A 57,671-nucleotide genomic window follows, 5' to 3' on the forward strand; every position below is an offset into this window, starting at 1 on the left:
TTGTTCAACTCAACTGGCTCACCTATCGAAAGGTTGCGCCAAACACACGTTCGAGTGAATTATTTAGGAGTCGGCTGACTCGATCAAGGCTTTGGGTGTAGATCGATTAAATGTTCGACTCCGGGAGTCTATTTCACGGGGGGCGAACTTTTCGACCCGTCCCGGCGTGGCGCCCCCTGTGATCGCACATGTAGTGGCACAGTTCTGGTTTGGGCCCACAGGTTGTGTCCGTGTACGCTGGCCGGGTTCGTGGTTATGTCGTCGTGTAGGGAGTCCCCAAGGTGCACTGCCCCTTCTGTCGGCACCCTGACAGCCGCGTTGTGGACAGTCGTGCCAGTGACGACGGCAGCTCGATCCGCCGCCGCCGCCAGTGCCCTGATTGCGGCCGCCGCTTCACCACGGTGGAGACGGCCACGCTGATGGTCATCAAGCGCAGCGGTGTCACCGAGCCTTTCTCCCGCGAGAAGGTGATCTCCGGCGTCCGCAAGGCCTGCCAGGGCCGCCCGGTCACCGAGGACGCGCTCGCCAAGCTCGGCCAGCGGGTCGAGGAGTGCGTGCGGGCCAGCGGCAGTGCCGAGCTCTCCACCCACGACGTGGGGCTGGCCATACTCGGCCCGCTGCGTGACCTGGACGTCGTCGCCTACCTGCGGTTCGCCTCGGTGTACCGGGCATTCGACGATCTCGAAGCTTTCGAGGCCGCCATCGCGGAACTCCGCGACGAGCGGCCTCTCCCCGCGGCGGACGGCGCCAAGTTGCCCGTCCCCGCAGCCGCGCCCTGACGGGTACGTAACACCGCACCGGCCCGCCAGGGCCCACGCGCGCCCGAAAACAGGGCATAAACACCACATACCGTGCGTTATGGCCGACATCTGGGGCCGTACGCACAGCCACCAACGCAGTACCCCGAGCGAAGCAGGGTACTGAGGGGTTTGCCCAGGAGGAGCAGAAGTGACAGACACGACGAGCGGTTCCGCACGCGGGTCGAAGTCCGACAAGACCGCGAAGGGGGCCGGCAAGGCTCCCAAGGGTGGTCTGCGGATCGAGCGCATCTACACCACTCCTGGCGTCCACCCGTACGACCAGGTCAGCTGGGAGCGGCGCGACGTCGTCATGACCAACTGGCGTGACGGCTCGATCAACTTCGAGCAGCGCGGTGTCGAGTTCCCCGACTTCTGGTCGGTCAACGCGGTGAACATCGTCACCTCGAAGTACTTCCGTGGCGCGGTCGGCAGCCCGCAGCGCGAGTGGAGCCTCAAGCAGATCATCGACCGCGTGGTGCTCACCTACCGCGCCGCCGGTGAGAAGAACGGGTACTTCACCACCCCGGACGACGCCGAGATCTTCGAGCACGAGCTGACCCACGCCCTCCTCCACCAGGTCTTCAGCTTCAACTCGCCGGTCTGGTTCAACGTCGGCACCAAGCAGCCCCAGCAGGTCAGCGCCTGCTTCATCCTGGCCGTCGACGACTCCATGGAGTCGATCCTCGACTGGTACAAGGAAGAGGGCATGATCTTCAAGGGCGGCTCCGGCGCCGGCCTGAACCTCTCCCGGATCCGCTCCTCCAAGGAGCTGCTGAGCTCTGGCGGCAACGCCTCCGGCCCGGTCTCCTTCATGCGCGGCGCCGACGCCTCGGCCGGCACCATCAAGTCGGGCGGCGCCACCCGCCGCGCCGCCAAGATGGTCGTGCTGGACGTCGACCACCCGGACGTCGAGGCCTTCATCGAGACCAAGGTGAAGGAGGAGGAGAAGATCCGCGCGCTGCGCGACGCGGGCTTCGACATGGACCTGGGCGGCGACGACATCGCCTCCGTCCAGTACCAGAACGCCAACAACTCCGTCCGGGTCTCCGACGAGTTCATGTCGGCGGTCGAGCACGGCACCGAGTTCGGCCTGCGTGCCCGGATGACCGGCGAGGTCATCGAGACCATCGACGCGAAGCGGCTCTTCCGCAAGATGTCCGAGGCCGCCTGGGCCTGCGCCGACCCGGGCATCCAGTACGACGACACGATCAACCACTGGCACACCTGCCCGGAGTCCGGCCGCATCAATGCGTCCAACCCCTGCTCCGAGTACATGCACCTGGACAACTCCAGCTGCAACCTCGCCTCGCTCAACCTGATGAAGTTCCTGCGCGACGACGACTCGTTCGACGCCGAGCGCTTCGCCAAGGTCGTCGAGCTGGTCATCACCGCGATGGACATCTCCATCTGCTTCGCCGACTTCCCGACCGAGAAGATCGGTGAGACCACCCGCGCCTACCGCCAGCTCGGCATCGGCTACGCCAACCTCGGCGCCCTGCTGATGGCCACCGGCCACGCGTACGACTCCGACGGCGGCCGGGCCCTGGCCGGTGCGATCAGCTCGCTGATGACCGGCACCGCCTACCGTCGCGGCGCCGAGCTGGCCGGGGTCGTCGGCCCGTACGACGGCTACGCCCGCAACGCCGAGCCGCACCAGCGGGTCATGCGGCAGCACGCGGACGCCAACGCCGCCGCCGTCGCGGTGGACGAGCTGGACGCCCCGGTCTGGGCCGCCGCCACCGAGACCTGGGGCGACGTGCTCCGGCTCGGCGCGCAGCACGGCTTCCGCAACGCCCAGGCCTCGGTGCTCGCCCCGACCGGCACCATCGGCCTGATGATGGACTGCGACACCACCGGCGTCGAGCCGGACCTCGCGCTGGTCAAGTTCAAGAAGCTCGTCGGCGGCGGCTCGATGCAGATCGTCAACGGCACCGTGCCGCGCGCCCTGCGCCGCTTCGGCTACCAGCCCGAGCAGGTCGAGGCGATCGTCGCCCACATCGCCGAGCACGGCAACGTGGTCAACGCGCCCGGCCTGAAGACCGAGCACTACGACGTCTTCGACTGCGCGATGGGCGAGCGTTCGATCTCCGCGATGGGCCACGTGCGGATGATGGCCGCGATCCAGCCCTGGATCTCCGGTGCCATCTCCAAGACCGTGAACATGCCGGTCTCCGCGACCGTCGAGGAGATCGAGGAGATCTACTTCCAGGCGTGGAAGCTCGGGGTCAAGGCGCTCGCGATCTACCGTGACAACTGCAAGGTCGGTCAGCCGCTCTCGGCCAAGACCAAGACCCCGGCCGCCGTGGTCGAGGAGAAGGCCGCTCCGGTGGTCGAGAAGGTCGTCGAGTACCGTCCCGTCCGCAAGCGCCTCCCCAAGGGCCGCCCGGGCATCACCACCTCCTTCACGGTCGGTGGCGCCGAGGGCTACATGACGGCCAACTCCTACCCGGACGACGGCCTCGGCGAGGTCTTCCTGAAGATGTCCAAGCAGGGCTCGACCCTCGCGGGCATGATGGACGCCTTCTCGATCGCCGTCTCGGTCGGCATGCAGTACGGCGTCCCGCTGGAGACGTACGTCTCGAAGTTCACCAACATGCGCTTCGAGCCGGCCGGTCTGACGGACGACCCGGACGTGCGGATGGCGCAGTCGATCGTCGACTACATCTTCCGCCGCCTGGCGCTGGACTTCCTGCCCTTCGAGACCCGCTCCGCCCTCGGCATCCACTCCGTCGAGGAGCGCGAGCGCCACCTCGACACCGGCTCGTACGAGCCGATCGAGGCCGAGGACATGGACACCGAGAGCCTGGCCCAGTCGGCGCCGCTCGCGGCCAAGCCCGTCGTCCAGCCGGTGCCCGAGAAGCCGAAGCCGGCCCCGGCCCAGGCCCACAACTCCACCGAACTGATGGAGATCCAGCTCGGCCTGAACGCCGACGCGCCGCTCTGCTTCTCCTGCGGCACCAAGATGCGCCGCGCGGGCAGCTGCTACCTCTGCGAGGGCTGCGGCTCCACCAGCGGCTGCAGCTGATTTTGGGCCAAGTTGCCTCTGATGCGGCACTCGGCCTGACGGCCGGAATCGCGTAGTCCCTGGTCACGAGGGGGATCCGGACTGACTCCGGATCCCCCTCGCCGGCTTTCCCGAACTGGGTGCGCGAGGGCGAATAAGCCTCAACAGAGATGCATCCAATGCAACGGAGGCTTAGTCGAACCCGGGACCAGAGGCGGGCCGGGGGAGCTCACGCCTCAGTCGCTCGTCGGACCATGAGATCCCCGTAGCTCACCACTGATGAGCCGTGAAATCGACCGACTGCGGCTCAAGTTGACGTGTGTGAGCGGTCAGTGCACGCAGCTGCGCGGCCATCTCCTCGGGTGCCAGCTGCTTGCGGTCACCGTGCCCCGGCAGCATCCACTCGAAGCGCAGCAGGGGCGCGGTGCGGGCCAGGGAGGCGGCCAGCTCCTTGATGGAGTACCAGGTGACGTGCTCGGCGACGGCCAGCGCGTCCTTGGTGCGCGACCAGTAGATGCTGTCGCCGCTGAAGCAGTATCGCTCGTCGGCGACGTAGAGGACGCTGCCTTCGGTGTGGCCCGGGAGCGGGTGCACGATCACGCCGTCGGCGATCTCGGCGGGCTCGATTCCGCGCAGCACGCGGTCGGCGTCGGGCGCTGCGGCCAGGTCGCCCGCATGGATCCACAGCCGGGCTCCGAACCGGTCCGCGTAGCGGCGTCCGTGCGCGGCGTGGTCGCGGTGGGTGAGGAGGACATCGGTCACCTGCCCCAACGCCTCGTATCGGGTGGCGAGTTCGTCGGACCAGCGCGGCGTGTCGACCATCATCAGCGTGCCGGACGGCCGCCGGAGAAGGTAGGAGTTGGCGGCGGCGGTGTGCCGGGAGTTGTGGCCGCAGAGCATGACGTTCTCGTCCAGTGCCAGCGGGAACGGGTCTGCCGCGGCGTCGAGAGAGCGGGAGTGCCGACGGATCGAGCGGGTGTGACAGGCAAATGCGGCGGCGTTCAGCCGGGCGAGATCGGTGGCGTCACGCGGCTGGCGCACGATCTCGGAACGTCCGCCGACCTCCTCGATCAGTCCGGGCGCGAGCTGTCGCGCCACATCGCAGTTGGTGCATCGGTCGTCCACGTACCAGTCATTGCCCATGACGGTGCCCCCGGGGTTTTGGAGTGGGTCGATGACGGGCCCGACGGGCCTCGTACTCCAGAAGTACATCGAGCCGGCGGGAAAGAGGAAGGGGGTTTGGATCTTGTGGTTCGGCGGGAGTGCTGCTCTGGGACGCCACTGCGCGAGGTCAGGAGACCCGGACGTGGTGATCCAGCAAGCGGGTGAGCAACTGCACGAACTGGTCGCGTTCGGCCGGACTCAGCGGCGCGAGCAGTTCGTCGTGGAGGTCGTCCAGGACCTTGTCGAGGCGGCGTAGGTGACGGCGGCCCCGGGTGGAGATCGTGATGATGTTGCGGCGCCGGTCGTCGGGGTCCGGCATCCGCTCGACGAGGTCACGCTCGGCCAGTTCGTTGAGCACACCGACCATGTCGCTGCGGTAGATGTCGGTGCGTCTGCTCAGCTCGGCTTGGCTGCCCGGCCCGTACTCCTCCAGTGAGGCGAGCGCGGCGTAGTGCCACTTGCGGGCGTCGGCCTGCGCCAGCCCCTCGGTTATCAGCCGGTCCGACCGTACGGACACCTGAGACAACAGTCGACTCGCCCGTCGACGCAGTCTGTCGGGTGTCTTGGGCGCGCCGTCGTCGGGCATGTCCGCGGCTTCGGCTCTGATCATGGTGCCAATCCTACCCGTTGCGTTAGTCCGACTAACGATGTACGTTCTTGCGCCGAGAACGTTAGTGCAACAAACGTTTTTGAGCGAGCTGCGAGGAAGGAAGATCTTGCCCACCAAGACACTGCAGATTCCCACCGCGGACGGCCAGGCCGACGCTTTCGCTATCTTCCCCAACCGTGGCGAACGGTACCCGGGGGTACTGCTGTACGCGGACGCCTTCGGCGTGCGGCCCGTGCTGGAGGAGATGGCCCGCGAACTGGCCGAGCACGGGTACTACGTGCTCGTCCCCAACCTCTTCTACCGGCACGGCCCGGCGCCGGTGATCGAACTTCCCGAGCACATCGGAGAAGGGATCCGGCCCGCGGTCTTCGCCCAAGTGATGCCTTTGCTCGAGGCGCACACCACCGAACGTGCCCTTCGCGACGCCGACGCCTACCTCAGGTTCCTCACCACCCAGCCCGAGGTCAGCGCCGGGCCGGTCGCCGTGATCGGCTACTGCATGGGCGGCGCCTTGGCGATCCGCACCGCAGCGGCCCACCCCGAGCAGGTGGCCGCTGTCGCCGGATTCCACCCCAGCCCGTTGGTCACCGAGGCACCCGACAGCCCACACCGCCTCTTCCCCGAGCTCACCGCCCAAGTCCACCTCGGCCTCGCCGAGGGCGACATGTCGCCCGAGCGCATCAACAGGCTCAACCAGGCCCTGGATGCCGCAGGCGTCGGCTGCAGCGCGGAGATCTACCCCGGCACCCTCCATGGCTTCACCATGTCCGACACCGACGCCTTCAACCCCTCCGGACTGCAGCGCCACTGGGACCGCCTGCTGCATCTGCTCGACCGCACCCTGGCCAACGGTGGGGATCCGGGTGTGTCCAGCCAGGGGCGCTGTCTCACTTCCGGCGAACAAAGTGCACTGCCCCGGTACGAGTAGTCGGTAAGGGTGGGTGGCCGGCGATTCGCCGGTCACCCACCCTTTGCCGTCTCCGCTCTCGGTCGGTGCGGCCTGCATGCACGACCTTCCGGCGCGGGTGGGTGGGTGTGGAGGCGAGGGCAGATCTGTCAACTTAGGTTGACAGATCTGGAGTGTCAACCTAAGTTGACAGCATGAGCGAGACCAAACAGCTCGCGGCAGACGCGAGCAGTCGTGACCCGTCGGTGGGATTGAGAGCCGTGCGGGCGTTGCGGGATCTGGCGGACCGCCTGGAGGACCTCCAGGTCGGGAACGCGCGAGGTCAGGGATGGTCCTGGCAGGAGATCGCGGTCTGTCTCGGCGTCAGCCGGCAGGCCGTCCACAAGAAGTACGCCCGGCGGGGCTTCGGCGCGGGAGAGGACTGACGATGTTCGAGCGGTTCAGTGACGGGGCCCGGAAGTCGGTGGCACTCGGGCGGGAGGAGGCGCTTCGGCTGCGGCACGACTACATCGGGACGGAGCACCTGCTGCTCGGAGTCCTCGGGCAGCCCGAGGACCCGGCGGTGGCGGTGCTGATCGACGCAGGGCTGGACCTGGTCACGGCGCGCGGGGCGGTGGCGAGGCTGTTGGGGGCCCCGCATCCGGGGGTCGACGAGGCCGCGCTGGCGGCGATCGGGGTCGATCTGGAGGCCGTGCGGGAGGCGGTGGAGGCCACCTTCGGTGCGGGGGCACTGGATGTGCCGGCCGGGCCGCCGAAGCGGGGGCGGTCGCGCGTGCCCCGGTTCACCGACCGGGCGAAGCAGGTGCTGGCGCTGGCCGTCCGGGCAGCCGTCCGTCAGCGCAGCGAGCGGATCGAGTTGGGGCACCTGCTGCTGGGCATCCTGCGTGAGGGCGGCGGGATCGGTGTGCGGGTGGTGCGGGAGTCCGGGGTGGACCTCGCGGCAGTCGAGCGGGCGGTCGAGCGGACACTCGAGTCGAAGGCCGCCTGATCGGGGCGGTCCGGGCGGACGGCGAGCGACAGGTCGCTGCCCGGGTTTGCCGGAGCCGACTCGGACCCGTCGGTCCGTCGGGAGGGTGGCGCGCCGACCGAGGCCGACCGGGCATACCTGAGTGCTTCCCCGGGCCGTAGCCCGTCGTCGAGGACGGCGGGCTACGGCCCGGCTCGACGATGCCGGTCAACGGCCTGCGGAGCCGCAGCTCAGGCCGGGGCAGCCGGCGAGGTGGCGGACGAGGTAGCGCGAACCCGCACCTTGGCGCGAGATGAGCGCTACGTTAACGTCTTCAACCCGGCGTCAGCTGGGTACGGATCGATCTCGGGTACAGCGCAGTGTGTTCTGTCTTATTTGCTGGCATGTCATGCCCTGGCAAGGAGGACCGCATTGACTTCCATCTCGATCGCGATCGAAGGCCGCCGATGATCCAGAAGCCCCGGCCGAACAGACCACGACGGCAGCTGCTCGCCGTCCCCGCCGTGCTGGTGCTGGCGCTCGCCGCAGCCTGTTCCAACAGCTCCGGCAAGTCCACCGCCGACGCGACGCCGACCACGACGCTCAGCGGTGACTGCGCCAAGTACCAGCCGTACGCCGGGCATTCGGGGACGAAGGTGACTATGTACGCCTCGATCCTCAGCCCGGAGTCGGACTCGCTGGAGAAGTCCTGGTCCGAGTTCAGCTCCTGTACGGGCATCAAGATCTCGTACGAGGGTTCCAACGACTTCGAGTCGCAGCTCCAGGTCCGGGTGACGGGCGGCAACGCCCCTGACTTCGCGATCATCCCCCAACCGGGCCTGCTCGCCCAGATGGTGAAGACCGGGAAGGTGGTGAAGCCGCCGGCCGCGACCGTCGCCAACGAGGACAAGTGGAACCCGGTCTGGAAGGGCTACGGCTCGGTCAACGGCACCTTCTACGCGGCGCCGATGAGCGCCAACATGAAGTCGTTGGTCTGGTACTCGCCGAAGTACTTCAAGCAGGCCGGGTACCAGGTGCCGACGACCTGGGCCGATCTGATGACGCTCAGCGACCGGATCGCCAAGGCGGGTGGCGGCAGCAAGCCCTGGTGCGGCGGCATCGGCTCCGGCACGGCGACCGGTTGGCCGGCCACCGACTGGCTGGAGGAGGCCGTCCTCGGTACGTACGGCGGGGACGTCTACGACCAGTGGGTGAGCCACCAGGTCAAGTTCAGCGACCCGAAGATCATCAGCGCGATGCAGACGGTGGCCGGCTGGATGCAGAACCCGGCCTGGGTGAACGGCGGCATCGGCGACGTGAAGTCGATCGCCACCACCACCTTCCAGGACGCCGGTGCGCCGATCCTCACCAACAAGTGCTGGATGCTGCAGCAGGCGTCCTTCTATCAGGCGCAGTGGGCCAAGGGCACCAAGATCGGGCCGGACGGTGACATCTTCGCCTTCCACCTGCCGGCCGTGAACCCGGCCATCCCCAACCCGGTCGAGGGCGGCGGCGAGTTCCTGGCCGCGTTCTCCGACCGTCCCGAGGTTCAGGCGGTGCAGAACTACCTGTCCAGCGCGGACTGGGCGAGCAGCCGGGTGAAGGTCTCGACCGGTTGGGTCTCCGCCAACCAGGCGGTGGACAAGAGCCTCTACACCGACCCGATCGACAAGCTCTCCGCCGACGCGCTGACCGACCCGACCGCGACCTTCCGGTTCGACGCCTCCGACATGATGCCGGCCGCGATCGGTGCCGGCCAGGAGTGGAAGTCGCTGACCGCCTGGTTCGCCGAGGGGCAGGCCATCCCGAAGGTGGCGGCCGACATCGACGCGGCCTGGCCGCAGTAGCCGCCCGCCGAGCCCCAGCACCTGTCACGGGTTCAAGCCCGGGGCCACAGGTTCAGGGCGGCGCGGGCCCACCCGCTCGCGCCGCCCAGGCACTCACCGACCCTCCGTCCGAGGAATTCCGGGTGTCCGGCGCGCCGGAGGCTGCGGAGGAAGGACATTTGTATGCCTACGGCTTCGCTGGCCGACTCGGCGTGGACCGATGCCATCACCAAACTCGGCAACAGCTTCGGCGCCGTCGCGATCTTCCTGGGCATTCTGCTGGTGGTGTTCTTCGCGGCGGGCCGGGCGACCGGCCGGCTCACCCGCCCGCTCGCCATCGGCGTCTTCCTGGGGCCCGCTGTCCTGTTGCTGATCGTCGGACTGGTCGCGCCACTGGTCCGTACCGTCTACCTGAGCTTCTACAACGACGACAGCACCCGCTTCCTCGGCGGGAAGAACTACGGCTGGGCGCTGACCACCGACTCGATCCACCAGGTGCTGCTGAACACCCTGCTCTGGCTGGTGTTCGCACCGCTGGCGGCTACCGGCCTCGGGCTGGTGCTGGCCCTGCTGGTCGAGCGGATGAGGTACCAGGCCCTCTACAAGTCGCTGATCTTCATGCCGATGGCGGTCTCGCTGGTCGGGGCCAGCATCATCTGGAAGTTCGTCTACGAGACCCGGGACTCCTCCCAGCAGCAGGTCGGACTGCTCAGCCAACTGGCCATCAGCCTGGGCTGGCGGCACCCGCCGAACTGGATCCTCTCCCACCCGCTCAACAACTTCCTGCTGATGGCGGTGATGGTCTGGGTGCAGACCGGGTTCGCCATGGTGGTGCTGTCGGCGGCGATCAAGGCGATCCCGGACGAGGTGACGGAGGCGGCCCGGCTGGACGGCGCGCGCGGGTTGAAGCTGTTCTGGTTCGTGACGGTGCCGATGATCCGGACCACGCTGGTGGTGGTGCTCACCACCGTCATGATCACGACCCTGAAGGCCTTCGACATCGTCCGCACCATGACCGGCGGCAACTTCGGTACCCAGGTGTTGGCCAACGAGATGTACTCGCAGTCCTTCGTGCAGTTCAACGTCGGCCGGGGCAGCGCGCTCGCGGTGATCCTCTTCCTCGCGGTGCTGCCCCTGGTGGCCTACAACATCGTCCAGCTGCGCAAGGAGCGTGAGACCCGGTGAGTACCCAGCCCGCGACCGTGCCGAGCAAAGCCGTCGGGGCGGCGGAAGCCACTGGTTCGGCGGCCGTCCGCAAGTCCTTCAGCAGTCCGCTCGGCTCGGTCTTCGTGATCGCGGTGACGGTGCTCTGGACGATCCCCACCTTCGGTCTGCTGGCGACCTCGCTGCGGCCGAAGCAGGCGGTGGCGGCCAGCGGCTGGTGGGAGATCTTCGTCCACCCGCAGCTGATCCTCTCCAACTACCACACCGTGCTCTTCGATGGCGGCTTCGGCGTCAGCGCCGGGATGATGCCCTTCCTGGTCAACTCGCTGGCCATCAGCATCCCGGCCACGATCTTCCCCCTGGTGCTCGCCGCGATGGCCGCCTACGCGCTGGCCTGGGTGCGGTTCAGGGGCAGCGACACGGTCTTCTTCATCATCTTCGCGCTCCAGGTGGTGCCGCTGCAGATGGCGTTGATCCCACTGCTGCAACTGTTCTCGGGCGGTGCGCACCTGGGCGGGCTGACCATCATCCCGGCCTTCGACCTGCACGGGACGTACGTGCCGGTCTGGCTGGCCCACACCATGTTCGCGCTGCCGCTGGCGACCTTCCTGCTGCACAACTTCATCTCGCAGCTGCCGCGTGACCTGATGGAGGCGGCGGTGGTCGACGGAGCGTCACACTTCAAGATCTTCCGGTCCATCGTGCTGCCGCTCTGCACGCCGGCGCTGGCCTCGTTCGCGATCTTCGAGTTCCTCTGGGTCTGGAACGACCTCCTCGTCGCGCTCACCTTCGCCGGCGGGACTCCGGAGGTCGCCCCGATGACCGTCCGACTGGCCCAGCTCTCCGGTTCGTTCGGCGGGCGGTGGGAGGTGCTCACGGCCGGGGCGTTCCTGTCCCTGATCGTGCCGCTGATCGTCTTCTTCAGCCTTCAGCGCTACTTCGTCCGGGGGCTGCTGGCGGGGTCGGTCAAGGGGTGAGCCCGGAGCCACCCCAGCGCGTCGGCGGCAGGACGTGACCCAGGACGTACGCTGGACTCGCCCGCGAAGACACCGCCGAATGGACCTCCGATGCCGTACGACCCCCCGACCCACTCGGTCGAGCGCTCGCTGCGCCGGGCCGGCGCCCAGGTGGTGGCGGGGCTGGACGAGGTCGGGCGCGGCGCCTGGGCCGGGCCCGTGACGGTCGGCGCGGCGGTGACGGGCCTGCGCAAGGCGCCGGAGGGGCTCACCGATTCCAAACTGCTGACCGAGCGCCGCCGCACCGCACTGGCCCCTGTCCTGGCCGACTGGGTCACCGCCTACGCGCTCGGCCACGCCTCACCCGAGGAGTGCGACGAGCTGGGGATGACCGCAGCCCTGCGGCTGGCCGCGCTGCGCGCACTGGAGGCGCTCCCGGTCCGGCCGGACGCGATCATCCTCGACGGAAAGCACGACTACCTCGGCGGGCCCTGGCGGGTCCGCACGGTGATCAAGGGTGACCAGTCGTGCATCTGTGTCTCGGCGGCCTCGGTGCTCGCCAAGGTGCAACGCGACGGTCTGATGGCGGAGATCGGGGTCGACCTCCCGGCGTTCGGTTTCGAGGACAACGCCGGCTACCCCTCACCGGTGCACCGGGCGGCGCTGGAGGAGTTCGGGCCGACCGAGCACCACCGGCTGTCCTGGTCGTACCTCGACGCGCTGCCCAGGTGGAGCCACCTGAAGCGCGGACGGTCCCTGCCGGACCAGGCGGAGCAGCTCTCGCTCGGTTTCTGACGGACCGGCTGCCAGGGCGGGGTGTTCTGCGGCATTCCGCAGCATTTTCCGGCGTTCGGTCGTGTTCGGTGGTTTTCGGTGGTGCTCAGCTGCGTTTCGTGGCGTTCGGTGGCGTTCAGGGGGTGGGCGGCTGGTGCGCGCCCGACCGGCGTTTGATAGATATCCGGGTATGCCTGTCTTGCCCGAGGAGTCGGAAATTCACGCGCGCGTATCGCCTGTCCCCGCCAAACCCCCCGTCCCCGGCGCCGTACTGCCGGGCCCACGGCCGGCGCCGCCCCGCGCACCCCGGCCGGGCCCTCCGGTCCGGGCCGTGCAGCCGCCCAGGCCAGGGCCCTCCCCGCGTCGGTCCGGGCCCACCGTGCGGCTGGTGCCGGCCTCGGTCCACGACGCGGTCGAGCGGGCCGACGAGACGGTGGACCAACTGCTGGAGGCCGGCCGCCGGCCCGCCGACCTCCTGGTGCTGACGACCGGTCAGCCGCACCCGTGGCAGCAGCACGAACTCTCCTTCGGCGAGCCGGGCTACTGGGCCCAGCTCACCGAAGGGGGCGACGTCTTCTACACGGACGCCGGCCGGCTGGACGGTGCCGCGGCGCGTCCGCTCCGCCGTGAGGTCGTGGTGCTGGTCGTCAACGACGGCACCGCCGGCCGGGTCGAAGCTGCGGTACGGAAGGCTCTCGGCCTCGCCGGTGCGCTGCTCGTGGTGTGCGGTGAGCCGGATGTGGTGACGCCGCTTCTCCCGGCCGGGAGCCGACCGTTGTCGGCCTGACCCTCGCTGCTCGGGTCTGTGCCGGGGGTGCGTGTGTACGTGCGTGGGGTTCGGCGGTTCGAGCCCCACGTGGCTGCGCCGTGCGGTGCGGTGCGATGTCGCGCTGCCGTGCTGTGGTGCTGTGGTCAGCGGGTCCCGGTCGGGCGGAGAACTTCGAGTGCGGTGGGTGCCAGGGTCGCCGCCGGTTTCCAGGAGCGTTCCTCGGCGTGCTCGCGTCCGGCACGGGGTGCGAGTTCGGTGACGGTGTGTACCGGGCCGTCCACCCAGGAGCCCGAGTGCGGCGTCCGGCCGTGCCGACCGTCGCCGAGCGAGCGCCAGCCCGAAGGGGTCAGCGCGATGTACGGGCCGCAGCGCAGGCCGTGCAGCGCGGCGGCATCGCGCAGCGCCCACATCCAGGCGCCGTCCTGCTCCGTCCAGTCGGCGGATCCCTCCCGGCAGCGCAGCAGCACCACCGTGCGGGTGGGGCAGGCGAGCCGCAGGTCGTGCGGGGTGATCCGGCGCAGCTGACTGAGGATCGCATTGCGGTGGTGCCAGCCGTCGTCGCTGTGCGGCCGGACGGTGAACGACGCGGAGGCCGTGACGTGGTGCTGGGCGTCCAGGACGGCGACCACGCTCGTGCCGGGCTGCGGAAGGTGCCGCTGGTGCAGCTCGGTGACGAACTCGCGCGGGGCGGGCAGCAGCGGGATACCGGAGTCGGTCCAGTTGTCCAGGCCGAGCGTGCGACTCCGGGCCGAGGAGAAGTGAGCTCGGTCGACGCCGTTGGTCACGATCCTCCTTCCAAGGCCCGCAGGGCGCGCGGGCGCTCGCGTACGCCGAAGTCCGGGTCTGCCGGACCGGGATCGGGGTACGGTCCAATTCTCAGGCCAGATGAGCCCGACCGGCAACGATGAAATGATGAACGCCACCCGAAAGCCGGTGTTCTGTCAGGTATATCCCACTTCTGCCGTGCTGCCAGTCGACTGACGGGTAATCGGATCGAGCCGTGTCAGGTCGACTTCCGGTCGTTGGATCTCCCGACTGCGACTGCGACTGCGACTGCGACTGCGACTGCGACTGCGACTGCGACTGCGACTGCGCTGCCGTGTCCGAGCCGGGGTCGCTGTTTCGAGCTCCGTCTGCGGCCCGTGTCGCTAGGCCTGCACGGCGAGGACGAGGGGCAGCACCGCATTCGCCCCCGCCTGCCGGAGCAGCCGGGCCGCTACCGTGACCGTCCAGCCGGAGTCCACCAGGTCGTCGACCAGCAGGACCGGCCCGGGGGTCGAGGCCAGGGCCGACCGGAGCCCGTCCGGCACCACCAGGGTGCCCGCCAGCGAGTGCAGCCGTTGGGCGCTGTTGCTCCGGGGCCCGTGCGGCGGCCGGCCGGTCGCGTACTCGATCCGGCCGAGCAGCGGCATCCGGCCGATGGCGGCGAGCTGTGCACCCAGGCTGTCCACGAGAGCGGGGCGGGTGCCCGAGGCCATCGTGACCACGCCGACCGGCCGCGCGAGCCGACCGCCCTCGGCACCCTCGGGGCCGGCCCAGCCACCGGGCCCGCGAGCCCAGTCGGCCACCACGCTGACCAGGGCGTTCACCACGTCGGAGGGAGCCGGACCGTCCGGCGTCTGCTCGGCGAGCATGGCGCGCAGCCTGGTACCCCAGCCGATGTCGGACAGCCGGCCCAGCGCCCGGCCGGTCTCGGCCTGCTCACCGGCCGGGATCCGGCCCTTCAGTGGGACGCCCAGCGCGTCCATGCCCGTCGGCCACAGCCGACGGGGTTCGAAGGTGATCCCCGGTCGGCCGAGTGCCGCCGTGGCCGCGCCCAGCGCCTCGGTCGAGAGCTCAGCGGTGTGACGTGGCCCGGCGCAGTTGTCGCAGCGGCCGCAGGGTGTGGCCGCCTCGTCGTCGAGCTGACGTCGCAGGAACTCCATCCGGCAGCCTGTCGTCGTCGCGTACTCGCGCATCGCGCGCTGCTCGGCCTCGCGGGACTCGGCGACCTTGGCGTAGCGCGCCGCGTCGTACGCCCAGGGGTTGCCGGTGGCCGTCCAGCCGCCGCGCACGCGGCGGACGGCGCCGTCCACGTCGAGCACCTTCAGCATGGTCTCCAGCCGGTTCCGCCGGAGGTCGACCCGGGGCTCCAGCGCGGCCGTGGAGAGCGGCCGGTCGGCTGCGGCGAGCGCATCGATCGTCCGCCGGACCTGTTCCTCGGCCGGGAAGGCGAGCGAGGCGAAGTAACGCCAGATCGCCTCGTCCTCGCGGCCAGGCAGCAGCAGCACCTCCGCACGCTCCACCCCGCGCCCGGCACGGCCGACCTGCTGGTAGTAGGCGATCGGCGAGCTCGGGGAGCCGAGGTGCACCACGAAACCGAGGTCGGGCTTGTCGAATCCCATGCCCAATGCCGAGGTGGCGACCAGGGCCTTGACCCGGTTCGCGAGCAGATCGGCCTCGGCGCTGCGGCGCTCCGCGTCCTCCGTCCGGCCCGAGTACGAGGCGACCGGGTAGCCGCGCTGGCGGAGGAACGCGGTGACCTCGTCGGCGGCGGCGACGGTGAGGGTGTAGATGATCCCCGACCCGGGCAGCTCGGGGAGGTGGTCGGCGAGCCAGGCCAGGCGCTGCGCCGGATCGGGCAGCATCAGCACGCTCAGGCTCAGGCTCTCGCGATCGAGCTCGCCACGGAGGACGAGCGCGCGCTCGTCGGTGCCGGTCGTCGCGCCGCCGGTGCTTCCGGTGCCGAGCTGCTCGGCGACATCGGCGGTGACCCGGGCGTTGGCGGTGGCGGTGGTGGCCAGGACGGGGACGCCCGGGGCCAGGTCGGCGAGCATCGTGCGCAGGCGGCGGTAGTCGGGACGGAAGTCGTGGCCCCAGTCGGAGATGCAGTGCGCCTCGTCGACCACCAGGAGACCGGTCGAAGCGGCGAGCTTGGGCAGCACCTGGTCGCGGAAGTCGGGGTTGTTCAGCCGCTCGGGGCTGACCAGCAGGATGTCGACGGCCCCCGCCGCCACCTCTGCCTGGATCACGTCCCACTCCTCGGGGTTCGCCGAGTTGATGGTGCGTGCGTGGATACCGGCCTTGGCGGCCGAATCGACCTGGTTCCGCATCAGGGCCAGCAACGGGGAGACGATCACCGTCGGGCCCGCGCCGCGAGCCCGCAGCAGTGCGGTCGCGATGAAGTAGACGGCCGACTTCCCCCAGCCGGTGCGCTGGACGACGAGAGCCCGGCGATGGTCGATGACCAGGGCTTCGATGGCCAGCCACTGGTCCTCCCGCAGTACCGCTGCCGGGCCGGCCAGCTCACGGAGCACCGCCTCGGCCCGCGCACGGACGGCTGTGCGGTCCGGGTACGTCGGAGAGTGGGTGCGGGACTGGTCGTGGGGCTGGTCGGGGTGGGGCGTGGGCTCGTCCATGGGTCCATCAATACCGCCTGCGACCGACAGTCCGCGAACAGCCGCGACGGAGGGCTGTGAGCCTATGAGAGGTAAGTCATCCGAATGTGCGTCATTTGTCCTGGTATGTCGGGATTTGATGGCTGGGCCATTCGGAGTAGCAAATGCTGGCCCCCGGGCTTTATCCACAGGCTGGAAGCATTCTCGGCCGGCCGGGGAGGGATGCGCCAATCTTCCCCACATGAACTCCGACATGAACGCTGACAAGAACTCCGACAAGAACGCCGGCGTGAACTCAGACCCGAACGAGGACTGCGGCGCACTTGCTCCTGGCGCGCCGGCCGATCAGCTCCCGGTCAGGATGCGCGGACCTGCCGACATGGCCGAGATGCTGCCCTACCTGCTGGGCTTCTTCCCGGACGACAGCATCGTCGCCGTCGGGCTGCACGGCCCCGCGCTCCAGCAGGGTGGGGTGATCAGGGTCGACATCCCCGACGACCCCGAGTGCTGGCAGCCGCTCGCGGCGGAGACCGCCCGGCTCCTGATCGCGCTCTCCGAGCAGCGTGATCGCCGCCCCGAACAGGTTCTGCTGTACGTCTGCCGGGACCCTGCGGACGGTGACGGCCGGGCGGTCGTCACCGGACTCGCTCCGCTTGCCGACCAGCTGGCACAGGCCTTCCGGGCCGAGGGCGTCAAGGTGAAGGAGTCGCTGTGCATCTCGGCGGGCCGCTGGTGGTCCTTCCTGTGCGCCGGGACGGGGTGCTGCCGTCCCGAGGGCGCCCTGATCCGCTCGGCCCACCTCCCGAGCCCGGCGGCCGCAGCGGCGACCTTCGCCGGGCTCGCGCCCAGGGGCAGCCGCAAGGCGATCGCGGCCGCGCTGGCGCCGATCGGCCTGCCCGGGGCTGACGCTCAGCGGGCGGCGATCGAGCGCGCCGGGCCCCGGCTGCTCGGAGAGCTGACCGGGCCCGGTGGCCGCCCTGCGGTGTTGGAGCGTACGAGCGCCCTGATCGAGGAGGCGATGGCCGAGTTCGGGACAGGCGCCGGAGAGCTCGACCCCGAACGTGCGGCCCGGCTGTTGGTCGGCCTGCAGGACAGGCTCGGCCGTGACCGGGGTGCCGAGTACGCGGAGCCGGAGGAGCTGATCCCCGCCCAGCGCCTCTGGCGCTACCTCGCGCAGCGGTGCGTGCCGCCGTTCGAGCACTTCGGAGCGGCCCCGCTCACCCTGCTCGCCTGGACCTCCTGGCTCGCGGCCGACACGGCGACGGCCCGAATCGTCCTGGCCAGGGCGCTCGATCTCGACCCGGAGTACACCTTGGCGCAGCTGCTCTACGACTCGTTGAACGGCGGGCTGATGCCGGATCAGCTGCTGGAGAGCGTGCGCCGGGAGCGATCCAGGCGGCTGCCCCCAGCGGCCGGATACCTGTCCCCGGCACGCTCCGAGCAGGACCGTTCGGGGTCGGGACGTCCGGGGTCGGGAGGTGGATCAGCCTGTCCGTCCTCGGTCGGGCACGTGCCGCCGCCGCATCGAGAGCCGGTCGAGGTGGACCGCGAACCCGCCGACGATATTGCCGAACCCGCCGACGACGTGGCGGGGGCCGACCCCGAGGGGCCGATCCCCGCCCGGCGCGGGCTGCTCCGCCGCCGCGCGGAGCGTGCCCGACGACGAATCGGCGGAGGCCGCGGCCTGAACAGCGGCCTGAACAGTGGCCTGAAGAACGGTCCGACGAGTGGCTCGACGACCGGCCTGAAGAACGGTCTGAAGAACGGTCTGGCGAGCGATCTGACGGGGGAGCCGACATGACGGAGCGGATCAGGACCGGAGCCCCCGCAGTTCACCCGCGCATGCTCCGGAGCACGCTCGCCAGGTGGCTCCGGGCCCAGCTCGTCGGGTGGCTACAGCTCGCCGCGCGCCATCTTGATCAGGTGGTCCAGCACCTGACCACCGCTCGCCCGCAGGCCGTCGTGCTCCCACTCGTTGGTCACCCAGGCCCGCAGTCCCTGCACGGCTCGCCCGGTCTCCAAGGAGTCGGCGGTGTCCACGTACATGTCGTCGTGGTAGACCGCTGCCACCACCGGCACCTGGTTGGCGGCCAGGCGCTCGGGGTCGTACAGGTCGGGCCAGTCGGTCCGCTCCGCGAGCAGTTGCGCCGTCTCACGAAGCGGCTGCAGAGCCGGGTCGGTCTCGAACAGCCAGGGGTAGATCATCTCGCCCGTGAACAACACCGGCGCGCCCGACTTCAGCGCCGCCTCGGCGTCGAACTCGGGGAACTCCTCGCGCACCCGCTCCGCAGCCCAACGCGTCCCGGCCACGTCCACCGAGCGCTGGCCGTAGATCGACTCGTGCAGCACCGCGTACAGCGGTCCCCCCGCGAACGACAGCTGCGCCTGGACGCCCGCCAGGAAGGTGTCCGACAGCTCGGGGCCGTCCACTCCCTCGACCCAGGCCTCCTCCAACAGGTGGTGCAGCGCGTGCGAGCCGCTCCCGGAGCCGAGCATCAGGCCGAGCGCCTGGAAGGCCCGGACGGTGAGCAGCCCTCCGTCGGGCAGCTGGGCGGGCGTCTCGATCAGGTGCGCGGCGATCCGTCGCACCGCCGCCACGTCCTGCGGGTAGCGCGCGTAGTGCGCCGAGTTCTTCCGGGCCACCCTCGGGTACGCGGTGCGGTACACGTCGTCCGCCGAGCTGCGCAGGCCCGCCAGTCCGCCCGTCACGAACGCCTCCCGCAGCCCCTCGGGAGCCACTGAGAGGTAGGTCAGTGTGCAGAAGCCGCCGAAGCTCTGCCCCAGCAGAGTCCAGCGCCCGTCGGCACCCAGCAGTCGACGCCGGATCAGCTCCGCATCCCGGACGATCGAGTCGGCGCGGAAATGGGCCAGGTAGTCGGCCTGCTGCCGCGCTCCACCCCGCCGGGCGAGAGTCTGCCGGGTGGCCGGCGTGGACCGGCCGGTTCCGCGCTGGTCGAGCAGCAGCACGCGGTAGTCGTCGAGAGCCCGGACCAGCCAGCCGTCGCGGCCGACCGGCCGGTTGGCCTTGCCGCCGGGGCCGCCCTGCAGGAAAAGCAACCAGGGCAGATCGTCGCCCTCGCGGCCCGAGGCCACCACCTCACGGGCGTAGACCTCGATCTGTTCACCCTCGGGGGCCTGATGATCGAGCGGTACCTGGAAGACGTGGTCGGTCGTGACGATCCCCGGCAGCCGGCTGGCGGTGGACATGCAACTCCTCGGTACGCGCTGGTGACAGGTAACGGTGCGGCAGCCGGTGACGGTCTGCTCCGCGCGGCGACGCGTCCGCACCGTATCCTGACGGCTGCCGGGATCCGGCACCGGCGAGCTGGAGCGGGTGGTCGAACAGATTTGGCGCCGGGCTCGGCTCCGAGGGATCGGGTGGCGTGGGCGCGCGGCAGGGCGGTCGGCGTTCGGTCGATTCGCAAACGGACCGGCAGTCAGCGGATCGGCGTGACCTGGGGCAGGTCCGGTGCGTTCACCCTGCGGGTACCGCCGCCGAACCGGAGGTGCTCCCCACCGTTCGCGTCCTCCGTCCCCGCCCGAGCTGCGCACCGGCACGGCCGCACAGCACCGCAGCAGCAGAGCAGTACCAGTCAGTGATCGAGCATGCGCTCGGCCGAAGGAGGAGAGCCAGGTGACCGCCACGAGGCCACCACAGGAGGTGCCGGAGGGAGCGCCGTCGACCGCATTCAACGGTCCGACCGGTCCGACCGGTCCGACCGGATTGATCGGTCCGGCCGGACCGGCCGCACCGCCGCCGGTGTCGAAGGCCCCTCCGATGTCCGGCCCGATGTCCGGCTTCCTGTCCGGCCCGCCGCTCACCCCGCCGTTCAACCCCCATGCCGGTGCGCAGCCGGGCGCGCATCCCGGCGCGCAGCCGGGGCAGCACCGCCCGCCCGCGCCGGTACGCCCGCAGCCTGCCGCCGCTCACGGCGAGGTGCTCTGCGTGAACGCCCCCGCGATGGCCGTCTCCGGTCCGGACGGGCAGCTCAGGGGACAGCACCTGGACGGCTTCTACCGGTCCGGTGTCCGGACTCTGGCCAGGATGGAGCTGCGTCTCGGGGGCATCGAACCGCTGTCGCTCCAGGGGACGCTGACCTCGGCCGCCGAGGCGCGTTTCGTCGGTGCCGTCCGGGTGCCCGGTGACCCCGACCCGGATCCCGCCCTCACCGTCGAACGGCTCAGGCACGCCGACGGCGTCGAGACCGTCACGGTACGGAACACCGGCGGCCGCCCGGCCCGCCTCCCGTTGGAGATCACCTTCGGGACGGATCTCGGTCGGCTGGCCGACATCGCCGCTGGGCAGCGCTCGGCCGACCTGCCGGGCCAGGTGCAGTCGTCCGGCCTCCGCTGGGCCGGGCCGCACCACAGCGCCACCGTCGCGGCCCGGCCGTCGCCGCACGCGGTACTGGCGGGGGCGGGCGTACTGCGCTGGGACCTGGAGGTGCAGCCCGGCGCCCGTTGGTCGGTCGAGCTGCGGACGGAGCTCGAGGTCGTCACCCCGGCAGCCGTCCGGCCGCCGACCGGGCGGGGCCAGGGGGTGGCACCGCCGTGGTCGACGCCGGAGGTCCGGTGCGACGACTCGCGCGTCGAGCTGCTCGTTCCCCGCTCGCTGGACACCCTGGGCGGGCTGCTGCTCGCCGATGCGGACCGGCCGACCGACCTCTACGCGGCCTCCGGGGTGCCGTGGCGCTTCGGGCTCACCTCGGCCGACGCGCTCTGGGCGGCCCGGCTCATGTTGCCGCTGGGCACCCGCCTCGCGGCGGGGACGCTCAGAGCCCTGGCGCGGCGTCAGCAGGTCGGCGGCGGCGCGCGTCCCGAGGGTCTGATCCCGGGTGCGTTGCGGCACGCCGGGCCCGAGCTTCCGCCGTCCTGCACGGCGACCGAGGCCACCCTGCTGTTCGTCACCGTGCTGGCCGAGGCCTGGCGCTGGGGCATGCCCGGACACGAGGTGGCGGAGCTGATTCCGGCCGTCGAGCGTGCCCTCGCGGCACTGCGGGCCAACGTGGGTGGCGTGGGCAGCACGGGCGACTTCGCTGACAGTGCGGGTGGTTCAGGGCCGGACGGGTTCGTCACCGACCTCGGTCGGACGTCCGAGGAGCGCAGCGCCCGCCCGGTGCCGGCCCGCTGCGAGGTGCAGGCCCAGGCCCACCGGGCGGCCCTGCACGGGGCGGAGCTGCTGGAGGCGTTCGGGCGGCCGGGCGCCGAGGAGTGGCGCGGCTGGGCAGCGCGGCTGGCGACGCGCTTCCGGGAACAGTTCTGGATCGACGATCTGTCAGGTGGCCGCCCGGCCGCCGCGCTCGCCGGTCCGGGCCGGCCGTTGCCCGCCCTGGCCTCCTCCTCCTTCGTCCACCTGCTCGACCTGGGCCTGGCGGCCGACGGTGCCCACCACCAGGGCCTGCTGGACCGCGAGCAGACCAGGGTTCTCGCCCAGCGCCTGGCCGCGCCGGAGTTCGACTGCGGGTGGGGTCTGCGGACACTGAGTGCCAAGTCCCCTCGCTTCAACCCGATCGGGCACCGCAGCGGAGCCGTCCGGGTGCACGAGACCACGCTCGCGGTCGCGGGCCTGGCCGGCGCCGGTTTCGAGCGGGAGGCCGGAGCGCTGCTGGCCGGGCTGCTGGACGCGTCCGCGCACTTCGAGGGGCGGCTGCCCGAGATGTACGCGGGGGAGCAGCGGGTCACGGGGTGTCCGCCGGTGCCGCACCCGGCGGCCTGCCGCCCGGCGGCGGTGTCGTCGGCGGCCGCGATCCAGCTGGTCACCGCGTTGGCCGGAGTGCGTCCCGACGTCCCGGCCAGCCGGGTGCTGGTCCGGCCGGCCAGTACGGCTCCGCTCGGGGAGCTCGAGCTCACCGGCCTGCGGGTGGCGGGCGAGCCGTTCTCGGTCCGGGTCAGCCGGATCGGTGTCGCAGTGGTCGAGGAGGCCTCACCGGAACTCCAACTCGGCGCGCGCTGACCGCTGACGGGAGATCGACGGGACGCCGGCGTGATGGCGACAGCAGCCTGACGGCGGTACCGAGGGTGATTCCGTCCTGACCCTGTGCTTATCGTCAGAGAGACGACTATCATCGTCCCCATGTCGCGTTATGACCCGTCGGCCTTCCCCCCGTTCGCTGTCACGGTCGACCTGGTGGTGTTGACGGTGCGGGAGCACGCGTTGTGCGCACTGCTGGTCCGACGAGGAGAACCCCCCTTCCAGGGGTACTGGGCGCTGCCCGGCGGCTTCGTACGCCCCGACGAGGGCCTGGCCGAGGCGGCCTCCCGGGAGCTGTCGGAGGAGACCGGCCTGCGCGCCCACCCCATGCCGGGGCAGGGCGCGGCGGGCGGGCCCGTCGACGGCGTTCACCTGGTCGGAGCCCACACGGCCGGTGCCCACCTGGAACAGCTCGCGACCTACGGTCACCCCCAGCGGGACCCCCGGATGCGGGTCGTCAGCGTCGCGCACCTGGCGCTGGCCCCGGACCTCCCGACGCCCCGTCCGGGCGGGGACGCCAGCAGCGCCCGCTGGGCCCCGGCGGGGGAGTTGATCGGGCAGAGCCCGGCCGACGGCGTGCCGCTGGCCTTCGACCACGGGAAGATCCTCGCGGACGGGGTCGAGCGCGCCCGCTCCAAGATCGAGTACTCCTCGCTCGCCACGGCCTTCTGCCCTCCCGAGTTCACCGTCGGCGAGCTGCGCCAGGTCTACGAGGCAGTCTGGGGCGTTGCTCTCGATCCCCGTAACTTCCACCGCAAGGTCACCGGCACCCCCGGTTTCCTGGTGCCGACCGGCGGCACCACGACCCGTCAGGGCGGCCGCCCCGCCCAGCTCTTCAAGCCCGGCGGTGCGACGGTCCTCAACCCTCCGATGCTCCGTCCCGAGTCCTGAGCGCCTCAGCCCCTTGATGACCTCGAGGACCTGGCACCCTCGACGCCCCGACAGCCGCGACGTCCTGACGCCCTCGGCGCCCTGAGCCCGGTCGGTCCAGGCCGACCGACCGGCCCGGGCTGCCGCCGATGTCCCCTGTTCGGGTGAGCTGCGTGACCACGCGGGCCACGACGCATCCGTAATGCCCGAATTCTCCGGCTTCTCGGCCTACTGTGCTGGCGCGGGTAAGCACGGGACCACCCGTGCCTCGCGGACCCGGTCGGCCGAGGACATGGGAGCAGGCAGCGATGATCCAGATCACCGGACTGACCAAGATCTATCGCAGGGGCCGCCCACCGGCCCTGCTCGATCTGACCTTCGACACCCGCCCCGGGGCGGTGACCGCCCTGCTGGGCGCCGAGGGTGCCGGCAAGACCACCGCCCTGCGGCTCATGGTCGAGCTCGAACGCGGCCAGGGCGTCACCCTGTTCGACGGCCGGACGTACCGCCGGCTGCGGCGCCCTGAACACGAGGTCGGGGTGCTGCTGCCCGCCGGGCGTCCGCTGGCCGGCCACCCGGGACGCCGTGCCCGCAGCCATCTGCGGATGCTGGCCGGAGCGGTCGGTGTACCGGCCCGGCGCGCGGACGAGTTGCTCGAACAGACCCGCCTGGCGGCCGTCGCCGGCCACCGGCTGCGCTCCTTCTCGCCCGGCATGCACCGGCGCCTCGCGCTCGCGGCGGCCCTGCTCGGCTCCCCGGGCACCCTGCTGCTGGACTGCCCCACCGAGGATCTGTCGCCGCGCAACACCGACTGGTTCCACTCCTTCCTGCGCTCCTTCGCCGCCTCCGGAGGGACGGTCCTGGTGACGACCCGCACTCCGCAGGAGGCGTCGGGCCTGGCGGACCGGGTGGTCACGCTGGACCGGGGCAGGCTGCTCGCCGACCAGCCGGTCGCCGAGTTCCGCCGGACCAGGCTGCACCCGGAGGTGGCCGTCCGGGGCCCGCAGATGGCCAGGCTCGCCGATCTGCTGGTCGAGCAGGGCGGGCAGGTCCGGCGGGACGGCGGCGCCGGTATCGCGGTGAGTGGCGTCGGTCGTACCGAGATCGGTGAACTCGCCTACCGGCACGGCATCCTGTTGCACGAACTCGCCGACCGGGTGGTCGAGCAGCCCATCCCGTACCCGGTCCTCCCGGCTGCGTCGGGCCGTTCCGGCCACGTCCGGGTCCAGTTCCAACCCGCCGCCCACAGCCCGATCCCGGCCGACCGCCCGTCCCCCGAGCAGGCTCTCGATCAAACTCTCCCCGATCAGGCTCTCCCTGAGCAGACCCTCCGAGCCGCCGTCACCACGCCCCAGCCCGACAGCCGACCCGACAGCCGACCCGACCACTGGAGCGAGTGAACAATGCGCGTACTGGTCTACGAGGTCCGGCGCCTGTGCGGCCTCCGCTCCACCTGGTTCATCCTCGGTGCGGTCCTGCTGGCCGACGCGGCCGTGGCGGCCGTACTGGCCCGTCAGTTGCCCGCCGGGCCGCTGACGGCAGCTGCTGCCGTACGGTCCGTCACGGCGGTGGTCCCGCTCTTGCCGCTGCCGATCGCCGCGCTGGGGGCGGGGGCGCTCGGTGCGCTCTCGTACGGGCACGAGGTCCGCCACCCCGGGTTCGCGGCCTCTCGGGTCTCCTGTCCGCGACGGCTCGCCCTGCTCGCCGGAAAACTCACGGTCACCGGCCTGCTGGCCGCACTGCTGGCGCTCGGCACCGTGCTGGTGGATGCGCTGGTGCTGCGTCTCGCGCTCGCGCCCGGCGTGCGTCCGGGGCAGGTGTTCGCGCTGCCGGTGGACGCCCAGGCGTTCGCCTCCTCGGCCCTTGCCTCCGCCGCCCGGCCGCTCGCGGTGTTCGCCGTGCTGGTGGTGCTGGCCGGTTGGGCGGGTCTGCTGACCACCTCGCTGGTGCGCAGCGCGGCCGCCGGGATGCTCATCCTGTGCGCCCTGCCGGCGCTGCTGGAGCCGGTGCTCTCCCTGGTGCTCCGGCTGGCCGGACGGGGCTGGCCGGTCCAGGTACGGGAGTCGCTGCCGTTCCAGTACGGGCTGGACCAGGTGGGCGGAGTGGACCCGCAGAGCGCGGCGGCACTGCTGGATCCGGTGCTGCTGGCGGCCGTACTCGCTCCGGCGGGCCTGCTGCTGCTCGCCGGGGTGCTGGTCCAGGCCCGCCGTCGTGCCCTCTGAACGAGGGGCGTGGCAAACGACCCGCCCGAGCGGACGCACGTGGACAGGCGTGGGCAGGCGTCGACAGGCGTGGCCCGACCGGATGACGGACCGTCATGAAGATCAGCTGTGAAGATCGACCTGGAGCGCCCGAAATATCTGCTTCTTGCTGATAAGCGGTCAATTATCCGGTCACGGGCGATCACCCTTTCGTGTGCTTTTCACGAGAATTCTCAAGCTGGCCCCGCCGATCGCCGACAAAGGACGTGTGAGTACCCTTGCGCACCCCACCATGACCGCAGCTCGTTCGGCCGACACAGTCGGCCCGGCGGAGCTGGACCGTTTCTCCTACGCCGATCGGCCTACCCCGCCCGCTCCCCGATGGGAGGGCGGCGAGGCCGACCTCTCCCGGGTCGGCCGCAAGACCACCAGCAGCCGTGGCCGAGGCCTGCACGGGCAGCTGGTCCAGCAGCTCGGCCAGATGATCGTCTCCGGCGACCTCGGGGCCGACCGCCCGCTCGTTCCCGAGGAGATCGGCCAGCGATTCGAGGTCTCCCGCACCGTCGTCCGCGAGTCGCTGCGCGTGCTGGAGGCCAAGGGCCTGGTGAGTGCCCGGCCGAACGTCGGCACCCGGGTCCGTCCGGTCAGCGACTGGAACCTGCTCGACCCCGACATCATCGAGTGGCGGGCCTTCGGACCGCAGCGCGACGAGCAGCGCCGTGAGCTGTTCGAGCTGCGCTGGGCCGTCGAGCCGCTGGCCGCCCGCCTCGCGGCCGGTCACGGCCGGGAGGACGTCCAGCAGCGGCTGGTCGAGCTGATCGAGATCATGGGCCACGCCGGTGCCCAGGGCGATCTGGTGAGTTTCGGCCGGGCCGACACCGAGCTGCACGGGCTGGTCCTGCAGATGGCGGGCAACCGGATGCTGGAGCACCTCTCCGGCATCATCTCCTGTTCGCTGCAGGTCTCCGGCGGTCAGGCCGCCTCCTGCGAGCGTCCCTCCGACGCCTCGGTGAGCCTGCACTCCAGGCTGGTCGACGCACTGGGCACCGGCGACGGCACCGCTGCCGAGGCCGCCGTCCGCGCCCTGCTCACCGTCCACCCCGAGGTCGAACTCTCGGTGCCGGCGCCTCGCGAGCACTGAGCGTCGACCGGTTACGACCAGTACGACCCGACGAGCCGGACGACTCGTGGCGCCGGTGTGACCGGCGCCACGACGGCAGTGCGTAACACTTGAGGGGTGGCAGCGATGTGTACGGAGCGGAGGCAGCTCCGGGAATACCACCACCGTGTCAGAATGCTGTGTTGGTCTGCGGCGCTGCTGCCGTCCTGCAAATCCAGTTCTCAAGCCCGAGCCGGTCGGAATCGACAGCGCGCGCGTTTGCGCGTGATCTTTCCCCGCCCTCTCGGGCGGCCCGGTACTGGGTTCGAGTCCACTCATCGTCCGAGAGGTTGTTCGTGTCGGCCAGCACATCCCGTTCGCTCCCCCCCGAGATCGCCGAGTCCGCAGCTCTGCTCGCGCTCATCGAGCGGGGCAAGGCCCAGGGGCAGATCGCCGGTGACGACGTGCGTCAGGCTTTTGAGGCGGACCAGATCCCGGTCACCAAGTGGAAGAACGTCATGCGCAGCCTCAACCAGGTTCTGATTGAGGAAGGAGTGGACCTCATGGTCAGCGCGGCCGAACCCGCCGGCTCCAAGCGCAAGAGCGTCGCGGCCAAGAGCACCACCAAGCGCACGGCGACCAAGGCGGTCACCACCCGTACGCCGCAGACCAAGCCCCCGGTGCGGATCGCCCCTGCGGCGAACTCGTCCGTTCCGTCCGTGACCTCGGCTGTCGAGGTCACGGTCGTGGACAGCATCGAGATGGCCGAGGCCAGGGTCGCGGCCAAGAAGGCCGCCGCCCCCGCCAAGAAGGCCGTCGCCAAGAAGGCCGCCGCCCCGGCGAAGAAGGCCGCTGCCAAGAAGACCGCCGCCAAGGCGGGCAAGGGCGACGACGAGTTGCTCGGTGACGAGGAGGTCGAGGAGGTCGCGCTGCCCGGCGACAAGGCCGCCGCCACCGAGGGCGACGCTCCCGAGGAGGAGTCGGAGGGTTTCGTCCTCTCCGACGACGACGAGGACGACGCGCCGGCTCAGCAGGTCGCCGTCGCCGGTGCCACCGCCGACCCCGTCAAGGACTACCTGAAGCAGATCGGCAAGGTCCCGCTGCTCAACGCCGAGCAGGAGGTCGAGCTCGCGAAGCGCATCGAGGCCGGCCTCTTCGCCGAGGACAAGCTGAGCGCGGCCGAGAAGCTGGCCCCCAAGCTCAAGCGCGAGCTGGAGATCATCGCCGAGGACGGCCGCCGGGCCAAGAACCACCTTCTGGAGGCCAACCTCCGTCTCGTGGTCTCGCTGGCGAAGCGTTACACCGGTCGCGGCATGCTCTTCCTGGACCTGATCCAGGAGGGCAACCTCGGTCTGATCCGCGCGGTCGAGAAGTTCGACTACACCAAGGGCTACAAGTTCTCCACGTACGCCACCTGGTGGATCCGTCAGGCGATCACCCGCGCGATGGCCGACCAGGCCCGCACTATCCGTATCCCGGTGCACATGGTCGAGGTCATCAACAAGCTGGCCCGCGTCCAGCGCCAGATGCTCCAGGACCTGGGCCGCGAGCCCACCCCGGAGGAGCTGGCCAAGGAACTCGACATGACCCCCGAGAAGGTCATCGAGGTCCAGAAGTACGGCCGCGAGCCCATCTCGCTGCACACCCCGCTCGGCGAGGACGGCGACAGCGAGTTCGGTGACCTCATCGAGGACTCCGAGGCCGTCGTCCCGGCCGACGCGGTCAGCTTCACCCTGCTCCAGGAGCAGCTGCACTCGGTGCTCGACACCCTGAGCGAGCGCGAAGCGGGCGTGGTCTCGATGCGCTTCGGTCTGACGGACGGTCAGCCGAAGACGCTGGACGAGATCGGCAAGGTCTACGGGGTGACGCGCGAGCGCATCCGCCAGATCGAGTCGAAGACCATGTCCAAGCTGCGCCACCCGTCGCGTTCGCAGGTGCTGCGCGACTACCTGGACTAAGAGCCGCCGCCGGTAGCAGTAGCGCCGGTACCGCAGGAAGGGCCCGGAGCTCACGCTCCGGGCCCTTCCGCGTCCGGGGTCGGCCAGGCCCCGCGGAGTCGAACCGCCCGGCCGCGCGGGCCGCCGGGTCGCTCGTCCGAGTGGTCCGGCCGGAGTTGACGGTACTTCAAGTGACGAGTCGACTACGCTGAGTCGATTCCCTGTCGTCGGGCCGCCTCGGGCCACGACTGCTCCGGACCACCTCGGATCACCTTGGAGACATCGGTGCTGCCCACCCTGGACGCTTGCTCGGCCCCGCCGCACCACGGGCGACGCCGTCGGACGGTTGCCCTGGCGCTGCTGGCCACCCTCCCCGGCCCGCTGCTCGCCTTCGGTGCCGCCGCCCCCGCCGAGGCGCAGCGGCGCATCGTGGGCGGCGAGACGGCCGCCGTCGCCGACCATCCCTGGATGGTGGCGCTGGCCAGTCGACCGCAGTTCGGTAACGCCCGCTCGGGGCAGTTCTGCGGCGGCACGCTGATCTCGCCGACCAAGGTGGTGACGGCCGCGCACTGTTTCTACGACGAGCGGGGGCACCGGGTGGACCGCCCGGAGCTCAGGGTGATCGTCGATCGGGACGATCTCACCCATCGCGCGGGCAGCGAGGTGGCTGTCCGTGGCATCTGGATCCATCCCGACTACTCGTTCGCCACCAACATGCAGGATGTGGCGGTTGTCACCCTCGCCCAGCCGCAGCCGGGCGTCCCCGTCCTCGATCCGGTCGGGCAGGGCGAGACGGCGCCGTACGCGCCGGGTACCCCGGCCCAGGTCTACGGCTGGGGGGACACGCGTGGCGACGGGAGCTACTCGCCGACGCTGCGGCGCGTCGAGGTGCCGATCGTGCCGGACGGCAGCTGCGCCCAGGCGTACCCGGCGGGCGGCAACGACGGCGTCTTCGACGCCCGGTCGATGGTCTGCGCGGGCGACGAGCAGGCGGGCGGCAGGGACGCCTGCCAGGGCGACAGCGGTGGCCCGCTGGTGGTGGCCGGCCGGTTGGCCGGGCTGGTCTCCTGGGGTACGGGCTGCGCCGAGGCCGCCCATCCGGGCGTCTACACCCGGATGTCGGCAGTGGCGGACGCGGTGCGCGCTCAACTGTGATGGCGCGCCCAGCTGCGATGGTCGCTCTCCGGAGTAGGAGTCTCACGCTCCGTCAGAACGCCGAGCGCGCCGGGTACTCCAGGTGTGATCGCTCGGCCACGCTGCGTGCGCGCCGGAAACGCCAGAGCCGGACGGCAGCCCTTGGTGAGGGTTGCCGCCCGGCTCAACGCCTAGCTCGACTCAGCTCGCCGAGCGAGCCGCGAGATCAGCGTTCGTCGTCGGGGACCGTGGCGCTGGTCGTCGTGAGACGACCACTCTCGTCCTGTATCTCGACGGCGATCTTCTTGAGTTCAGGCTCGAACTTCCGCCCGTGGTGGGCGCAGAAGAGCAGCTCTCCGCCGCTCGCGAGTACGACGCGCAGGTAGGCCTGGGCGCCGCAGCGGTCGCAGCGGTCAGCCGCGGTCAGCGGGCTCGCAGGTGTCAGAACAGTAGTCACGTCGCCTCTTCTCTAGCTCGACGAGCTGTCGTACCAGGGTCAACATCCAACCAGGCCGAAAACGTTCCCGCTCGTGGCTTTTCTTCTCTGAGGATTCTGCTGTGGTTTGTTGCTGAGGACGTGCCCATGGCGCCGGTGATTCATGCGTACCGATTCCGAGGGCCGCCGTACAGCTCGAACGTCCGATCGAGGCGACGTCCGGGATCCGCGTAGCATAATCCTCCGCTGGGTTGGAGCATAAGCCCCGCCCCTGGCACGGGTAGCCTGCATCTCAGCAGTTCCGCCGCCTGTGCCGCACACTATGGTCCGCCAGGACCCGTGGCGGCAGGTGGAGATGGCGCTCCGGAGTCCCCGTCCCCGACGAGGGTCTTGTTCGCGCAGCGCGTACAAGCCGCGAGGGGTCGAACCGTCTCTGTCTCAGGCATTGGGAACACTGTGGGAGCCGGCCGGCCCGCCCGGGCCAGGTGCCGGACCAGAAGATCAGACGAGTCAGAACTTCATTGAGGAGTGCGCCGCGTGAGCGAGCGGAGCAAGGGAGTCCCCCCTGCCGAAAGCTGGGCCACAACCATGGGAGCGCGCACGGTGAGAACGCGCACGCTGTGCGAAGCGCCGGTTACCGACCGCGAGGTGAGCGCATGAGCGCCGACACGGCGGGCCGGTTGGTCGACGACGGGTCCAACTACACCGCCCGGCACCTGCTCGTCCTGGAGGGCCTGGAGGCCGTCCGCAAGCGTCCCGGCATGTACATCGGCTCCACCGACAGCCGTGGGCTGATGCACTGCCTGTGGGAGATCATCGACAACTCGGTCGACGAGGCGCTCGGCGGCTTCTGCGACCGGATCGAGGTGATCCTGCACAACGACGCCTCGGTCGAGGTCCGCGACAACGGGCGCGGCATCCCGGTCGACGTCGAGCCGAAGACCGGGCTCTCCGGAGTCGAGGTCGTCCTGACCAAGCTGCACGCCGGCGGCAAGTTCGGCGGCGGCTCGTACGCCGCCTCCGGTGGCCTGCACGGCGTCGGTGCCTCGGTGGTGAACGCCCTCTCCGCCCGCCTCGACGTCGAGGTCGATCGCAGCGGCCACACCCACGCGATCAGCTTCCGGCGCGGCGCGCCCGGCATCTTCACCGAACTCACGCCGGACGCCCCGTTCGAGCCCGCCAACGGCCTCACCCGCAAGGGCAAGGTCGCCAAGGGCCGGACCGGCACCCGGATCCGGTACTGGGCCGACCGGCAGATCTTCCTCAAGGAGGCGAAGCTCTCCCTCGAAGGCCTGCACAGCCGGGCCCGGCAGACCGCCTTCCTGGTCCCCGGTCTCACCATCGTGGTCCGTGACGAGCGGCTGACGGAGAGTGAGAAGGTTCAGGAGGACACCTTCCGCTTCGACGGCGGCATCGGCGAGTTCTGCGAGTTCCTCGCCCCCGACAAGGCCGTCTCCGACGTGCTGCGGCTGAAGGGCGAGGGGAGCTTCAAGGAGACCGTCCCCGTCCTGGACGAGCTCGGCCACATGACCCCGACCGAGGTCACCCGTCAGCTCGGCGTCGACATCGCGCTGCGCTGGGGCGCCGGGTACGACACCACGTTGCGCTCCTTCGTCAACATCATCGCCACGCCCAAGGGCGGCACCCACGTCACCGGCTTCGAGCGTTCGTTGGCCAAGACCGTCAACGAGGCGCTGCGGGCGTCCAAGCTGCTGCGGGTCGCCGAGGACGACGTCACCAAGGACGACACCACCGAGGGCCTCACCGCCGTGGTCACCGTCCGGCTCGCGGAGCCGCAGTTCGAGGGCCAGACCAAGGAGGTGCTCGGCACCTCGGCGGCCAACCGGATCGTCGCGGCCGTCGTCGCCAAGGAGCTCAAGGCGTTCCTGACCTCCTCGAAGAAGGACGAGAAGGCCCAGGCCCGTTCCGTCATGGAGAAGGTCGTCGCGGCCGCCCGTACCCGGGTGGCGGCCAGGCAGCACAAGGAGGCGCAGCGCCGGAAGACCGCGCTGGAGACCTCCTCGCTGCCCGCCAAGCTCGCCGACTGCCGCAGCGACGACGTCGAGCGCAGCGAAATCTTCATCGTCGAGGGCGACTCCGCGCTCGGCACCGCGAAGCTGGCCCGCAACTCGGAGTTCCAGGCCCTGCTGCCGATCCGCGGCAAGATCCTGAACGTGCAGAAGGCGTCCGTCGCCGACATGCTCAAGAACGCCGAGTGCGCCTCGATCATCCAGGTGATAGGGGCCGGCTCCGGCCGGACCTTCGACATCGACCAGGCCCGCTACGGCCGGGTCATCTTCATGGCCGACGCCGACGTCGACGGATCGCACATCCGGATCCTGCTGCTGACGCTCTTTCAGCGCTACATGCGGCCGATGGTGGAGCAGGGCCGGGTCTTCGCGGCCGTCCCGCCGCTGCACCGGATCGAACTCACCAACCCCAAGCGCGGCATGGAGAAGTACCACTACACGTACTCCGACGCCGAGCTGCGCAGCACCATGCTGGAGTTCCAGCGCAAGGGCCTGCGTTGGAAGGAGCCGGTGCAGCGCTACAAGGGCCTGGGTGAGATGGACGCCGACCAGCTGGCCGAGACCACCATGGACCCGCGCCACCGGACGCTGCGCCGGATCAACCTGGGCGACCTGGAGCTGGCGGAGAAGACCTTCGACCTGCTGATGGGCAACGACGTGGCGCCCCGCAAGGAGTTCATCATCAACTCGGCGGCCACCATGGACCGCTCGCGGATCGACGCCTGATCCTGCGGCCGTTTCGGAGGGGCTCTCCACCTTGGGGTGGAGAGCCCCTCCGTCGTCGGTTCCACCCTGGCTCCGATCACCGGGAGGCCGACGATCCCTAACGTTGGAGAGGTCGGATCTTCCTCTCCTCGGTACGGAGTTCATCCCATGAACGGCACGCTGAACATCCTGGCGATCGTCGCGGTGGTCGCCCTGGTCGTCGCCCGTCAGTTCAAGGCGCGGAAGTTCGACACCGAGCGCCGCGTCTGGCTGCTCCCGGTGATCCTCGCCTTCCTGGCGCTGCGCGACCCGCACCTGCTCGACCCGCACCACCAGGCCGTGTCCGTCGCCCTGCTCGCCGCCGGTGTGCTGGTGGAGATCGGCCTGGGCAGCGTCTGGGGCTGGACGGCCCGGCTCTGGTACGCCGAGGACGGCAGCCTCTGGACCAAGGGCAGCCCGGCCGCGCTCGCCGCCTGGGCGGGCATGATCGTGCTGCGCGGCGGGCTGTACGTGCTCGGCTCCGCGCTCGGCGTGCACCAGGGAACCAACTCGCTGATGCTGGCGCTGGCCGCACTGCTGCTGGTGCGCGGACTCGTCCTCGGGTGGCGTGCCCGCACGATGGAGGCGCCGTACCGTGTCTCTGCTGTCCGCTGACGGCCGCCGAACCCTCCTCGGAATGGACCTCCCCGTGCCGCTGCTGCCGACCGGCTGGACCCGCTGGCCGCCCCGGGAGGGGCTGAACCGGGAGACCCAGAGCCCGGCCCGGGCGACGCTGATGTTGCTCACCCGGCTGGTGCTGCTGGTGGTGCTGGTCTGGGGGACGTACTCACGCGGACACTTCACCGGTTGGCACGCGGTCTGGGCGGGAGCCGGGCTGGTGGCGGCCGTCGTGTTCGTCACCGGGTTCTTCCGGTACACGCTCGCCCACCGGCTCGGGCCCGGCATCGCGGCGGCGGCCGGACTGCTGGTCGTCGCCACGACGGCCGAGTGGGGGCATGCCTACCTGCTCTCCGACATGGTCTGGCTCGGGCTCGGGGTCATCGCGATCGTCCGGCTGCCGCTGGTGTACGCGGTGCCGACCGCCGGGGCGGCCTTCGGCTCGTACACGGTGGCGAGTTGGGACAGCTGGCTGAGTATCGCGTCCACCGTCGGCGGGCTCGCGTTGCTCGGCTACCTGCTCAGGCTGGACGCGGAGGCGCGGGGCAGCGCGCACCGGCTGTTGACGCAGGAGCGGGCCGCCCGGGCGGCGGAGGCCGAGTCGGCGGCGCTCGCCGAGCGGGCCAGGATCGCCCGGGAGATCCACGACGTGCTGGCACACAGTCTCTCCGCGCAGCTGGTCCACCTGGAGGCGGCCCGGCTGATGCTGGACGGCGGGGCGAGCCGGGAGCAGGTCCGGGAACGGGTGGTGGCCGCCCGGCGGATGGCACAGGACGGTCTGGCCGAGACCCGCCAGGCGCTGTCGGCGCTGCGTGGCGAGTTCACGCCGGTGGGGGAGTTCCTGGTCGAGCTGACGCAGCGTGAGGGCGCGGTGCTGACCGTCGAGGGGACGGCCGGACCGCTCGACGCCGAGACCGGCCTCGCCGTGCGGCGTACGGCGCAGGAGGCGCTCACCAACGTCCGCAAGCACGCACCGGGCGGGCGGGTGACGGTACGGCTGGCGTACCTGGAGGGCGCGGTCGAGCTGGAGGTGCGCAACACCCGCGCGCCGCACGGCGAGGTGTCCGAGGAGCTGGCGTCCGGGGGCAGCGGGTACGGTCTGCTCGGGATGCGCGAACGCGCTGAGCTGCTCGGCGGCGAGTTGCTGGCGGGCCCGGACGAGGGAGGGTGGCGCGTGTCGCTGCGGGTGCCGAGATGAGCGAGCGGAGCGGGACGGGGGCGTCCCCGGCCGACGGCGGGGCGAGGCCGATCAGGGTGCTGGTGGCGGACGACCAGACGGTGGTGCGCGAGGGGATCGTGATGCTGCTGGGGCTGCTGCCCGGTATCGAGGTGGTCGGTGCGGCGGCCGACGGCGAGGAGGCCGTCAGGCTGGTCGAGCGGCACGCGCCGGACGTCGTCCTGATGGACCTTCGGATGCCGCGCTGCGACGGGGTCGAGGCCACCCGGCGGATCCGGGCCGCCCACCCCGGGACGGAGGTCGTGATCCTCACCACCTACGCCGACGACGACTCGCTCTTCCCCGCCCTGCAGGCCGGTGCGCGCGGGTACCTCACCAAGGACGCCGGCGGCGAGGAGATCGCGCGGGCCATCGCAGACGTCCGCTCCGGCGCGGCCGGCCTGTCCCCGCAGGTGCAGCGGCGGCTGCTGGAGCGGCTGTCGGCCACACCGCCGGGTCCGGCCGAGCTGCCCGACGGCCTCACGGCCCGGGAGGCGGAGGTACTGGCGCTGATCGCGGACGGGCTGTCGAACGCGGAGATCGCGCAGCAGCTCTTCGTCAGTCCGGCCACGGTGAAGACCCACATCAACAACCTCTTCGCCAAGACGGCGGTCCGGGACCGCGCGCAGGCCGTGGCGTACGCCTTCCGGCACGGAATTCGGCGAAACTCGTGATCCTACAGCCGTAACTGATGAGCCGTCACCTGATTGGCCCTCACCTGTTCGGGTGAACGTATCTGCATCGGCTCGCTAGGGCGCGCCGAGCCACACCATCCTGGACCGGATACCACGGACCGGACCCGACCCCTCCGGCGCCGACCCATCGACGTCCGCCTCCATACGGCGTCCCGGTTCAGGAGCAGCATTGGCACAGCAGGAGAGGTTCGACTGGTGGGCCGCCCAGCCCCTCGGGCGTACCGCGGTCCGTGAGGCAGCGAAGGCGCGCCAGACCGCCCCCACGGCGCGTCCGGCGGTGGTGCCCGCGCAGGCGGCGGCGCCCGTGCCGGTCGCGGCCGCCCCGGCCGCCCCGGAGCCACCGGTCGTGGACGCCGCCGAGGTCTACCGGGCCGTGCAGGCGAGCGAGGCGTTCCAGGACATCCGGCGCAGCTACCGCGGCTTCGTCTTCCCCGCCACCGGCGTCTTCCTCGGTTGGTACCTGCTCTATCTCGGCGCGCAGGCCGCCGCCCCCGAGCTGATGCGGCGGCAGATCGCGGGCCCGCTCAACGTCGCCTGGCTGGGCGGTCTGCTGCAGTTCGCGTCGACATTCGTGCTGACCTGGCTGTACGCCCGCAACGCCCGTACCAAGCGCGACCGCGCCGCCCTCGGGCTGCGCTGGGACACCCAGGACCAGCTGCGATGACCTCGAACCCCGCCGTGCCGCCGAGTGCCATGATGACCGCGAACTTCCGCCCCGCGCCGGACACCGGGCCGTACCCCGCCCCCGCGCCCGCCTCCGCCGGTCACCTCGCGCCGGTGACCACCGGCGCGCACCACAACCTCGCGATCCTGCTCTTCGCGGTGGTCGTGCTGGTCACCCTCGCCATCACCCTCTGGGTCGGCCGGCGTGGTCAGGCCGCCGAGGACTTCTACGCCGGGGGACGCGGCTTCAGCCCGCTGCAGAACGGCTTCGCCCTCTCCGGCGACTACCTCTCCGCCGCGTCCTTCCTCGGCGTCACCGGCCTGATCGCGCTGTACGGCTACGACGGCGTGCTCTACAGCATCGGCTTCCTGGTCGCCTGGCTGGTGGTGCTGATGCTGGTCGCCGAGCTGGTCCGCAACTCCGGCCGCTACACCCTCGCCGACGTGCTGGCGCTGCGGATGCGCGAGCGTCCGCTGCGGGCCGCCGCCGGCAGCGCCAGCGTGGTCGTGACGCTGCTCTACCTGATCGCCCAGATGGTCGGCGCGGGCAGCCTGGTCACCCTGCTGCTCGGCACCAGCAGTGGGCAGGCGAAGACCTGGGCCATCGTCGGCGTCGGCGCACTGATGATCATTTATGTGACGGTCGGTGGCATGAAGGCCACCACCTGGATCCAGATCGTCAAGGCCTTCGTCCTGATCGTCGGCGCCGTGCTGCTCACCGTGCTGGTGCTGATCCGCTTCCACGGCAACCTCGCCGAGCTGATGCGCTCCGCCGCCCAGGGCAGCGGACACGGCCAGGCGTACCTGGAACCGGGCCTCAAGTACGGCGCGACCGCCACCAGCCGGCTCGACTTCTTCAGCCTCGGCCTCGGCCTGGTGCTCGGCACGGCCGGCCTGCCACACATCCTGTCCCGCTTCTACACCGTCCCCACCGCCCGGGCGGCCCGGCGCTCCACGATGTGGGCGATCGGCATGATCGGCGCGTTCTACCTGATGGCGATCGTGCTCGGCCTCGGCGCCACCGCGCTGGTCGGCGCGAAGGCGGTGCAGGCCGCCAACCCGGCGGGCAACACCGCAGTCCCGCTGCTGGCACTGCACCTCGGCGGCGGCGCGGGCAGCACGGCGGGCGTGGTGCTGTTCGCCCTGATCTCGGCGATCGCCTTCGCCACCATCCTGGCCGTGGTCGCCGGGCTCACCCTCGCCGCCTCCGCCGCCTTCGCGCATGACCTCTACGCACGGGCCTGGCGCCGGGCCGCACGGCCGGAGGCGACCGAACGGGAGGAGCTGGTGGTCGCCCGCGCCGCAGCCGTGGTGATCGGGGCGGTGGCCATCGTGCTCAGCCTCTTCGCGCAGCAGCTGAACACCGCCTTCCTGGTCGGCCTGGCCTTCGCCGTCGCCGCCTCCGCCAACCTCCCCACCCTGCTCTACAGCCTGTTCTGGAGCCGCTTCACCACCCGGGGCGCGGTCTGGTCGGTCTACGGGGGCCTGGTCCCCGCCGTGCTGCTGGTGATCTTCTCGCCGGTGGTCTCCGGCGCGAAGACAGCGATCTTCCCCGGCGTCGACTTCCACTGGTTCCCGCTGGAGAACCCCGGCCTGGTCTCCATCCCACTGGGCTTCCTGGCCGGCTGGATCGGCACCCTGACCTCCCAGGAGGCCGCCGACCCGGACAAGTACGCCGAGCTGGAGGTGCGGTCGCTGACGGGGGCCGGAGCAGCCTAGGCACACGCTCAAGCCGGGGCGCGGGGAGCTGTGCGGTGGGGAGGGTGCAGGTTGTCGCCTTCCGTCTCGCGCAGTTCCTCGCGCCCCTGGTTGTGGCTGAACGTGTGCCAAAAAAGCCCCCCGGGCGCGGTGGGGGTCGCGTCCGGGGGGTGCTGAGGGGGCCGGCTCAGCCGCTGGAGTCGGCCGGGGTGGTGGTGGGAGTGACGCCCAGGGTCTTGTTGGCGTTGAGCGCGAACTCGTTGGTGAAGGTGGTGCCCAGGTTCACCGAGTCGGTCTTCGTGCCGATCAGCTTCTCGGTCGCCAGGACGTTCTTCGGGCCACCGGCCGGCATGATGCCGTCCGGCAGGAACTGGCCCTTGTCCTGGGTCAGCGCGGCGATGTAGTCGTCCTTGCTCACCGAGCTGTTGCTGACGAAGGTGGGGGGCAGCGCGTTGGCGATGTCGGTGGCGGAGTGCGCGTCCATCCAGTGCATCGTGGCCACCAGCGCGGTGACCACCTTCTGGGCGGCGTCCTTGTGGGAGTTCACCCACTCGGTCTTCGCGAGCGCGGTGGCGGAGGGCCAGGTGCCGCCCAGCAGCGCCTTGGCACCGTCGGTCGTGGCCAGGTCGACCGCCGAGTAGCCGATGCCCTTCTTCTGAATGGCCGTCACGGTCGGCTGGGTGGTCATGACGCAGGCCGTCTTGCCGTTCTGCAGCGCGGCGACCGCCGTTGCTCCGGCGCCGACCCCGATCCGGCTGAACTGGCTCGTCGTGAGCTTGCTCTGCGCGGCGACCAACTGGGTGAGGACGTCGGTGCCCGAGCCGAGGTCGGTGACGCCGAGGGTCTTGCCCGCGAAGTCCGCGCCGGAGTGGACGCCGCTCTTGGTCGCGCACATCTCGCGCTCGCCCGGTGCGCCGGAGAGTTGGACGATGTCCTCGACCGACTTGCCCTTCGCCTGGAGCTCGATGGTGTGGTTGTACCAGGCGCCCGCCATGTCGACCTGGCCGGAGAGCATGGCGTCCTCGGCGCCGACGGAGGCGTCCTCGGTACTGAGCACCACGTTGACGCCGTACTTCTGGTAGAAGCCGAGCTGCTGGGCCAGCTGGAACGGCAGGTAGATCTGCTTGTCGAGACCGCCGACCATGATCTTCACCGTCGGCACGCCGGCGCCGGCGCCGTTCGTGGAGCCGGAGGAGCAGGCGGTGAGGCTGAGGCCGAGCGCGAGAGCGCCGACCAGCGAGCCGGTGAGAGTCCGCTTGAACATGGCTGTCCCTTCGGGGGTGGTACTGCGTGGGGGATTTACGTAGGGGATTAGTGCCGGTCGGTCTCAGATGACCGCGCTCTCGGACGGGGACGGCGGACGCCACGAGAGCAGCCGCCGCTCGAGCTTGGTGATGAGCCACTCGGCCAGCAGGACGATCACCGCGATCACGAACATCGTGGCGAACACGCCGTTGGGGTCGAACTGGTTCTGCGCGGTCTTGATGACGAGCCCAAGACCGGCCTGCGCGCCGAGCACCTCGCCTACCAGCGCACCGACGATGGCGAAGCCGAAGGCGGTGTGCAGGCTGGCGGTGATCCAGGTGAGCGCCGACGGCAGCACCACGTGGCGCACGATCTGCAGTGGCGACGCACCCAGCACCCGGGCGTTGTCGAGGATGTTGCGATCGACTTCCCGGACACCCTGGAAGGCGTTGAAGAAGACGATGAAGAACACCAGCACGGCGGCGAGCAGCACCTTCGGCGTCTCACCGATACCGAACGCCACCACGAAGATCGACCCGAGCACGATGCGCGGAACGGCATTCACGATCTTGATGAACGGCCCCAGCACGTCGGCGAGGAACCGGTTCTGACCGAGCAGGACACCGAGGACGACACCGGCCGAGGCGCCGACGGCGAAGCCGAACACCGCCTCCCTGAGGGTCGTCTCGATCTGCAGCCAGAACGAGCCGAACTCGGTGGCCTGGTCCCCCTTCGAGAAGAAGTCGACCAGACGCTGGGCGATCCCGCTGGGCTGCCCGAAGAAGAACGGATCGAGCCAACCCCAGGTGGTGACCAGTTGCCAGCCGCCGATGATGAAGCCGGCCAGACCCAACTGGGCTGTCAGGACCAGCAGTTTGCGCCGCCGGACGGCGCGCACCCCGGCGCCGGCGGCAGCGGTGTCCGAAGGTGGCGCCTTGACCTTCGCGGCAGTGGAGGCGCTGCTCATGACTTCTCTCCCGTCGTGCGTGCGTAGGCGCGCTCCACCTCTTCGCGGAGCGAGGACCAGATCTGGTGGTGGAGTTCGAGGAAGCGCGGCTGGAAGCGGATGTCCTGCACCGAACCGCGCGGGCGCGGCAGGTCGATGTCGTAGACCGCCTTCACCGAGCCGGGACCGGAGGTCATGACGACGACCCGGTCGGCGAGCGCCACCGCCTCTTCCAGGTCGTGGGTGATGAAGATGACCGAAGGACGCAGCTGCTCCCACAGACCCAGCAGCTCGTTCTGCATGATCGCCTTGGTCTGGACGTCCAGGGCGCCGAAGGGCTCGTCCATCAGCAGGATCGACGGCTCGTTGATCAGCGCGGCGGCCATCGCCACGCGCTTGCGCATACCGCCGGAGAGCTGGTGCGGGTGGTGGTCCTCGAACCCGGCCAGGCCGACCCGGCGCAGCCAGTCCCGCGCGGAGGCGTTGGCCTTGGCCTTCCCCACACCCCGGAAGACCGGTCCCATCGCCACATTGCCCAGCACCGTCTTCCACGGCAGCAGCGCATCCGCCTGGAACATGAAGCTGATGCCGTCGGTGATCCCGTTCACCTCGCGGCCGCCGACCCGGACCGAGCCCTCGCTCGGCCGGTCCAGGCCGGACACCAGGCTCAGGGTGGTCGACTTGCCGCAGCCGGTCGGTCCGACCACCGCGCAGAACTGGCCCGGCTCGACGGTGAAGTCCACCTCGCGGGTTGCCGTGAAGGCCGCACCGCTCGGGGTCAGGAACCGCTTGGTCACACCCGAGATCTCGATCCGGGCGTCGTCCCGAACAGTCCGTCCTGCGGCCGGGCTCGTCGCGACATCGTTTCGCGCAGCCATCGAATCCGCCTCCTTGGTCTCGTCAGCCACCCCTTCGGTGTTTCCGGGGTGTTGCGTGGTGCCGAGAAGGTAGGCCCGCGCGCCACGGCGGCGGCAGTCTTGCGAGCGTTGCGCGGCTTCACTGCGTTTCGGTGGGTTCTGCTCGTTCTGCGCACGGTCCCGGGACTGGGCAAAGAACGTTTCACCAGGCACACTCGGCTGACACACGCTGGTGCGCGACGGGGGGATGCGCGGTACGGAGGTAACCCCGATGGCTCGACGGCCCGGCCGGGGCAGGAAGCTGTCGGCCCGGATTCTGGCCGGTCAGCTGGCCATCCTGGCCATCACCAGCGCCATCGGCTTCGTACTGTTCGCCTACGCGCAGCGGGACGCGCTGGACCACGAGTACCAGAGCCGGGCGCTCGCCATCGCGCAGACCGCCGCCACCGACCCGCAGATCGTCCAGGCCATGGCCGACGGCACCGGCGGGGACGTGGTCAGGACGGTCGCCGGCCGGATCGAGCACGCCGCCGGAGCCACCTACGTCGTGGTCATCGACCTGCACCAGATCCGGCACTCCCACCCGCAGCCCATCCTGATCGGCAAACGCGTGGAGGAGCCGCTCGTCGTGCTGGACGGCCGCACGTACACCGGGATGGACAACGGTGCGACCGGCCGGTCGGCGAACGCGAAGGTGCCGCTGCGCGACCCGGCCGGCGACGTGATCGGTGAGGTCTCCGTCGGCATCGCCGAGAAACAGGCCGTCGGCCGGCTGCTCGGGGAACTGCCCACCTTCGGCCTGTTCGCCGCGATCGCCCTCGCCGTCGGGTCCGTCGCCTCCTACCTGCTCGCCCGCCGGCTCAAGCGCTCCACCTTCGGCCTCGAACTGGAGGAGATCGCCGGGCTGCTCCAGGACCGCGAGGCGATGCTGCACGGCATCAAGGAGGGCGTGATCGCCTTCGACCCGCAGGGCAGGATCAGCGTGGTCAACGGCGAGGCCCGCCGACTGCTCGGCTTCGGCACCGGGCTCGGCTCCCGGCTCGACGAGGTGCTGCCGGAGGGGCGGCTGCGCCGGGCGCTGGACGGCACCCTGGAGGGCGTGGACCTCACCGTCCTCACCGACAGCCACTGCCTGGCCGTCAACCGCATGCCGGTCGTCCTGCACGGCCGCGAGCTCGGCGCCGTCGTCACCGTCCGCGACCGCACCGAGCTGGTCGGCCTGCTCCGCGAGCTGGACTCCGTACGCGGTCTCACCGATGCGCTCCGCGCCCAGCAGCACGAGTTCGCCAACCGGATGCACACCCTCGCCGGCCTGCTGGAACTCGGCGAGCACGACGCCGCCCTGGAGTACGCCGTCGAGCTCGGCCAGGCCGAGCCCGCGCTCGCCGAGGGCGTCCGGGAGCGGATCGCCAACCCGCTGATGATCGGACTGATCGTGGCCAAGACCGCGGTGGCCACCGAACGCGGGGTCCGCGTCGTGCTGACCGAGGACTCCCGGCTCGGCGAGCAGCCCGGCCACCTGCGGCGGCTCCTCACCATCACCGGCAACCTGCTGGACAACGCCGTGGAGGCGGTGGGCAGCGGCGGGGAGGTCAGGCTCTCGCTGGTGGAGTCGGAGTACGAGATCCTGCTGAGGGTCGCCGACGACGGGCCTGGAATCCTGCCCGGCGCGGCCGAATCGATCTTCGAGGACGGCTGGTCGACCAGCCCGGACCGGGGCACCGCCCGACGCGGCCTCGGGCTGGCGTTGGTCCACCGGCTGGTGCAGCGGCACGGCGGCACGATCACCGTGAGCGAGGGGCCGGGGGCCGTCTTCACCGTGGTGCTGCCACTGCCGGATGACGACCCCGCCCCGCTCGGAGCGGTCTTCACGGTGGTGCCGAACGTACTGGAGGGTGTGCGGTGATCAGGACGCTGGTGGTGGACGACGACTTCCGGGTGAGCGCCATCCACTCGGCCTACGTGGGCCGGGTCCCGGGCTTCGAGGTGATCGGGCAGGCGGGTTCGGTCGCGGCGGCGGTGGACGCCGTCCGCGAGCTGACGCCCGACCTGCTGCTGCTCGACGTCTACCTGCCGGACGGCAGCGGCCTGGAGGTCCTGCGGCGGCTGCTCGCGGAACTGGACGGCGACCGCCCCGACGCCCTGATGATCACGGCGGCCCGGGACATCGCGTCCGTCCGCTCCGCGATGCAACTCGGCGCGACGGGTTACCTGGTGAAGCCCTTCGGCTTCGCCGCCCTCGAAGAACGGCTGGCCGCGTACCGCGAGCTGCGGGAGCGGGTCGCGGCCCTGGACCCGATCGCGGAGAACGGCCAGGCCGAGGTGGACGCCCTCTTCAGCGCCACCCGTCCGACCACCCTCCCCGCCGTCCCCGCCAAGGGCCACTCGGCCCCGACCCTCTCCCTCGTCCTGGCCGCCGTCCGTGCCAACGGCCGCGACCTGTCGGCGGCCCAGGTCGCCGAACAGACCGGCGTCTCACGCGCGACCGCTCAGCGCTATCTCTCCTACCTGGTCCGCGAGGGCCTGGCCCGCCTGGAACTCCGCTACGGCACCACCGGCCGCCCGGAACACCGCTACAGAGTGAGTTAGCTGCACCATCCAGGGCCCGGCGCCCCTGTCAGCCTTCGGTGATGGTAAGTACGTCCATCCGGGTCGGGTTGCCCGGGGTCTTGCCGCAGCTCTCGGGTCGGGCCGGTTCGCTTGCGGTCTGCGTCACCTCGACGTCCCAGCTCCGACCGTCGGCGTGCCGCACCGAGACAGTCCACCGGCCGTCGGAGACCGGCTGCTGAGTGAGCGTCAGCGCGTCCACGCCGGTCTCGCCGGTCAGCAGTCGGACGGCCTGCTCGGCGGCCTGGCCCGGACGGTCCCAGTACGAGCGTCCACGCGACCACTCCGGCACGGTGTGCCCGGTGGCCGTCGCCGCGAGCACCTCCTTGGCGGTGGCCTCGGTCAGCCGCCCGTACGCGTAGCCGTACGGCAGCACCAGCATGGTGGGGGAGAAGCGGTGCCCGCCGAGGTGGGTGACCTCCCAGACCTCGCTGTGGCCGGCGGTCGCCAGTTCGGCGGCGAGCGGGCGGCCGAGCAGCGCGCAGCAGCGGTCACGGCGGCCGTTGGTGCACACCAGCGCGATCGGGCCGCCCGGGTGCGCCACACCCAGGCCGCCGTGCTCGCCCGCGCCCAGCGCGGCGAAGTCCAGGGTGAGCAGCTCGGCGGCGTCGGCGACGGTCGTGCGCCGGACCCAGGAGCGGCCGGGCGCGGTGTGCGCGACGATCACCTCGTACCGCTCGTCCACCCCGGCGTCGGCGTGCCGTCCGGGCCGCCGGATCAGTGCCGCCCGTACGCCCGTACCGGTGCAAGCCGCATCGATGCCCTGGCCGACCGCCGGATCGAGGTGGCTCTCGGTGAGCGCCTTGGCGCCCCAGGGGCCGGTCTGTTCGATCAGCAGCCAGGTGGTGGCGGTCGCGGCGGTGGCGGCCAGTGGCTCGGTCAGTTCACTCGACAGTGTGGCGCAGGTGATCACTCGGGGAACCCTACCGCCGCTCGGTTGACCGGGGGAGAACGGGTGAAGGCGATGCTGCGCACGACGGCGGCGAACACGCCCGAGTAGAGCTCCCAGTCCTCGGCGCACGGGGTGCTGAGTTCCAGCGAGAGCAGTTCCGGTCCGTCCGGAACCGGCAGGTGCGCCTGGAGCACCGAGGTGGTGATCCACCCGCCGGCCTGGACGGGCGTGACCTTGCCGGCGGTCAGGACGGCCGCCGGTCCGGCCGGCAGTTCGACCCGGGTGACCTCGGCGTCCGGCCGGGCCTGCGCGAGCTGTCGGACCATCGCGTCCACGCCTTCCGTGAACGGCTTGACCGACATCAGGACGGTAGCCGTGCTCGGCCTGCCGTCCAGCTCGGCCAGGCAGATCCCGGCGTACCGCACCCCGGCCTCCGCCAGCGGCGGGACGAGCGCGACCAGCATCGCCGTCCAGCGCAGCCGCACCTCGTCCGGCTCGCCCGCCAGCACCTCGCAGGCCAGCTCCCAGAGCTGCCCGGCGATCTCCTCCGCCGTCCCGCGCACCGGGATCTCGTGGAAGGCGGGCGGCAACACCGCGCGCACCGACAGCGTCACAGCGCCCGCAGGAACGGCGTGGCGGAAGGGGCGATCACGTGCGTCTCCTCGCCATCGTCGCCGAGCCGGTACCCCAGGCCCAGCCCCTTGACCGGCAGCGTGATCAGCTTCGGGTCGAGCAGCCTGCCGGTGAGCCGCTCCAGCGCCGCCGCGATCCCCCTGGCGGAGAGCGGCTCGGCCGTCATCGAGAGCACCTCCCGGCCGGCGGCCGCGACCCGCTCACCGAGACCGGCGGCCCGGCCCGCCGTCGCGAAGCCCAGGGCGGCGCCGCCGCCGGGAGCGGCACCGAGGGCGTCCGAGCCGATCTCCAGCCAGGACACCTCCCGGCCCCGGGCCTTGCCCAGCCCGTGCCCGACCAGCGCGGCCGCACCGCACAGCACCGCCGCACCACCGAGCACACCACCGGCCGCCTGCCCCGCCACCGGGATCCACGACACCGCCAGCGCGGCCATGGCCAGACCCGCCGAGAGGGTCGACAGCAGATCGGCGTGGTCCACCAACCAGCCGGAGACGCCCTGCCAGGCCGCCCGCAGACCACCGAGCAGCTGGTCGAAGAGGCCCGGCGCGGGGGGATGGCCCCCGGACGCCGCCCGGATCGCGCGCGCCGCCGCCTCCGCGTCCTCGCGGTGCCGGTCGAGCTGCCGCCGGGCGCGGCCGATCACCTCGTCGAGTTCGTCCTGGCCAGGCCCGCCCTGGCTCGTCGGACCGGGCTCCCGGTACTTCAACCGGGCGCGCAGCTCGACCGCCTGCGCCTCCAGCGCCGCGCCGGTGGCCCGGTGGCCGGCCAGCTGCGTCTGCCAGGTCCGCAGGGCCGACGAGCAGGCGGCCATGGACCGCCCGCCCGTCGCCAGGTACTCAGGCAGCTCGCCGAGCCGGGCCGCGAAAGCCCGCGCGGCCTCGCCCTCCCAGCCGCCGCCCGCCCGGCCCAGGTCGGCGAGCGAGAGCCGTAGCTCGTCCAACTCCCGTGCCACCGCCTCGACATCCCCGCACAGCCGCTCGATCGCACCGAGATCCCCCGGCGCCGGGCAGAACCCGATCCCGGGCCAGTCGCTCACCCGCCACCGAACCCATGAGCGCCGAGCCCGTGAGCGCCGAACCCCGGAGCGGCGAGCGCCTGAGCCGTGGCGTCCTCGTGCTCCGCGTACCCCCGCAGCGCCCGCTCCAGGCCCGCGTGCAACTGGTCGGCCGCATGCGCCAACCTGCCGAGGCCGTCGTGCCACTCCTCGGCGAAGCCCGCGCAGGCATGGTCCAGCTCGCCGCTGCCCGACCGCCGCTCGCCGCCCAGGCCCGCGATCCGCCTGCTGACGGCCCGCAGCCGGTCGCCGCACCCGGCGAGCTGCCGGGAGACCCCGTCCAGCCGCGCCCGGTCGAGCTCGAAGCCCTCCGCCACCGCCCAGGTCCTTCCGCAGAGAGGGGAGCGCCGCGACCGGCACCCCCCTCTCCAACTGCTGGACCGCACCAGGCGTTACGCCGGACCGGCCACCGAAGCGATCGGCGCCGTCACCGGCGTACCCGAACCGTCCCGGCGCGGGTCACGCTCCGGCAGGCTCACCGGCGTACCGTTCGCCGTCGCCGCCCGCGCCGGAGCCGCACCGGCCCAGGCGAAGAACAGCGTGTCCTCACCACGCAGGAAGCGCTGGCAGCGCACCCCGCCCGTCGCCCGGCCCTTGCGCGGGTACTGCTCGAACGGCGTGACCTTCCAACTGCTCTGCTCCTCGCCCGCCAGCGTCCCCGAGGTACCCGCGACCGAGACCACCACCGCGTCCACCGCCGGATCGACCGCCGTGAACGACAGCACCTTCGCGCCGTCCGACAGCTTGACGCCCGCCATACCGCCGGCCGGCCGGCCCTGCGGCCGGACCTGCCCGGCCGGGAAGCGCAGCAACTGCGCGTCCGAGGTGACGAAGACCAAGTCCTCCTCACCCGTCCGCAGCTCCACCGCCCCGATCAGCTCGTCACCGTCCTTGAGCCCGATCACCTCGAACTCGTCCTTGTTCGCGGGCCACTCGGGCACCACCCGCTTCACCACACCCTGCACCGTGCCCAACGCCAGACCGGGCGAGGACTCGTCCAGCGTGGTCAGCGCGATCGCCCGCTCGCCCTCCTCCAACCGCAGGAACTCCGACACCTGCGCCCCACCCGCCAACGACGGCGAAGGCGTCGGCGGCAGGCCCGGCAGGTCGATCACCGGCAGCCGCAGCACCCGCCCGGCCGTCGTCACCACACCCACGTCCGCACGCGCCGTCGCCGGCACCGCCGACACGATCACGTCGTGCTTCGACCGCGACTCGGACAGCTCGAACGGCTCACCGTCCGCCGTCCGCGCCAGCAGACCCGTCGAGGAGAGCAGCACCCGGCACGGGTCGTCCGCCACCTCCAACGGCACCGACAGCGCCGCACTCGGCGCCGAACCCGCCTCCAGCAGCACCGTCCGCCGCTCCGTACCGAACTGCTTGCTCACCGCGCCGAGCTCACCCGACACCACCCCGCGCAGCTTCGAGTCCGACTCCAGGATCTCCGTCAGCTCGGCGATCTCGCTGTTCAGCTTCGCCTGCTCCGCCTCCAGCTCGACCCGGTCGAACCGCGTGAGCCGACGCAGCGGAGTGTCCAGGATGTACGCCGTCTGCGTCTCCGACAGCGAGAAACGCTCCATCAGGCGCTCCTTCGCCTGCGTCGCGTTGTCGCTGGAGCGGATGATCGCGATGACCTCGTCGATGTCGACCAGCGCCACCAGCAGACCCTCGACCAGGTGCAGCCGCTCCTGGCGCTTCCGGCGCCGGAACTCGCTGCGCCGCCGCACCACCGTGAACCGGTGGTCGACGTAGACCTCCAGCAGCTCCTTCAGACCCAGCGTCAGGGGCTGGCCGTCCACCAGCGCCACGTTGTTGATGCCGAAGGTCTCCTCCATCGGCGTCAGCTTGTAGAGCTGCTCCAGCAGCGCCTCCGGCACGAAGCCGTTCTTGACCTCGATCACCAGGCGCAGCCCGTGCGAACGGTCCGTCAGGTCCTTGACGTCCGCGATGCCCTGCAGCTTCTTCGAACCGACCAGGTCCTTGATCTTCGAGATCACCTTCTCCGGACCCACCGTGTACGGCAGTTCGGTGACCACGATGCCCTTACGACGGGCCGTCACCGACTCGATCGACACCGTCGCCCGGATCTTGAACGTGCCACGCCCGGTCTCGTACGCGTCCCGGATGCCCGACAGCCCGACGATCCGGCCGCCCGTCGGCAGGTCCGGGCCGGGGACGAACCGCATCAGCGTGTCCAGATCCGCACCCGGGTTCTTGATCAGATGACGGGCCGCCGCCACCACCTCGGACAGGTTGTGCGGCGGCATGTTGGTCGCCATGCCGACCGCGATCCCCGACGTGCCGTTCACCAACAGGTTCGGGAACGCGGCCGGGAGCACCTGAGGCTCCTGCTCGCTGCCGTCGTAGTTCGGCCCGAAGTCGACGGTGTCCTCGTGGATCGACTCCACCAGCGCCATCGACGCCGCCGTGAGCCGCGACTCCGTGTACCGCATCGCGGCCGGCGGGTCGTCGTTGCCCAGCGAACCGAAGTTCCCGTGCCCGTCGATCAGCGGCAGCCGCATCGAGAACGGCTGCGCCATCCGGACGACCGAGTCGTAGATCGACGCGTCACCGTGCGGGTGCAGCCGGCCCATCACCTCGCCGACCACCCGCGCGCACTTCACATGCGGGCGCTCCGGGCGCAGGCCCATCTCGTTGGCCTGGTACAGGATCCGGCGGTGCACCGGCTTGAGACCGTCCCGGGCGTCCGGCAACGCGCGGGAGTAGATGACCGAGTAGGCGTACTCCAGGAAGGAGCCCTGCATCTCGTCCACCACGTCGACATCGAGGATGCGCTCCTCGAAGTCTCCGGGCGGCGGGGTGGGCGAACTGCGGCGGGCCATCGCGGCGGGGCTCCCTTACGTCTGTCTGCTTCGTCGTCCTGTAACTACTTATCTGTAACTACTGGGTCCGCGCCGGGGCACGGCGACCCCCATTGTGGACCCTCGCACCGACAGCCACCGCCCAGGGCCCGTCACCCACGCTCTCGGCCACCACTTCCGCCCGTGGCGAACGCGCTGTCCGCGCGGGCACATACCGCGCCCTCACGCGTTGCACCAGAATGGGGGATCGGCAGTCGCCCCCGACCAGAACGTCGAAGACGGGAAGACTCTTCTTCCTGGAAAGGACCGGAAACCGCATGGCCAACCCGGCCCCCGCCACCACCCGAGGTATCCCCATCACCGAGCACCGCCTGGCCAACGGCCTGCGCGTCGTGCTCTCGGAGGACCACCTCACCCCGGTCACCGCTGTCTGTCTCTGGTACGACGTCGGCTCCCGACACGAGGTGAAGGGCCGCACCGGACTGGCGCACCTCTTCGAACACCTCATGTTCCAGGGCTCCGCCAACGTCTCCAACAACGGGCACTTCGAACTGGTCCAGAGCGCCGGTGGCTCCCTCAACGGCACCACCAGCTTCGAGCGCACCAACTACTTCGAGACCATGCCCGCACACCAACTCGAGCTCGCACTCTGGCTCGAGGCCGACCGGATGGGCTCACTGCTCGCCGCACTCGACGACGCGTCCATGGAGAACCAGCGCGACGTCGTCAAGAACGAGCGCCGCCAGCGCTACGACAACGTCCCGTACGGCACCGCCTTCGAGAAGCTCACCGGGCTCTCCTTCCCCGAGGGCCACCCGTACCACCACACCCCCATCGGCTCGATGGCCGACCTCGACGCCGCCACCCTCGAGGACGCGCGGACCTTCTTCCGCACGTACTACGCACCCAACAACGCGGTGCTCTCGATCGTCGGCGACCTCGACCCCGAGCAGACCATCGCCTGGGTCGAGAAGTACTTCGGCACCATCCCCGCCCACGACGGCAAGCAGCCGCCGCGAGACGGTTCGCTGCCCGACCTGATCGGCGCCGAGATCCGCGAACTGGTCGAGGAGGACGTCCCCTCCCGCGCGCTGATGGCCGCCTACCGCCTCCCGCACGACGGCACCCGCGAGGCCGACGCCGCCGACCTGGCCCTCACCATCCTGGGCTCCGGCGAATCCAGCCGCCTGTACAACCGGCTGGTCCGCCACGACCGCACCGCCGTCACCGCCGGCTTCGGCCTGCTCCGCCTCGCCGGCGCACCCTCGCTCGGCTGGCTCGACTCCAAGACCTCCGGCGACGCCACCATCGAGCAGATCCAGACCGCCGTCGACGAGGAACTCGCCCGCTTCGCCGCCGAAGGCCCCACGCCCGAGGAACTGGAGCGCGCGCAGGCCCAGATCGAGCGCGAGTGGCTCGACCGCCTCACCACCGTGGCCGGCCGCGCCGACGAACTCTGCCGCTACGCCGTCCTGTTCGGCGACCCGGCACTCCTCAACTCGGCCCTCGACAAGGTCCTCGACATCACCGCCGAAGAGGTCCAGGCCATCGCCGCCGCCCGGCTGCGACCGGACAACCGGGCCGTCCTGGTGTACGAGCCGACCACCAGCGAGGGTGACGACAGCGCGGCCGCCTCCAACGACGACCAGACCGAGGAGGACGCGGCATGAGCGACGCAACCCCCACCATGACCTTCCACCCCCAGCCGACCCCCGGCACGCCGACCCCCTGGGCCTTCCCCGCCCCCGAGCGCGGCGCCATCGGCAACGGCCTCACCGTGCTGCGCTGCCACCGCCCCGGCCAGCAGCTGGTCGCCGTCGACATCCACGTCGACGCCCTGCTCGCCCTGGAGCCCGACGGCCTCGACGGCATCGCCAACATCCTGGCCCGGGCCCTCAACGAGGGCACCGACACCATGGACGCCGAGCAGTTCGCCGGTGAACTCGAACGCGCCGGCGCCACCCTCGACGCCCACGCCGACCACCCCGGCATCCGGGTCTCCCTCGAGGTCCCGGCCTCGCGTCTGGAGCGTGGTCTCACGCTTCTCGCCGACGCCCTGCGCGCCCCCAGGCTCCCCGAGGACGAGATCGAGCGGCTGGTCGCCAACCGGCTCGACGAGATCGTCCACGAGCAGGCCAACCCGGGCCGCCGCGCCGCCAAGGCGCTCTACGCCTCGCTGTTCGACGACGCCGACCGGCTCTCCCGCGCCCGCAGCGGCACCGCCGACACCGTCAAGAACATCACCCGCGCGGCCGTCAAGGATTTCTACGACGCCCACATCCGCCCCTCCACCGCCACCGCGGTGGTCGTCGGCGACCTCACCGGCATCGACCTGACCGCCCTCCTCGAAGCCACCCTCGGCACCTGGACGGCCGCCCCCGCCACCCCCAACACCCACGCCCCGGTCACCGCCGACGACCACGGCCGGGTGATCGTCGTCGACCGCCCCGGCTCCGTCCAGACCCAGCTGCTCATCGGCCGGATCGGCCCGGACCGCCACGACCCCGCCTGGCCCGCCCAGCTGCTCGGCACCTACTGCCTCGGCGGCACCCTCACCTCCCGGCTGGACCGCGTCCTGCGCGAGGAGAAGGGCTACACCTACGGCGTCCGCTCCTTCGCCCAGCCCCTGCGGTCCGCCGCCGACGGCTCCGGCCGCGCGCTGCTGGCCATCAGCGGCTCGGTGGACACCGCCTCGACCGCCCCCGCCCTGGCCGACACCTGGACCATCCTGCGCACCCTCGCCGCCGAGGGCCTCACCGACGCCGAGCGCGACGAAGCCGTCCAGTACCTGGTCGGCGTGGCCCCCCTCAAGTACGAGACCGCCGGATCGGTGGCCGGCACCCTGGCCGACCAGGTCGAGCAGAACCTGCCCGACGGCTACCAGGCCGAGGTCTACCGGCAGCTCGCCGCCCTCGACACCGCCACCGCCACCGAAGCCGTCGTCGCGGCCTTCCCGCCCGACCGCCTGGTCACCGTGCTGGTCGGCGACGCCTCGGTGATCGCCGACCCGATCAGGGAACTCGGCATCGGCGAGGTCACCGTCATCACCACCTGACCCCTGCGCGTCCAGCGGCCCGACGGAGCGTCAGCGCTCCGCCGGGCCGCCGTCGTTTAATCCCTTGCCGCCCGCACTTTCGATGTGGGTAGATAGCTCCCGCAGCCAGTCAGGCGCACAACACCGGGAGAGGAGGCGGTCACCATGCGGGTCGAGCAAGCCACCAGGCGCTACAGCTCCCCACGACGACCGCTGTCCCTCCGCTTTTCCGCCTGAGCGGCGCCTACTCAGACTTCCCCGAGCCACGCCGGAAGCTTCGCGCGGCAGCACATCACACCTAGGCTTGAACCAACCGACCCCTGGAGGTCGATCCACCATGTCGTACACCGAAGTTCCCGGCATCCGAGTACCGATCCGGATGTGGACCGACCCGGCCACGGTCGAGGGTCAGGCCATGCAGCAGCTGCGCAACATCAGCTCCCTGCCCTGGCTGCACGGCCTCGCCGTGATGCCCGACGTCCACCTCGGCAAGGGCGCGACCGTCGGCTCCGTCATCGCCATGAACGGCGCGGTCTGCCCCGCCGCCGTGGGCGTTGACATCGGCTGCGGCATGAGCGCCGTCAAGACCTCCCTCACCACCAAGGACCTCCCGGACGACCTCTCCCGGCTGCGCTCCAAGATCGAGCAGATCATCCCGGTCGGCCGGGGCATGCACTCCGACCCGGTCGACCCGCGCAAGCTCCACGGCTTCGCGACGGCGGGCTGGGACGACTTCTGGCAGCGCTTCGACGGGGTGGCTCACGACGTGAAGTGGCGGCGCGAGCGGGCCATGCAGCAGATGGGGACACTCGGCTCGGGCAACCACTTCATTGAAGTTTGTACAGATTCTACCGGTGCCGTCTGGCTGATGCTGCACTCCGGATCGCGCAACATCGGCAAGGAACTGGCCGAGCACCACATGGAGGTCGCCCGCTCGCTCCCGCACAACCAGGGCCTGATCGACCGCGACCTCGCGGTCTTCATCTCGGACACCCCGCAGATGGCGGCCTACCGTCAGGACCTGTTCTGGGCGCAGGAGTACGCCAAGAACAACCGGGCCATCATGATGGCGCTCTTCCAGGACATCGTCCGGCGCGAGTTCCCGAAGGCCAAGGTCGCTTTCGAGAGCGTGATCAGTTGCCACCACAACTACGTCTCCGAGGAGACGTACGACGGCGTCGAGCTGCTGGTGACCCGCAAGGGCGCGATCAAGGCGGGCTCCGGCGACTACGGCATCATCCCGGGCTCGATGGGCACCGGCTCGTACATCGTCCGTGGTCTCGGCAACGAGGCGGCGTTCAACTCGGCCTCGCACGGCGCCGGCCGGAAGATGAGCCGCACCGCCGCCAAGAAGCGGTTCACCGCCGAGGACCTGGCGGAGCAGACCAAGGGCGTCGAGTGCCGCAAGGACAGCGGCGTGGTCGACGAGATCCCGGGCGCGTACAAGCCGATCGAGAAGGTCATGGCCCAGCAGAAGGACCTGGTCGAGGTGGTGGCTCAGCTCAAGCAGGTGGTCTGCGTCAAGGGCTGACGGATGGGAGTGGGCAGCCGGGCTGCCGGCGCCCCACTCCCATCACCCCGCCGCGAGGCGGAAGTTGAGGATGCCGAAGGTGACCTGGTCGCCCGGGTGGACGCGGACGGCGCCGATCACGCGGAGGCCGTTGACGTGAGTGCCGTTGCTGGAGCCGAGGTCGTGCAGGATCCAGCCGTCGGTGTCGTGGCGGAGTTCGGCGTGGGTGCGGGAGACCGAGCTGTCGCCGAGGCGCAGGTCGGAGCCCTGGAGGCGGCCGATCCGGACCGGCCGGGTGCCCGGTGCGGGGAGGATCAGGCCGGGGAGCTGTTCGGTGCGCCAGGTGTTGCGGAGCCGGGCGGTGAAGGCGGACAGCTGGCCCACCGTCCGCAGCAGCAGCCGGGAGACCCGGCGGTCGGCGGGCAGGTCGAAGAGCGCGGCGTCCAGTTCGGCCCGGCTGCGGGCGGTCAGGACGAGTTCGATCCGGCCCATGAAGGTGTCCTGCGAGAGCCGGCCGCTGCCGAGGTTGTCGCGCAGGGTCCCGAGAGCTCTCTCCCGTTCGGCCTCCGACGGGCGTGCCACTCGCGTCAGAAACTCAGGGGGCGTCATGGACCGATTCTCGGCTGCCCGGTAGGCGGTGTCCAGATCCGGGCCGGTGGGACGAGTGGGGTGAACTTCGGCGGGCGGTGGGATTTCGCGACATGGCCCGTCCCGGAGGGAGCCGTGCGGAATGACAATGTGCAGAATGTCCGGGTGGACTACCAGCAGCTACTGCGCGACGCGATGGACACCGCCCGAAGGCTCCCGGCCCGGGGGCGGCCCGCCGACTACATCCCCGCGCTCGCCGCCGCCGACCCGGAGGCGTTCGGGATGGCGCTGGCGACGGTCGACGGCGAGGTGCACGGGGTCGGGGACTGGGAGCACCCGTTCTCGATCCAGAGCGTCTCGAAGCTGTTCACCGTCGCGCTGGCGCTGGCGGAGGGCGGCGACGGGATCTGGCAGCGGGTGGGCCGGGAGCCGTCCGGCAACCCGTTCAACTCGCTGGTGCAGCTGGAGTCCGAGCAGGGCATCCCGCGCAACCCGTTCATCAACGCGGGCGCGCTGGTGGCCACCGACCGGTTGCTCGAACTGACCGGTGACGCGGCCGGCACGGTCCGGGACTTCCTGCGCGCCGAGTCCGGCAACCGGCTGATCGCCACCGACGACGGGGTGGCCTCCTCGGAGGCGCGGCACGGTCACCGGAACGCCGCACTGGCCCACTTCATCGCGAGCTACGGCAATCTGCGCAACCCGGTGGACAGCGTGCTGGCGCACTACTACGCGCACTGCGCCATCTCGGCAAGCTGCCGTGACCTGGCGTTGGCGGGTCTCTTCCTCGCCCGGCACGGGCTGCGCACGGACGGCTCCCGGCTGCTGACGCGTAGCGAGGCCAAGCGGGTGAACGCGGTGCTGCTGACCTGCGGTACGTACGACGCGGCGGGTGAGTTCGCCTTCCGGGTGGGGCTGCCGGGCAAGAGCGGGGTGGGCGGGGGAGTGCTGGCGGTGCTCCCGGGGCGGGGCGCGGTGTGCGTGTGGAGCCCCGGGCTGGACGCGGCGGGGAACTCGGTCCTGGGAGTGGCCGCACTGGACGCGCTGACCACCGCGACGGGCTGGTCGGTGTTCTGACCTGCCGGGGGCACAGGGTGTGGCCCGCCGCACACGCCCTCGCCGTCGCCAGTCCGGCTACCGCTCGGTAGCATGCGGGACATGAGCAGCGCAGAGACCGCAACCCCCGCCGCGCCGGACGCCCGCGCCGAGCGCCGTGCCAAGCGCATCGCCAAGCACATCGGCAGCTTCGCCAAGCAGCACGGCGGCAGCGCCGACGGTGTCGTCGAGTACGTCGGCGGCATCGCCACCCGGATCGTCATGGTCGGCGCGGACGGCGCCTGGGGCGACCAGGTCGCCCCGACGTACGCCGTCGGCCGCCGGGCGGCCGAGCTGGCCGGGCTGACGCTGCACGACTCCTTCGAGGGCGAGCTCGCCCTCCGGGTGAGGACCAGCCCGTACGAGTGGAAGCGGATGGCCGGCATCCAGCTCGGCGGCTGATCGACCGTACGTACGACGAAGGCCCTGACCGAGCCGGTCAGGGCCTTCGTCGTACGTACGGTCAGGCGTTCTGCAGGGCCTGGGCCGGGACGGCGGGTGCCGGCTCCTCGGGCCGCTGCCGCAGGGCGAGCGGGATGCGCAGGGCGGCGATCCAGACCAGGGTGGCGCCGAGCATGTGGATGCCGACCAGGATCTCCGGGACGTTGGTGAAGTACTGGACGAAGCCGAGCAGACCCTGTGCCAGCAGGACGACGAACAGCTCGCGGGCGCGGGCCCGGGCGGCCGGTGGGGCCTTGACGGCGGCGAAGGCGAAGATCACCGCGAGCGAGAGGCCGACCGTGATGAACGCCAGGTCGGCATGGGCCTGGGCGAGCCGGTCGTAGTCGAGCGGGATGCGCGGCACCGGGTGCTTCAGGTCGGTGAAGGCGCCCGGGTGGTGCCCGGCCCCGGTCACCAGGGTGCCCGCGACGACCAGCAGGCCGGTCGCGGTCACCAGGACGCGCGACAGCTGGATCAGCGGCTGGGACACCACGGGCTGCGCGGGACCGTCACCCTCCTTCGAGCGCTCCCACATCAGGACGGCCACCCAGACCAGCCCCATCGCGGCGATCAGGTGCAGCGCCACGACGTACGGGTTGAGGCCGGTCAGCGTGGTGATGCCACCCAGCACGGCGTTGCTCATCACCAGCCAGAACTGCGCCCAGCCCAGCTTGGTGAGCGTGCGCCGCCAGGGCTTGTGCGAGCGCGCGGCCAGGATCGCCCAGCCGACCGCCGCGCAGAGCACGTACGTCAGCATCCGGTTGGTGAACTCGATGACGCCGTAGATGCCCATCTTCGGGGTCGGCACGAGGCTCTCGCCCGTGCACTTGGGCCAGGTCGTGCACCCGAGCCCGGAGCCGGTCAGCCGGACGGCGCCGCCGGTGACCACGATGACGATGCTCATCACCAGCGCGGCCAGCGCGGCCCGTCGGACGAGCTCGGCGGACGGGTGCCAGCGGTCGGCGAGGAGGGAGGAGGGGGTACGCACCCGCCCATCCTAGGTCGGCTGGTTGCCGATCTTGGGGCGGGGCCATCCGGTGCCGCGCGGAACCGTGAAACGGACAGTTCGGGGCGGAACGATCAGCCGATCGCTGTGCATGATCCTTTATTGATCGTTCGCGTTCGATCGGGGTTCATTTTCTGTCATACGGAGTGTCAGGTGCAGTGGTTGTGATGAGCTGACCGAACGCGCGTATTTCAGCCGTCCGGCGGGGATGGCAGGGCGCTCGGAGGCCGGTAGAGTCCGGTCCTCGGGGTAATTGGAAGGGGCAATGCCCTTCCGTACCAAGGCTGTTCGGGAGGGAAAGTCGATATGGCGGTAAAGCGTCGGATATCCGGTGGGATGGTTGCGCTGGCAGCGGGAGTGGGGCTGCTCGCGCCCCTGGCGCTGGCGGGCGTCGCTTCGGCGCACACGCAGGAGATCAGCTCGACCTGTGGCTCCGTCACGGTCAAGCTGCGCAACTACAACCCGGACGCGAAGTACAAGAACACGGTCAGTGTCACGATCGGCGGCAAGGCGGTCATCGCCGCGCAGCAGTTCCCGGACTCCTTCGAGCAGACCTTCAACGTCGACCCGAAGCACACCGCGCCGATCGACGCCGTCGTGAAGGTCGCCACCTCCGAGAACCCGGACAACCCGGCCTGGAACAAGACGCTCACCGAGAGCATCGCGGTCTGCCCGGTGACTTCGCCGAGCCCGAGCCCCTCGCACTCGTCGAGCAGCCCGTCACCTTCGCCCTCGCACTCGGTGACGCCGAGCGTGCACCCGTCGACCAGCAAGCCGGCCACGGCGACGCCGAGCCCCACCGGCCCGGTACTGGCCTCCACCGGCGGCGGCGGTGACGCCCCGCTGATCGCGGCGGCGGGCGCGGGCGTGATCGTGCTCGGTGGCGGGCTGCTCTTCGCGAGCCGTCGTCGCAGCGCCCGTCGCCACTAGGCACCCGGGCAACGAGCAAGGGGCGCGAGGCTCTACCTCGCGCCCCTTGCTCGTTCGCGGTTCGTTCGTGGCTGGTCCAGCTCTGGCGCTTATTCCCAGCGGAAGAAGCGTGCCGCAGCGGCCAGTCCCAGGACCGCCCAGGCGGCGAGGATGCCGAGGTCCGACCAGGGCATGCCGGCGCCGTACTGGAGGACCGAGCGGAGCCCGTCCGAGAGCGCGCTGATCGGCAGCAGGTCCAGTACGGACCGGACGCCCGACGGGAACTTGGCGAGCGGCACGATCACGCCGCCGGCCAGCAGCAGCAGGATGAACACCAAATTGGCGGCGGCCAGCGTCGCCTCCGCCTTCAGCGTGCCGGCCATCAGCAGGCCGAGGCCGGAGAACGCGGCGGTGCCCAGCACC

49 protein-coding genes (1 of these 49 only partly in view) are annotated in these 57,671 nt (G+C 70.9%); 32 read left to right on the forward strand and 17 right to left on the reverse strand.

Translation table 11 applies throughout. The annotated features are described in order from the left end of the window. The first annotated feature begins 281 nt into the window (after nt 1-281). Together nrdR and P3T29_RS10830 are read left to right on the forward strand one after the other, a co-directional pair. Nucleotides 282-779, forward strand: coding sequence for a transcriptional regulator NrdR (gene nrdR / locus P3T29_RS10825; RefSeq protein ID WP_280716120.1), 498 nt, complete (start codon nt 282-284; stop codon nt 777-779). 169 nt (nt 780-948) lie between these two features. Then, on the forward strand, nt 949-3,825 hold the full coding sequence (locus P3T29_RS10830) for a vitamin B12-dependent ribonucleotide reductase (protein ID WP_280716121.1): 2,877 nt from the start codon (nt 949-951) through the stop codon (nt 3,823-3,825). Between the two features lie 249 nt (nt 3,826-4,074). Here P3T29_RS10830 and P3T29_RS10835 read toward each other — a convergent pair whose 3' ends face one another. Together P3T29_RS10835 and P3T29_RS10840 are read right to left on the reverse strand one after the other, a co-directional pair. Further along, complete coding sequence (locus P3T29_RS10835) at nt 4,075-4,947, reverse strand: MBL fold metallo-hydrolase (RefSeq protein WP_280716122.1); 873 nt, start codon at nt 4,945-4,947, stop codon at nt 4,075-4,077. Between the two features lie 148 nt (nt 4,948-5,095). Further along, nucleotides 5,096-5,578 (reverse strand): MarR family transcriptional regulator, encoded by a 483-nt coding sequence (locus tag P3T29_RS10840; protein WP_280716123.1) that lies wholly within the window; start codon nt 5,576-5,578, stop codon nt 5,096-5,098. A 106-nt stretch (nt 5,579-5,684) separates the two neighbouring features. Here P3T29_RS10840 and P3T29_RS10845 point away from each other — a divergent pair, with 106 nt between their 5' ends. The 8 genes from P3T29_RS10845 (at nt 5,685) to P3T29_RS10880 (ending at nt 12,938) form a co-directional block, all read left to right on the forward strand. Continuing rightward, nucleotides 5,685-6,506: a dienelactone hydrolase family protein gene (locus P3T29_RS10845; protein ID WP_280716124.1), complete on the forward strand. Its 822-nt coding sequence runs from the start codon at nt 5,685-5,687 to the stop codon at nt 6,504-6,506. Between the two features lie 173 nt (nt 6,507-6,679). Then, nucleotides 6,680-6,910, forward strand: coding sequence for an RNA polymerase subunit sigma-70 (locus tag P3T29_RS10850; protein WP_280716125.1), 231 nt, complete (start codon nt 6,680-6,682; stop codon nt 6,908-6,910). Nucleotides 6,911-6,912: 2 nt separating this feature from the next. Next, entirely contained in the window at nt 6,913-7,473 is a 561-nt protein-coding gene (locus P3T29_RS10855; RefSeq protein ID WP_280716126.1) for a Clp protease N-terminal domain-containing protein, read from the forward strand. Nucleotides 7,474-7,898: 425 nt separating this feature from the next. Beyond that, nucleotides 7,899-9,278 (forward strand): ABC transporter substrate-binding protein, encoded by a 1,380-nt coding sequence (locus P3T29_RS10860; protein WP_280716127.1) that lies wholly within the window; start codon nt 7,899-7,901, stop codon nt 9,276-9,278. A 162-nt stretch (nt 9,279-9,440) separates the two neighbouring features. Continuing rightward, entirely contained in the window at nt 9,441-10,442 is a 1,002-nt protein-coding gene (locus P3T29_RS10865) for a sugar ABC transporter permease (RefSeq protein WP_280716128.1), read from the forward strand. Further along, the gene (locus P3T29_RS10870) at nt 10,439-11,398 is read left to right on the forward strand and encodes a carbohydrate ABC transporter permease (RefSeq protein WP_280716129.1); all 960 of its coding nucleotides are present in this window, start codon (nt 10,439-10,441) and stop codon (nt 11,396-11,398) included. Before P3T29_RS10865 ends, P3T29_RS10870 begins: the two co-directional genes overlap by 4 nt. A gap of 90 nt (nt 11,399-11,488) precedes the next feature. Then, a complete protein-coding gene (locus P3T29_RS10875) occupies nt 11,489-12,172 on the forward strand; it encodes a ribonuclease HII (RefSeq protein WP_280716130.1) in 684 nt (227 codons plus the stop codon). Nucleotides 12,173-12,539: 367 nt separating this feature from the next. Then, a complete protein-coding gene (locus P3T29_RS10880; RefSeq protein WP_348532813.1) occupies nt 12,540-12,938 on the forward strand; it encodes a hypothetical protein in 399 nt (132 codons plus the stop codon). Between the two features lie 125 nt (nt 12,939-13,063). Here the strand turns inward: P3T29_RS10880 and P3T29_RS10885 are convergent, their stop codons facing one another. Together P3T29_RS10885 and P3T29_RS10890 are read right to left on the reverse strand one after the other, a co-directional pair. Continuing rightward, entirely contained in the window at nt 13,064-13,648 is a 585-nt protein-coding gene (locus tag P3T29_RS10885; RefSeq protein WP_280716218.1) for a hypothetical protein, read from the reverse strand. Between the two features lie 420 nt (nt 13,649-14,068). Beyond that, a complete protein-coding gene (locus P3T29_RS10890) occupies nt 14,069-16,318 on the reverse strand; it encodes a DEAD/DEAH box helicase (protein ID WP_280716132.1) in 2,250 nt (749 codons plus the stop codon). Nucleotides 16,319-16,550: 232 nt separating this feature from the next. Between P3T29_RS10890 and P3T29_RS10895 the strand changes: the two genes are divergently transcribed. After that, entirely contained in the window at nt 16,551-18,098 is a 1,548-nt protein-coding gene (locus P3T29_RS10895; RefSeq protein ID WP_280716133.1) for a DUF4192 domain-containing protein, read from the forward strand. 92 nt (nt 18,099-18,190) lie between these two features. On the opposite strand, the gene P3T29_RS10900 is transcribed toward P3T29_RS10895, so the two are convergent. Next, nucleotides 18,191-19,504 (reverse strand): alpha/beta fold hydrolase, encoded by a 1,314-nt coding sequence (locus P3T29_RS10900; RefSeq protein ID WP_280716134.1) that lies wholly within the window; start codon nt 19,502-19,504, stop codon nt 18,191-18,193. Between the two features lie 571 nt (nt 19,505-20,075). Here P3T29_RS10900 and P3T29_RS10905 point away from each other — a divergent pair. The 7 genes from P3T29_RS10905 (at nt 20,076) to P3T29_RS10935 (ending at nt 29,530) form a co-directional block, all read left to right on the forward strand. Continuing rightward, on the forward strand, nt 20,076-22,250 hold the full coding sequence (locus P3T29_RS10905) for a glycogen debranching N-terminal domain-containing protein (protein WP_280716135.1): 2,175 nt from the start codon (nt 20,076-20,078) through the stop codon (nt 22,248-22,250). A 120-nt stretch (nt 22,251-22,370) separates the two neighbouring features. After that, the gene (locus P3T29_RS10910) at nt 22,371-23,159 is read left to right on the forward strand and encodes an NUDIX domain-containing protein (RefSeq protein WP_280716136.1); all 789 of its coding nucleotides are present in this window, start codon (nt 22,371-22,373) and stop codon (nt 23,157-23,159) included. Nucleotides 23,160-23,446: 287 nt separating this feature from the next. Beyond that, complete coding sequence (locus tag P3T29_RS10915; protein ID WP_280716137.1) at nt 23,447-24,538, forward strand: ATP-binding cassette domain-containing protein; 1,092 nt, start codon at nt 23,447-23,449, stop codon at nt 24,536-24,538. A gap of 3 nt (nt 24,539-24,541) precedes the next feature. Continuing rightward, a complete protein-coding gene (locus P3T29_RS10920; RefSeq protein ID WP_280716138.1) occupies nt 24,542-25,360 on the forward strand; it encodes a hypothetical protein in 819 nt (272 codons plus the stop codon). Nucleotides 25,361-25,607: 247 nt separating this feature from the next. Beyond that, nucleotides 25,608-26,480 (forward strand): FadR/GntR family transcriptional regulator, encoded by an 873-nt coding sequence (locus P3T29_RS10925; RefSeq protein WP_280716139.1) that lies wholly within the window; start codon nt 25,608-25,610, stop codon nt 26,478-26,480. A gap of 314 nt (nt 26,481-26,794) precedes the next feature. After that, a complete protein-coding gene (locus tag P3T29_RS10930) occupies nt 26,795-28,396 on the forward strand; it encodes an RNA polymerase sigma factor (RefSeq protein ID WP_280716140.1) in 1,602 nt (533 codons plus the stop codon). A 264-nt stretch (nt 28,397-28,660) separates the two neighbouring features. Beyond that, nucleotides 28,661-29,530, forward strand: a complete 870-nt coding sequence (locus P3T29_RS10935) for a serine protease (RefSeq protein WP_280716141.1) — start codon at nt 28,661-28,663, stop codon at nt 29,528-29,530. A gap of 205 nt (nt 29,531-29,735) precedes the next feature. Here P3T29_RS10935 and P3T29_RS10940 read toward each other — a convergent pair whose 3' ends face one another. Beyond that, nucleotides 29,736-29,966 (reverse strand): hypothetical protein, encoded by a 231-nt coding sequence (locus P3T29_RS10940; protein WP_280716142.1) that lies wholly within the window; start codon nt 29,964-29,966, stop codon nt 29,736-29,738. A 635-nt stretch (nt 29,967-30,601) separates the two neighbouring features. Between P3T29_RS10940 and P3T29_RS10945 the strand changes: the two genes are divergently transcribed. From P3T29_RS10945 to P3T29_RS10970, 6 genes are all read left to right on the forward strand, one after another. Then, nucleotides 30,602-32,701 (forward strand): DNA topoisomerase IV subunit B, encoded by a 2,100-nt coding sequence (locus tag P3T29_RS10945; protein WP_280716143.1) that lies wholly within the window; start codon nt 30,602-30,604, stop codon nt 32,699-32,701. Nucleotides 32,702-32,848: 147 nt separating this feature from the next. After that, nucleotides 32,849-33,334 carry a CcdC protein domain-containing protein gene (locus P3T29_RS10950; protein ID WP_280716144.1) on the forward strand — a complete coding sequence of 162 codons (486 nt, stop codon included), beginning with the start codon at nt 32,849-32,851 and terminating at the stop codon, nt 33,332-33,334. A gap of 22 nt (nt 33,335-33,356) precedes the next feature. Then, the gene (locus P3T29_RS10955) at nt 33,357-34,535 is read left to right on the forward strand and encodes a histidine kinase (RefSeq protein ID WP_280716145.1); all 1,179 of its coding nucleotides are present in this window, start codon (nt 33,357-33,359) and stop codon (nt 34,533-34,535) included. Beyond that, nucleotides 34,532-35,227: a response regulator transcription factor gene (locus P3T29_RS10960; RefSeq protein ID WP_280716146.1), complete on the forward strand. Its 696-nt coding sequence runs from the start codon at nt 34,532-34,534 to the stop codon at nt 35,225-35,227. The genes P3T29_RS10955 and P3T29_RS10960 overlap by 4 nt, the downstream gene beginning before the upstream one ends. A 190-nt stretch (nt 35,228-35,417) precedes the next feature. After that, a complete protein-coding gene (locus P3T29_RS10965) occupies nt 35,418-35,912 on the forward strand; it encodes a DUF485 domain-containing protein (RefSeq protein WP_348532814.1) in 495 nt (164 codons plus the stop codon). After that, nucleotides 35,909-37,630 (forward strand): cation acetate symporter, encoded by a 1,722-nt coding sequence (locus tag P3T29_RS10970; RefSeq protein WP_280716147.1) that lies wholly within the window; start codon nt 35,909-35,911, stop codon nt 37,628-37,630. Before P3T29_RS10965 ends, P3T29_RS10970 begins: the two co-directional genes overlap by 4 nt. Nucleotides 37,631-37,796: 166 nt before the next feature. Here P3T29_RS10970 and P3T29_RS10975 read toward each other — a convergent pair whose 3' ends face one another. The 3 genes from P3T29_RS10975 to P3T29_RS10985 form a co-directional block, all read right to left on the reverse strand. Beyond that, nucleotides 37,797-38,873: an ABC transporter substrate-binding protein gene (locus tag P3T29_RS10975; RefSeq protein ID WP_280716148.1), complete on the reverse strand. Its 1,077-nt coding sequence runs from the start codon at nt 38,871-38,873 to the stop codon at nt 37,797-37,799. A gap of 63 nt (nt 38,874-38,936) precedes the next feature. Further along, the gene (locus P3T29_RS10980; protein ID WP_280716149.1) at nt 38,937-39,821 is read right to left on the reverse strand and encodes an ABC transporter permease; all 885 of its coding nucleotides are present in this window, start codon (nt 39,819-39,821) and stop codon (nt 38,937-38,939) included. Then, entirely contained in the window at nt 39,818-40,678 is an 861-nt protein-coding gene (locus P3T29_RS10985; protein WP_280716150.1) for an ABC transporter ATP-binding protein, read from the reverse strand. Before P3T29_RS10985 ends, P3T29_RS10980 begins: the two co-directional genes overlap by 4 nt. Before the next feature lie 250 nt (nt 40,679-40,928). On the opposite strand from P3T29_RS10985, the gene P3T29_RS10990 reads away from it, so the two are divergent. Continuing rightward, on the forward strand, nt 40,929-42,563 hold the full coding sequence (locus P3T29_RS10990; RefSeq protein ID WP_280716151.1) for a sensor histidine kinase: 1,635 nt from the start codon (nt 40,929-40,931) through the stop codon (nt 42,561-42,563). Next, complete coding sequence (locus tag P3T29_RS10995) at nt 42,560-43,246, forward strand: response regulator (protein ID WP_280716152.1); 687 nt, start codon at nt 42,560-42,562, stop codon at nt 43,244-43,246. The genes P3T29_RS10990 and P3T29_RS10995 overlap by 4 nt, the downstream gene beginning before the upstream one ends. Nucleotides 43,247-43,274: 28 nt before the next feature. Here the strand turns inward: P3T29_RS10995 and P3T29_RS11000 are convergent, their stop codons facing one another. The 5 genes from P3T29_RS11000 to P3T29_RS11020 form a co-directional block, all read right to left on the reverse strand. Further along, a complete protein-coding gene (locus tag P3T29_RS11000) occupies nt 43,275-44,177 on the reverse strand; it encodes a sucrase ferredoxin (RefSeq protein WP_280716153.1) in 903 nt (300 codons plus the stop codon). Continuing rightward, a complete protein-coding gene (locus tag P3T29_RS11005; RefSeq protein ID WP_280716154.1) occupies nt 44,174-44,770 on the reverse strand; it encodes a hypothetical protein in 597 nt (198 codons plus the stop codon). The genes P3T29_RS11000 and P3T29_RS11005 overlap by 4 nt, the downstream gene beginning before the upstream one ends. Then, nucleotides 44,767-45,825: a hypothetical protein gene (locus P3T29_RS11010; RefSeq protein WP_280716155.1), complete on the reverse strand. Its 1,059-nt coding sequence runs from the start codon at nt 45,823-45,825 to the stop codon at nt 44,767-44,769. The genes P3T29_RS11005 and P3T29_RS11010 overlap by 4 nt, the downstream gene beginning before the upstream one ends. Beyond that, nucleotides 45,822-46,160: a hypothetical protein gene (locus P3T29_RS11015; protein ID WP_280716156.1), complete on the reverse strand. Its 339-nt coding sequence runs from the start codon at nt 46,158-46,160 to the stop codon at nt 45,822-45,824. The genes P3T29_RS11010 and P3T29_RS11015 overlap by 4 nt, the downstream gene beginning before the upstream one ends. Nucleotides 46,161-46,235: 75 nt before the next feature. Beyond that, nucleotides 46,236-48,686, reverse strand: coding sequence for a DNA topoisomerase IV subunit A (locus P3T29_RS11020; RefSeq protein WP_280716157.1), 2,451 nt, complete (start codon nt 48,684-48,686; stop codon nt 46,236-46,238). Nucleotides 48,687-48,982: 296 nt separating this feature from the next. Here P3T29_RS11020 and P3T29_RS11025 point away from each other — a divergent pair, with 296 nt between their 5' ends. The 3 genes from P3T29_RS11025 to P3T29_RS11035 all read left to right on the forward strand — a co-directional run bounded on the left by P3T29_RS11025 (nt 48,983) and on the right by P3T29_RS11035 (nt 53,230). Continuing rightward, nucleotides 48,983-50,335 (forward strand): pitrilysin family protein, encoded by a 1,353-nt coding sequence (locus tag P3T29_RS11025; RefSeq protein WP_280716158.1) that lies wholly within the window; start codon nt 48,983-48,985, stop codon nt 50,333-50,335. Continuing rightward, nucleotides 50,332-51,720, forward strand: coding sequence for a pitrilysin family protein (locus P3T29_RS11030; protein WP_280716159.1), 1,389 nt, complete (start codon nt 50,332-50,334; stop codon nt 51,718-51,720). Before P3T29_RS11025 ends, P3T29_RS11030 begins: the two co-directional genes overlap by 4 nt. 316 nt (nt 51,721-52,036) lie before the next feature. Next, on the forward strand, nt 52,037-53,230 hold the full coding sequence (locus P3T29_RS11035) for an RtcB family protein (RefSeq protein ID WP_280716160.1): 1,194 nt from the start codon (nt 52,037-52,039) through the stop codon (nt 53,228-53,230). 42 nt (nt 53,231-53,272) lie between these two features. Here P3T29_RS11035 and P3T29_RS11040 read toward each other — a convergent pair whose 3' ends face one another. Further along, complete coding sequence (locus P3T29_RS11040) at nt 53,273-53,818, reverse strand: DUF1707 and FHA domain-containing protein (RefSeq protein ID WP_280716161.1); 546 nt, start codon at nt 53,816-53,818, stop codon at nt 53,273-53,275. 144 nt (nt 53,819-53,962) lie between these two features. On the opposite strand from P3T29_RS11040, the gene P3T29_RS11045 reads away from it, so the two are divergent. Both P3T29_RS11045 and P3T29_RS11050 read left to right on the forward strand, forming a co-directional pair. Then, complete coding sequence (locus P3T29_RS11045) at nt 53,963-54,874, forward strand: glutaminase (protein WP_280716220.1); 912 nt, start codon at nt 53,963-53,965, stop codon at nt 54,872-54,874. Between the two features lie 81 nt (nt 54,875-54,955). After that, complete coding sequence (locus P3T29_RS11050) at nt 54,956-55,294, forward strand: hypothetical protein (protein ID WP_348532815.1); 339 nt, start codon at nt 54,956-54,958, stop codon at nt 55,292-55,294. A gap of 61 nt (nt 55,295-55,355) precedes the next feature. On the opposite strand, the gene P3T29_RS11055 is transcribed toward P3T29_RS11050, so the two are convergent. Further along, on the reverse strand, nt 55,356-56,321 hold the full coding sequence (locus P3T29_RS11055; protein WP_280716163.1) for a COX15/CtaA family protein: 966 nt from the start codon (nt 56,319-56,321) through the stop codon (nt 55,356-55,358). Nucleotides 56,322-56,645: 324 nt separating this feature from the next. Between P3T29_RS11055 and P3T29_RS11060 the strand changes: the two genes are divergently transcribed. Next, a complete protein-coding gene (locus P3T29_RS11060; RefSeq protein ID WP_280716164.1) occupies nt 56,646-57,269 on the forward strand; it encodes an LPXTG cell wall anchor domain-containing protein in 624 nt (207 codons plus the stop codon). 89 nt (nt 57,270-57,358) lie between these two features. On the opposite strand, the gene P3T29_RS11065 is transcribed toward P3T29_RS11060, so the two are convergent. Continuing rightward, a protein-coding gene (locus P3T29_RS11065; protein ID WP_280716165.1) for an ABC transporter permease crosses the window boundary here: on the reverse strand, nt 57,359-57,671 show its 3' end. Its footprint extends 455 nt past the window's final position; only the last 313 of its 768 coding nucleotides appear in the window; its start codon lies beyond the right edge, outside the window; the stop codon is at nt 57,359-57,361.

The sequence above is a fragment of the Kitasatospora sp. MAP5-34 genome (assembly GCF_029894335.1).
Classification (GTDB): Bacteria; Actinomycetota; Actinomycetes; order Streptomycetales; family Streptomycetaceae; genus Kitasatospora.

Coding starts and splice junctions, on each gene's coding strand:
- P3T29_RS10835 (WP_280716122.1), bottom strand. CDS start 4,947: ATGGGCAATGACTGGTACGTGGACGACCGATGCACCAACTGCGATGTG.
- P3T29_RS10840 (WP_280716123.1), bottom strand. CDS start 5,578: ATGATCAGAGCCGAAGCCGCGGACATGCCCGACGACGGCGCGCCCAAG.
- P3T29_RS10850 (WP_280716125.1), top strand. CDS start 6,680: ATGAGCGAGACCAAACAGCTCGCGGCAGACGCGAGCAGTCGTGACCCG.
- P3T29_RS10855 (WP_280716126.1), top strand. CDS start 6,913: ATGTTCGAGCGGTTCAGTGACGGGGCCCGGAAGTCGGTGGCACTCGGG.
- P3T29_RS10860 (WP_280716127.1), top strand. CDS start 7,899: ATGATCCAGAAGCCCCGGCCGAACAGACCACGACGGCAGCTGCTCGCC.
- P3T29_RS10865 (WP_280716128.1), top strand. CDS start 9,441: ATGCCTACGGCTTCGCTGGCCGACTCGGCGTGGACCGATGCCATCACC.
- P3T29_RS10875 (WP_280716130.1), top strand. CDS start 11,489: ATGCCGTACGACCCCCCGACCCACTCGGTCGAGCGCTCGCTGCGCCGG.
- P3T29_RS10890 (WP_280716132.1), bottom strand. CDS start 16,318: ATGGACGAGCCCACGCCCCACCCCGACCAGCCCCACGACCAGTCCCGC.
- P3T29_RS10895 (WP_280716133.1), top strand. CDS start 16,551: ATGAACGCTGACAAGAACTCCGACAAGAACGCCGGCGTGAACTCAGAC.
- P3T29_RS10900 (WP_280716134.1), bottom strand. CDS start 19,504: ATGTCCACCGCCAGCCGGCTGCCGGGGATCGTCACGACCGACCACGTC.
- P3T29_RS10905 (WP_280716135.1), top strand. CDS start 20,076: ATGTCCGGCCCGATGTCCGGCTTCCTGTCCGGCCCGCCGCTCACCCCG.
- P3T29_RS10910 (WP_280716136.1), top strand. CDS start 22,371: ATGTCGCGTTATGACCCGTCGGCCTTCCCCCCGTTCGCTGTCACGGTC.
- P3T29_RS10915 (WP_280716137.1), top strand. CDS start 23,447: ATGATCCAGATCACCGGACTGACCAAGATCTATCGCAGGGGCCGCCCA.
- P3T29_RS10920 (WP_280716138.1), top strand. CDS start 24,542: ATGCGCGTACTGGTCTACGAGGTCCGGCGCCTGTGCGGCCTCCGCTCC.
- P3T29_RS10945 (WP_280716143.1), top strand. CDS start 30,602: ATGAGCGCCGACACGGCGGGCCGGTTGGTCGACGACGGGTCCAACTAC.
- P3T29_RS10950 (WP_280716144.1), top strand. CDS start 32,849: ATGAACGGCACGCTGAACATCCTGGCGATCGTCGCGGTGGTCGCCCTG.
- P3T29_RS10955 (WP_280716145.1), top strand. CDS start 33,357: ATGGACCTCCCCGTGCCGCTGCTGCCGACCGGCTGGACCCGCTGGCCG.
- P3T29_RS10960 (WP_280716146.1), top strand. CDS start 34,532: ATGAGCGAGCGGAGCGGGACGGGGGCGTCCCCGGCCGACGGCGGGGCG.
- P3T29_RS10970 (WP_280716147.1), top strand. CDS start 35,909: ATGACCTCGAACCCCGCCGTGCCGCCGAGTGCCATGATGACCGCGAAC.
- P3T29_RS10975 (WP_280716148.1), bottom strand. CDS start 38,873: ATGTTCAAGCGGACTCTCACCGGCTCGCTGGTCGGCGCTCTCGCGCTC.
- P3T29_RS10980 (WP_280716149.1), bottom strand. CDS start 39,821: ATGAGCAGCGCCTCCACTGCCGCGAAGGTCAAGGCGCCACCTTCGGAC.
- P3T29_RS10985 (WP_280716150.1), bottom strand. CDS start 40,678: ATGGCTGCGCGAAACGATGTCGCGACGAGCCCGGCCGCAGGACGGACT.
- P3T29_RS10990 (WP_280716151.1), top strand. CDS start 40,929: ATGGCTCGACGGCCCGGCCGGGGCAGGAAGCTGTCGGCCCGGATTCTG.
- P3T29_RS11020 (WP_280716157.1), bottom strand. CDS start 48,686: ATGGCCCGCCGCAGTTCGCCCACCCCGCCGCCCGGAGACTTCGAGGAG.
- P3T29_RS11025 (WP_280716158.1), top strand. CDS start 48,983: ATGGCCAACCCGGCCCCCGCCACCACCCGAGGTATCCCCATCACCGAG.
- P3T29_RS11030 (WP_280716159.1), top strand. CDS start 50,332: ATGAGCGACGCAACCCCCACCATGACCTTCCACCCCCAGCCGACCCCC.
- P3T29_RS11035 (WP_280716160.1), top strand. CDS start 52,037: ATGTCGTACACCGAAGTTCCCGGCATCCGAGTACCGATCCGGATGTGG.
- P3T29_RS11040 (WP_280716161.1), bottom strand. CDS start 53,818: ATGACGCCCCCTGAGTTTCTGACGCGAGTGGCACGCCCGTCGGAGGCC.
- P3T29_RS11050 (WP_348532815.1), top strand. CDS start 54,956: ATGAGCAGCGCAGAGACCGCAACCCCCGCCGCGCCGGACGCCCGCGCC.
- P3T29_RS11060 (WP_280716164.1), top strand. CDS start 56,646: ATGGCGGTAAAGCGTCGGATATCCGGTGGGATGGTTGCGCTGGCAGCG.